The organism is Lactiplantibacillus sp. 7.2.4 (genome assembly GCF_018991185.1).
Lineage (GTDB): Bacteria > Bacillota > Bacilli > Lactobacillales > Lactobacillaceae > Lactiplantibacillus > Lactiplantibacillus pentosus.
This window is the reverse complement of record NZ_JAGYGS010000025.1, coordinates 1-43,077: the sequence shown is the minus strand read 5'-3', so window position 1 is coordinate 43,077 and position 43,077 is coordinate 1. Positions and strand designations below refer to the sequence as shown.

The 43,077-nt window shown below is 47.2% G+C and carries 28 protein-coding genes and 4 pseudogenes; 20 read left to right on the top strand and 12 right to left on the bottom strand.

What is annotated here, in order from left to right:
• The first annotated feature begins 167 nt into the window (after window positions 1–167).
• The 3 genes from KGF70_RS09300 to KGF70_RS09290 are packed head-to-tail and all read left to right on the top strand — an operon-like array spanning window position 168 to window position 4,317.
• Window positions 168–2,009, top strand: a complete 1,842-nt coding sequence (locus tag KGF70_RS09300; protein WP_216768522.1) for a PTS beta-glucoside transporter subunit IIBCA — start codon at window positions 168–170, stop codon at window positions 2,007–2,009.
• Window positions 2,010–2,012: 3 nt separating this feature from the next.
• On the top strand, window positions 2,013–3,464 hold the full coding sequence (locus tag KGF70_RS09295; RefSeq protein ID WP_216768521.1) for a glycoside hydrolase family 1 protein: 1,452 nt from the start codon (window positions 2,013–2,015) through the stop codon (window positions 3,462–3,464).
• Between the two features lie 19 nt (window positions 3,465–3,483).
• Window positions 3,484–4,317: a PRD domain-containing protein gene (locus KGF70_RS09290; protein ID WP_216768520.1), complete on the top strand. Its 834-nt coding sequence runs from the start codon at window positions 3,484–3,486 to the stop codon at window positions 4,315–4,317.
• A gap of 168 nt (window positions 4,318–4,485) precedes the next feature.
• Here KGF70_RS09290 and KGF70_RS09285 read toward each other — a convergent pair whose 3' ends face one another.
• Complete coding sequence (locus KGF70_RS09285) at window positions 4,486–5,769, bottom strand: DUF805 domain-containing protein (protein WP_216768519.1); 1,284 nt, start codon at window positions 5,767–5,769, stop codon at window positions 4,486–4,488.
• Between the two features lie 479 nt (window positions 5,770–6,248).
• Between KGF70_RS09285 and KGF70_RS09280 the strand changes: the two genes are divergently transcribed.
• Entirely contained in the window at window positions 6,249–6,470 is a 222-nt protein-coding gene (locus KGF70_RS09280) for a hypothetical protein (RefSeq protein WP_225083036.1), read from the top strand.
• Between the two features lie 181 nt (window positions 6,471–6,651).
• Here KGF70_RS09280 and KGF70_RS09275 read toward each other — a convergent pair whose 3' ends face one another.
• The 4 genes from KGF70_RS09275 to KGF70_RS09260 all read right to left on the bottom strand — a co-directional run bounded on the left by KGF70_RS09275 (window position 6,652) and on the right by KGF70_RS09260 (window position 13,646).
• Entirely contained in the window at window positions 6,652–7,119 is a 468-nt protein-coding gene (locus tag KGF70_RS09275) for a hypothetical protein (RefSeq protein ID WP_216768518.1), read from the bottom strand.
• A gap of 172 nt (window positions 7,120–7,291) precedes the next feature.
• On the bottom strand, window positions 7,292–7,759 hold the full coding sequence (locus KGF70_RS09270) for a DNA starvation/stationary phase protection protein (RefSeq protein WP_050339800.1): 468 nt from the start codon (window positions 7,757–7,759) through the stop codon (window positions 7,292–7,294).
• Between the two features lie 287 nt (window positions 7,760–8,046).
• Complete coding sequence (locus KGF70_RS09265) at window positions 8,047–11,769, bottom strand: MucBP domain-containing protein (RefSeq protein WP_216768517.1); 3,723 nt, start codon at window positions 11,767–11,769, stop codon at window positions 8,047–8,049.
• Between the two features lie 395 nt (window positions 11,770–12,164).
• Window positions 12,165–13,646 carry an FAD-dependent oxidoreductase gene (locus KGF70_RS09260; protein ID WP_216768516.1) on the bottom strand — a complete coding sequence of 494 codons (1,482 nt, stop codon included), beginning with the start codon at window positions 13,644–13,646 and terminating at the stop codon, window positions 12,165–12,167.
• 170 nt (window positions 13,647–13,816) lie between these two features.
• Between KGF70_RS09260 and KGF70_RS09255 the strand changes: the two genes are divergently transcribed.
• The 3 genes from KGF70_RS09255 (at window position 13,817) to KGF70_RS09245 (ending at window position 17,491) form a co-directional block, all read left to right on the top strand.
• Entirely contained in the window at window positions 13,817–14,716 is a 900-nt protein-coding gene (locus tag KGF70_RS09255) for a LysR family transcriptional regulator (RefSeq protein WP_216768515.1), read from the top strand.
• A gap of 101 nt (window positions 14,717–14,817) precedes the next feature.
• A complete protein-coding gene (gene nudC, locus KGF70_RS09250; RefSeq protein WP_021337227.1) occupies window positions 14,818–15,642 on the top strand; it encodes an NAD(+) diphosphatase in 825 nt (274 codons plus the stop codon).
• 250 nt (window positions 15,643–15,892) lie between these two features.
• Entirely contained in the window at window positions 15,893–17,491 is a 1,599-nt protein-coding gene (locus KGF70_RS09245; protein ID WP_216768514.1) for a sodium:proton antiporter, read from the top strand.
• A 143-nt stretch (window positions 17,492–17,634) separates the two neighbouring features.
• Here the strand turns inward: KGF70_RS09245 and KGF70_RS09240 are convergent, their stop codons facing one another.
• Window positions 17,635–18,483 (bottom strand): LysR family transcriptional regulator, encoded by an 849-nt coding sequence (locus KGF70_RS09240; protein ID WP_216768513.1) that lies wholly within the window; start codon window positions 18,481–18,483, stop codon window positions 17,635–17,637.
• A gap of 119 nt (window positions 18,484–18,602) precedes the next feature.
• On the opposite strand from KGF70_RS09240, the gene KGF70_RS09235 reads away from it, so the two are divergent.
• The 4 genes and pseudogenes from KGF70_RS09235 to KGF70_RS09220 all read left to right on the top strand — a co-directional run bounded on the left by KGF70_RS09235 (window position 18,603) and on the right by KGF70_RS09220 (window position 21,608).
• Complete coding sequence (locus KGF70_RS09235; RefSeq protein WP_216768512.1) at window positions 18,603–19,445, top strand: alpha/beta fold hydrolase; 843 nt, start codon at window positions 18,603–18,605, stop codon at window positions 19,443–19,445.
• A gap of 162 nt (window positions 19,446–19,607) precedes the next feature.
• Complete coding sequence (locus KGF70_RS09230; protein WP_216768511.1) at window positions 19,608–20,003, top strand: DNA-directed RNA polymerase subunit beta; 396 nt, start codon at window positions 19,608–19,610, stop codon at window positions 20,001–20,003.
• Window positions 19,984–21,276 (top strand): annotated as a pseudogene (locus tag KGF70_RS09225) (Y-family DNA polymerase). The gene KGF70_RS09230 and the pseudogene KGF70_RS09225 overlap by 20 nt, the downstream one beginning before the upstream one ends.
• Before the next feature lie 17 nt (window positions 21,277–21,293).
• Entirely contained in the window at window positions 21,294–21,608 is a 315-nt protein-coding gene (locus KGF70_RS09220; RefSeq protein ID WP_216768510.1) for a hypothetical protein, read from the top strand.
• Window positions 21,609–21,745: 137 nt separating this feature from the next.
• On the opposite strand, the gene KGF70_RS09215 is transcribed toward KGF70_RS09220, so the two are convergent.
• The 3 genes from KGF70_RS09215 to KGF70_RS09205 all read right to left on the bottom strand — a co-directional run bounded on the left by KGF70_RS09215 (window position 21,746) and on the right by KGF70_RS09205 (window position 25,137).
• Window positions 21,746–23,215: an FAD-dependent oxidoreductase gene (locus KGF70_RS09215; protein ID WP_216768509.1), complete on the bottom strand. Its 1,470-nt coding sequence runs from the start codon at window positions 23,213–23,215 to the stop codon at window positions 21,746–21,748.
• Window positions 23,216–23,230: 15 nt separating this feature from the next.
• Window positions 23,231–24,166: an NAD(P)H-binding protein gene (locus KGF70_RS09210; protein WP_216768508.1), complete on the bottom strand. Its 936-nt coding sequence runs from the start codon at window positions 24,164–24,166 to the stop codon at window positions 23,231–23,233.
• A 95-nt stretch (window positions 24,167–24,261) separates the two neighbouring features.
• Window positions 24,262–25,137, bottom strand: coding sequence for a LysR family transcriptional regulator (locus tag KGF70_RS09205; protein ID WP_101872828.1), 876 nt, complete (start codon window positions 25,135–25,137; stop codon window positions 24,262–24,264).
• A gap of 522 nt (window positions 25,138–25,659) precedes the next feature.
• Here KGF70_RS09205 and KGF70_RS09200 point away from each other — a divergent pair.
• The 7 genes and pseudogenes from KGF70_RS09200 to KGF70_RS09170 all read left to right on the top strand — a co-directional run bounded on the left by KGF70_RS09200 (window position 25,660) and on the right by KGF70_RS09170 (window position 38,622).
• The gene (locus tag KGF70_RS09200) at window positions 25,660–26,091 is read left to right on the top strand and encodes a hypothetical protein (RefSeq protein WP_216768507.1); all 432 of its coding nucleotides are present in this window, start codon (window positions 25,660–25,662) and stop codon (window positions 26,089–26,091) included.
• A gap of 40 nt (window positions 26,092–26,131) precedes the next feature.
• Window positions 26,132–28,687 carry a BspA family leucine-rich repeat surface protein gene (locus KGF70_RS09195; protein WP_216768506.1) on the top strand — a complete coding sequence of 852 codons (2,556 nt, stop codon included), beginning with the start codon at window positions 26,132–26,134 and terminating at the stop codon, window positions 28,685–28,687.
• A 53-nt stretch (window positions 28,688–28,740) separates the two neighbouring features.
• A complete protein-coding gene (locus tag KGF70_RS09190; RefSeq protein ID WP_216768505.1) occupies window positions 28,741–29,331 on the top strand; it encodes a WxL domain-containing protein in 591 nt (196 codons plus the stop codon).
• Between the two features lie 78 nt (window positions 29,332–29,409).
• Window positions 29,410–30,474, top strand: a pseudogene (locus KGF70_RS09185) (DUF916 and DUF3324 domain-containing protein).
• A 180-nt stretch (window positions 30,475–30,654) separates the two neighbouring features.
• A complete protein-coding gene (locus tag KGF70_RS09180; protein ID WP_216786437.1) occupies window positions 30,655–36,972 on the top strand; it encodes an MBG domain-containing protein in 6,318 nt (2,105 codons plus the stop codon).
• Window positions 36,973–37,401: 429 nt separating this feature from the next.
• Window positions 37,402–37,854, top strand: a pseudogene (locus KGF70_RS09175) (DapH/DapD/GlmU-related protein).
• A gap of 21 nt (window positions 37,855–37,875) precedes the next feature.
• Window positions 37,876–38,622, top strand: coding sequence for an SDR family oxidoreductase (locus KGF70_RS09170; protein ID WP_105919698.1), 747 nt, complete (start codon window positions 37,876–37,878; stop codon window positions 38,620–38,622).
• Window positions 38,623–38,877: 255 nt separating this feature from the next.
• On the opposite strand, the gene KGF70_RS09165 is transcribed toward KGF70_RS09170, so the two are convergent.
• The 3 genes and pseudogenes from KGF70_RS09165 to KGF70_RS17770 all read right to left on the bottom strand — a co-directional run bounded on the left by KGF70_RS09165 (window position 38,878) and on the right by KGF70_RS17770 (window position 41,658).
• A complete protein-coding gene (locus KGF70_RS09165) occupies window positions 38,878–39,873 on the bottom strand; it encodes an iron ABC transporter permease (RefSeq protein WP_216768494.1) in 996 nt (331 codons plus the stop codon).
• Window positions 39,870–40,868 (bottom strand): iron ABC transporter permease, encoded by a 999-nt coding sequence (locus KGF70_RS09160; protein WP_216786436.1) that lies wholly within the window; start codon window positions 40,866–40,868, stop codon window positions 39,870–39,872. Before KGF70_RS09160 ends, KGF70_RS09165 begins: the two co-directional genes overlap by 4 nt.
• A pseudogene (locus KGF70_RS17770) lies at window positions 40,865–41,658 on the bottom strand (ABC transporter ATP-binding protein). Before KGF70_RS17770 ends, KGF70_RS09160 begins: the two are co-directional and overlap by 4 nt.
• Window positions 41,659–41,916: 258 nt before the next feature.
• Here KGF70_RS17770 and KGF70_RS09150 point away from each other — a divergent pair.
• Complete coding sequence (locus tag KGF70_RS09150; protein WP_216768490.1) at window positions 41,917–42,855, top strand: ABC transporter substrate-binding protein; 939 nt, start codon at window positions 41,917–41,919, stop codon at window positions 42,853–42,855.
• Window positions 42,856–42,875: 20 nt separating this feature from the next.
• Window positions 42,876–43,077: hypothetical protein (locus tag KGF70_RS09145; protein ID WP_216786435.1), on the top strand; the 202-nt coding region annotated here is incomplete at its 3' end.

Genomic DNA, 43,077 nt, shown 5'->3' with positions numbered 1-43,077 from the left:
AAATGAAAATTAAAAAAGCTTGACAATCAAGGGTGAAAAGGCTTACATTAAGACTTGTACATAATATCAATAGACATGTAACTGGTAATGCAGGCAGGATCTAAAAAGTGACGGGCATAGTCCGACAACTTTTGGATCCTGTTTTTTTGTCATAAGGAGTGATTAATATGGATTTTCAAGCTAGTGCAAAAGCAATTGTTGAAGGTGTTGGTGGTGTTGAAAACATCAATTCACTAATTCATTGTTCAACAAGGTTGCGGTTTACTTTGAATGATTTTGATCGTGCGGACCTAGAACAGCTCAAAACAGTTGATGGTGTTTTAGGCGCAGTTATCGCAGGTGGACAATGCCAAGTGATTATTGGTAATGATGTTGTTGAAATGTTTGATGCCGTTCAAGTATTATTAGGAAATACTGACAATAGTACCGCGAAAGGCCCTAAGCAATCGCGGGGAAAAGTGATTCTTGATTTTATCATTGGCGTTTTTCAGCCACTAGTACCAGCGATTGCTGGGGGCGGTATTCTAAAGGCCGTGCTGATGCTGATTGCGATGTTTGGCTGGATTAGTGAAAAAAGCCCTACATATCAAATTTTAAGCTTGGTCGGCGGGGCACCATTATACTTATTGCCGATTTTAGTTGCCATAACAACAGCCCAGAAGCTAAAAGTGAATCCGTTGGTTGCAGTGTCCACAGTTGGCGTGTTGATTTTACCTGATTTGGTCACTATGCTAACGAAAGGGACCACACTATTTGGCTTACATGTTACGAATGTGACATATAGTTCACAGGTTTTTCCCGCTATTTTGTGCGTGTTATTTTACGCCTTGATGGAAAAACTATTTACTAAGTATTCACCTAAACCTATTCGAATTTTCTTTGTTCCAATGATGGCAATGCTGATTACAGCACCAATTACGCTACTATTCCTTGGACCATTGGGGTATGTTGTCGGTGAAGCGTTTGTGAGTGTTATCCTTTTCTTGAATTCTCATCTGGGATGGGCTGCGACAGCGCTACTTGCTGGTGCTTTGCCGTTTATGGTTGCAACCGGGATGCATAAACCGATGATTCCATACGTTGTTTCGACTTTCAGCACGGTTGGTAAGGAATCACTGTACTTACCTGCTTCACTGGCACATAATATTTCAGAAAGCGGGACCTGTTTTGCAATTGCGCTTCGTACCAAGGATGCAAAATTACGTGCAGTCGCTATTTCAGCAGGAATTTCAGCTTTATTTGGCATTACTGAACCCGCACTCTATGGGGTCACTTTACAGCACAAACGAGCCATGATTAGTGTTGTTACCGGCGGTGTGATTGGTGGCGCGTATGTCGGTATTGTTGGTTTGTCAGGATTTACGATTGTAGGTCCCGGATTAGCTAGTTTACCAATGTTCGTGGATAAGAATAATCCGGCTAATTTAATCCATGCCTTAATCGGATTTGGAATTTCGTTTGTCGTGTCGTTTGTGGTTAGCCTACTTATTTGGAAAAATGAGACGCAAGCTAGTTCTAACGAGACTGACATTGATACGACGACAGTAGCTGCCGAGGATTTGAGAGCACCAGTAGCTGGTAAGGTTATGCCATTATCGGCCGTACCCGATGACGTTTTCTCACAAGGTTTGCTTGGGCAAGGAATTGCTGTTGAGCCTCGTGAAGGTCGATTGATTGCACCAACTAATGGAACCATTGAGATGGTTTATGAAACCAAACATGCATTAGGGATGAAAACGGATAATGGCGCTGAAATTCTCTTTCACATTGGACTCGATACCGTTCAATTAAACGGACAATATTTTGAATCTCATGTAAAGGTCGGGCAACGAGTACACACGGGTGACCTGCTTGAAACGTTTGATGTTGAAAAGATTAAAGCTGCCGGGTATAACCCGATTACGATGATGGTTGTGACTAACCAGGAGAGTTATACCATTGCGGTCGATGAAAATAGTTCCACAGTGGCTGATCAGTCTGTCATGAATATTGCTAAGTTAGGAGTTTAAACAATGGGTTTACGAAAAGATTTTTTGTGGGGTGGCGCAATTGCTGCCAATCAAGTAGAGGGTGCATGGAACGTTGATGGGAAAGGGTTGTCGGTTGCAGATGTTGCCAGCTATAAACCCAATATTGATGTTAAAGATTATCGCAAACAAGTTGGTGTAACACAAGCTGACATTAATGAAGCAATTGAGAGTACCGATGTTGAGAAGTATCCCAAACGTCGTGGAATTGATTTTTATCATCGTTATTCAGAGGATTTGACATTGTTTCATGAAATGGGCTTCAAAACATTGCGGCTATCAATTGCGTGGACTCGAATCTTTCCGACTGGAGAAGAGATAGAACCGAACCAAGCAGGGTTGGCTTACTATAAGGCACTCTTCGCTAAAATGCATGAGTTAAATATTGAACCGATCGTGACACTATCCCATTATGAGATGCCGCTAGCGTTAGCGACCAAGTATAACGGATGGGCAGATCGGCGGGTAATTCACTTATTCGAGCGGTTCTGTAAGGCTTGCTTTAATGCTTTCAAAACGGATGTTAAATATTGGCTGACTTTTAACGAGATTGATAGTGTGACACGCCATCCGTTTACGTCGGCTGGAATTATCCCAGATCAGACTGAAAATTTGCTTCAGACGGAGTATCAGGCATTCCATCATCAATTTGTTGCTTCCGCATTAGTGACGAAGGCGTGTCATGAAATTATTCCTGGAAGCCAAGTGGGATGTATGTTAACTAAACTGACGGATTATCCTAATTCTTCAGATCCACGTGATGTACTGGCTTCTTTCAATAAAAACACGATGAACTATTTTCCAGCAGATGTTCAGGTGTTCGGTGAATATCCACCTTTAGTCCTGAAGTACTTTAAAGAACAACATATTAATATTGAAATGACGCCAGCTGATTTGACGATTCTGAAAGAGAATCCGGTTGATTTTGTTACCTTCAGTTATTATATGTCGATGGTCTCATCTTATGATGAAAACAATTTGACATTGACCACTGGAAACACCATAGTAGGTGGTAAAAATCCGCATTTGCCCGTTACTGAATGGGGGTGGACGGTTGACCCAGTGGGGTTGCGTATCTCACTATTGCAATTATATGATCGGTATCGTAAGCCACTGATGATTGTTGAAAATGGGATGGGAGCCAAAGATGTGTTAACACCCGAACATCAGGTACATGACGATTACCGAATTAAATATTTCCGCGCACACTTCGAAGAAATGATCAAAGCAGTTGACGCGGGAGTTGATCTACTAGGATATACCAGTTGGGCCCCAATTGACCTGGTTAGTGCCTCGACTTCTCAGATGTCAAAACGCTATGGCTTTATTTATGTTGATGAGGATGACTTGGGCCATGGAACATTAAATCGGTACCGTAAAGATTCTTTTAAATGGTATCAAAAAGTTATTCGAACGAATGGTGCAGACTTAAATTAACCAAGATGGGGGTGATTAGATGCTGCGAATTAAGAAAGTGCTTAACTCTAGTGTTGTGTTGGCTATTGATGAACATTCTCAAGAATTTATTCTACTGGGTAAGGGAATTGGCTATGGTAAGAAGGCAGGAACCGTGATAGGAGATTCTGATTTTAACCAAGTCTTTGTAACATCACCTAATCCCAGTGTTGAACAATTACTCACGACAGTAGCGTCAACGTCACCCCAATTAATTGAACTGACTCAGACGATTGTGAACCGTGCAACTGAGCAATTGCAAACCAAGTTAAGTGACTCGTTATATGTTGCATTGCTAGATCATTTGAAGTTTGCGTTGGAACGCGATGCCAAAGGAATCGAAATTACCAATCGCGTTTATTGGGAAATTAAAACGTATTACAGCCATGAATTTGAGATTGGCAATGTTGCAGTAAGGCTAGTCAATCAAACATTTAATACTGATTTTTCTGAACAGGAAGCCGCTAATATTGCGTCACACATTATTAATGCGGAAAATGGAAATGATGAACGCAAGGACGCTTTAAAGGCTGGTCAACTAATTAGCCGGATTATTAGTATTATTAAATACCAAGCAGGCGTGACAATTAATGAACATCAAATGAATTATCAGCGGTGTGTCGTTCACGTGAAGTTTCTAGTAGAGCGCGCAATCGCGGGTGAATTGTTTGATGATGCCGATCCTGCGATGGTTGCGTTGGTGGCAAACCAGAATCCGCGTGCATTTACAATTGCACAGAAAGTGGCCGCTTACTTGAATATGAAATTTAAAGTACCTTTGCCTAATGAAGAGATTATGTTGATGGCGATGCAAATTCAACGTGTGATAACGTAAGGCATTGCGACTAACGAAAAGGTAGTTTGACCGTGCTTTATCAATAGAGCAAAAAAATCCCCCGAGTCGAATTTCCAACTCAGGGGATTTTTAACGCTCTCAGCACCAACACAATGCCAGCAAATTACAACTCACATCGCAATCCGCAACGCATCTAGGTACTAAAAATTAATTCAAATTAAGTGTTGCATCGTAGGTCTTAAAGTCGTTGTCATCATCGTAATCATCCGTATCGTAGCTGGCGTCCCATTTGAGGCGGATGCTGGTAATGTCTTTGACACTGGATAATTTTGATAATTCAAAGTATAAATTACCGTCAGTATCCGTGCCGCTGTTTAAGTCGCCATCGAAGTCGTCACTATCCATGTCAGCGTCGACCTGTTGGCCATCGTTGGTGCTGAGCTTGGCCTGGGTTGGGTAGGCTGAAATGTCGCGACCAGCGTGGATACTCATGTGAACTTTAACAACACCGTTAAAGTCACGTTTGTCGCTGCCGCTACCGATGGTGTAAGCCCCGTCAGTTTTATAAACTGTAACTTTATCGATTTTGAAGGTAGAACCCGTCCAACTACTATCGCTGTATGAAGTGTTATAAGTTTTTTGATCAGAAATATCAATGTCGTCATCGCCAACGGTAATACTGTCAGTGTCAGAACTTGAATCTGATTCCGAATCAGTGTCTGAATCGGTGTCCGTACTATCACTATCACTGTCGTCGTAACTGTCACTATCCGTATAGCTGTCGTCAGAATCACTCGTCGAATCAGAATTGGACGTCGTTGTCAGCGCGGAATCCATGGCATTGTCACGTGCGACGATATTTACTGAACCGGCGTACAGGAGTGTGAATAAGACGAGCAGACACCAAGTCCACCATTTGTGCGTCCATGGCTTGGGCTGACTAGCAAAACGATCGAACCGTTCACCAGCTGGTTTTGACCGTTGGCACATGAAAACGATGATCAAGATTGGTCCGACGATTGGAATCAGTGAGAACCATAAGTAATGTGCCGAACGATTGGAGTCGTGCAGCCGCCGAGCACCTGCAGTGAACTGCATCACTGAAATCCAGCACATGAGCGCTGAATAGATGAGTAGCAGAACCGCTTGAAGCACATTCACGTGCGCCGCAAATGCCGGAAAACTATAGACTTTGAGGCCAAGCGTGAACGTCAAAATCAAGGCGATGATCACTAAATCCAAGTAGAGCCACCAATATTGTGGGCGGGTGATGCGCTGCGACCAAGTAAAGGTTTGTTTCATTCCCAGCTTGAGTGCTGTCCACATGTTGTCGTGTTCCGGTGGCGTCGGCTGCTTGCCGGTTGTCGTGTTCCCATCAGTTTGCGTTTCAGCGGTTGCGGCCGTCTTTTGATCCGCACCACAGAATGAGCAGAACGTTGCGTTTGCGGGAATTTCCTTCCCACAATTAATACAGAACTTTGTTTCGTTCATCGGTGTTCCTCCTAGAATTGACACATCGGGCGAAATAATATGAATAAAATTGATACTCGAAAATTATTAAAATTATGAAAGATTTACCGAGCAAAACCAATCATAGCATAACAGACTATAATTTTTAACAAAAAATTCATATTTTCTTCTTATTTTTGTCAAACAGTCATATACGAAACGATGACCGGGTTAAAACAATGTGGTGAGGCCGTGGATCTGGTAGCAATCAAGACCCAATTGCCGTCTTGACAACTTTATTTAAATGAACTTGCGAGTTGACCTCACGTTAGTTAGGCATCATAAGAAAGACGCTGGGCCTTGATGGCAGCAAATTATTATCGTCAAAAGTGAAGTTAAGGCCCTAGTTGTCGGCGCTGATGGTATAATTGAAGCAACAAATAAAAGTTGACACTCAAGTCATACGGTAAATTAAAATAATCATAAAAATGATGCGGACTGTCGACGAGGGGGAAACCATAATGAAGACCAGTATGCTGTTACAACTGCTGTTCAGTTTGCTTTTCATTGGTTTGGGCTGTTATCAATTAATTGCGTCTCGGCGCTATTTTCGGCAGGTGAAGTTACATGGTAATGCCGAAACATCACCGTTCGCAGCGATGGGCGTTTGGACAAGTTTCGTGATGGGAATTATTTTTATTATCGTGGGGATCGTGGCTGGCTTTGGACTAGCCATTAATTGAATTTAATATTAAGTACGACAAAAAAGGATCGGTAATTTGCAAATTATCGATCCTTTTTAAATTGTGGTGTCGTGCGACTGATCTGACAGACCGCGAGTCTGAATACACTTGAGCGCCGTTTTCAGATGAAAAGCGGAACAATCAAGCGAGTCGATACTGGAGAGCTACTGGCAATGACGGATTACCAGCCACCATTTTGGGGTTGCAGGTCATCCGTGAGCAGGCTGGAAAGCCTTAGCAGACTGGCATCATCAGGCTTTGTTTTCTTAGCATTCAACTCGTGGTCACGAATGGTCTTGCTTAGAATTTTGGCAACGGTGCGATTCATGTTTTGGATGACGACAAACGGCTTAGCTTTCGTCCGGTACTGCTCAAAAAGTTGTCTATCCAGTGACCATTGAAGCCATAACTGTTCCAACATAGCCCAAAAATCAGCTCCTACTTGCGCCTGATCAGTGGAACTCTTGATGACGACGTGTAACGAGCAGCCATCATTGTTAAAAACGATAAATTTATTTTTTTGAATTGTTGATATATGCCACGAAAATAGGGGATTAACGACCGCGGTCTGGGCCGCCGTTTCGGGATCGGATACTTTTGGAAAATTTTTAAATAGTGATTTGGCTTTGGTTGCGATATCTAAATACAATTCGAATTCCTCCTGATAGATGGAATGTTTAGTACCATCACAGCATTTTAAGGACGCTATTAGGAAAATTAGCTGAATCAACAATTAAGTCCGGGCTAAATAAACAACGTGCACCGCGAATCATATCGCAGTGCACGTTGTCAGTCTTAGCTAAAATTTTGAACGAGTAGGTCTATTCGTCGATTTTTGGTGCTGACCCAAGCTCAGCCTGAATCATCCAAATCTTCTTTTCAATCGCGGTTTTGAGACCAATGAAAATATCTTGGGTACTGAAGTCCTTTTCAACGTCCGACACTTCAATGCCGTGCTGGTAAAGGTCTTCCAAGTAACGATAGCCATCAACTAAGTGTGCCAGCCGTTCTGGCGTCGTCTTATCCCAAGTGCCAGGCCAATCTTTGATCTTAGTGTTATCGGCCATTTCTTTAAGGGTGGAGTAAGGGTTGCCGTCCAATGCAATCAGACGTTCAGAAATGACATCGAGCTGACTGTCGATTTCTTCCATAAATTCATCCATCAGTGGGTGCAACTTCAAAAAGTTAGGCCCGCGCATGTACCAGTGCGTTTGGTGAATAATCATCGACATCTGACTTAAATCGGCGACAAGTTGATTCAATACTTCTTTGGTTTTCGCATATTTCATTATTTTGATCTCCTTTCGTATAGGTTTATTATAGCTGAACTAATTGTTAATCGAAAACATTATACACTGGTAAAATGGTTTATTTGCGGTTTAGATCAGCGTGTGATTGAAGGGGGAAAATGAGTTTGAGTCAGTAATCTCGAATACATCACACAACGGGGCAAACGAATGAGCGTCAGTGCGGCTGTCATCTTAGTAAATTTGATTGGATGAGTCCGATATTCCAATCGCAACTAAAAACGGCCACTACATTGAGTGGTCGTTTTGATTTCTAATCAGTAATAAATTTATTCCCGTTTCTTAAACTTAGCAGCGAGACCTAACCAACCTAAACCGGTGAACAGTGCGGCAAGTAAGCCAGCAAGCGTTGCGGTATGTTCAGTCTGCTCGCTAGTTTGTGGCAACTGGCCAGCTTTCTGAGCAGCGGCTGTCGCAGGGGATTCGGCTGCTCCTGGCTGCGCGAGTGCGTTGGCTGGTACGATTGGCGCTGACGCTGAGTGGGTCGTGGTTGCTGATTGCGGCGCGCTAGTCCCTTGTGCAACAGGGGCGCTTGACGACGAACTGCCTGGCTGTGGTGTCAAATTAGGAAGTGGCATCGGTACTGGTAATGGCGCTGGCCCTGGTTGCGGTGTCGGTCCTGGTTGTGGCACCGGTCCTGGCAGCGGGGCCGGACTCGGTTGAGGTGCTGGCTCTGGCTGTGGCGTTGGATTTGGCTGCGGTTCCGGTTCTGGTTGCGGCGTCGGTTCCGGCTGTGGCCCTGGTTCTGGACTTGGCGCGGGTGTTTCTGGGACACTTGGCTCCGGCGTGTAAACGTAGATCACGTGCTGGGCGGTCGTTCCAAAGGTACCAGTCGTGGAACCCATAACTTTGCTGAAGATGTAGCCGGGAATCGTTAGTTGCTCTGTTTGATAGTTTTGACCAAATGCTCCGGACAAAACGACATCGGCGTGGAGCGACTTGCCATCAGCGTCTTGATAACTAACCGTGACAGGATGGACGGCCAATTCCTTGTAAACATAAACGACAGTCTGCGGTTCCTTAGTGAAGACGCCGGAAGCATTGCCGTTAGTTTTGACCAGCTCATAGCCCGGAATCTCGAGTGCTTCGGTCTGATAAGCCGCGCCAATTTCGCCAGTATGGGTGACGTCCGGTTTCAACGTCTGCCCATTTTCATCCTGATAACTAGCGGTAACTGGCTGTGGAATCTGCTTGGCATAAACATAAACGACAGTCTGCGGTTCCTTAGTGAAGACGCCGGAAGCATTGCCGTTAGTCTTAACTAAGTCATACCCTGGAATCTCGAGTGCTTCGGTCTGATAAGCCGCACCAATTTCGCCAGTGTGGGTGACGTCGGGTTTCAGCGTCTGCCCATTTTCATCCTGGTAACTAGCAGTAACGGGTCGTGGAATCTGCTTAGTATAAATGTAAACGACGGTCTGCGGTTCCTTAGTGAAGGCGCCAGACGCATTGCCGGTAGTTTTAACTAAGTCATACCCCGGAATCTCGAGTGCTTCGGTCTGATAAGCCGCACCAATTTCGCCAGTGTGGGTGACGTCCGGTTTCAACGTCTGCCCATTTTCATCCTGGTAACTAGCAGTAACGGGCTGTGGAATCTGCTTGGTATAAACGTAGACCACGTGTTGCGGTTCGCCGCTAAAGGTCCCGGTCGCATTGGTCGGTGTTTTGGTGAGGTCGTAGCCAGCAATTTCTAGTGGCTGCGTCGCGTATGGATCGCCCGCAAAACCGTTACAAGTTGTGTCGGGCTTCAACGTTTGGCCCTGTTCGTCTTGGTAACTGACGGTGACCGGGGCACCAGCCGTCTTTTCATAGACATAAGTGACGGCTTGTGGTTCAGCGCTGAATGTCCCTTGAGGTGCGCCCTGGGTATCCACGTGCGTGTAGTTGGTGATTTCAGCTGGCGTACTTTGATAATCTTCGCCGACCAGGCCCGTCAATTGCTCTGCGTCTCGTAAGCTGGCACCGCTACGATCCACATGCTGGATGGTGACGGGGGCCGCTTTGGCTGCGAGAACGTACGGCTGAAAGACGTGGAACACAGGCGTGCTGCCCTCCATACCTTGCGCGACGAGGTAGAAATTTTTCTCATTTGGGACCACGTTGAGCGTGACACCATTCGTCGCGAATTGACCGTTGGCGTCGCCGGTAAAACCAGGAATCTGTGGGACCAGCTGATTAAACGTTAGGCCGCCTTGTTCAGCGGGCACCACGTTGCTGAGGTCACCACTGACAGCCTTATCCGCACCGTTGAAGTAAAAACGGTAGTAGAAGCCGCCATCATTCGGCGCAAACCGTACGGGACTCAGAATTGCCGCTTGTGATTTCAGTGCCGCCTGTTGCCCATTCGGTAAGTAAAAATGGTTTTGCAAAGTTGCGCTGGCAGTGTTTTGGTCGACGTAGCGTAGTGGTTCCAAAATCGTTTGGCCGCCATAGGTCGTTCGCGTTAGATTTGGAAGATCTTTGAAAACGGACAGATCCGCAATGTTGTTATAGGCAACTTCCAATTCCTTAAGGTTAGTCAGATGAGCAATCGGCGATAAGTCGCTGACGCGGTTATGTTGAATGTTCAGCGATGTTAATTTGGTCAACCCGCTCAACGGCGAAAGGTCGGTGACGTCGCCGTTATAGTAACCACCAGGCGCATTAAGGCCGCTGTTTAGCCAAATTGACGTCAAATTGGTGGCGTATTGCAAGCCTTCCAATGAGTAGGCCGTGTGCCCATCAATATACGTATCTTTGCCATGAAACGTGGTTAATAATTGCATATCAGCCTGAGTAATATCATTAACGGAATTAAACTGATGGTCGGGGAGCTTGAGTGCTTGTAATTCACTTAAAACGGCCAATTGAAGGCGTTTGTTAGGCATCCATGTGTCGATACTTTCAGTTGGTGCGGCCGTAGAAGTCGGGTTCGTGCTGGCGGCACTGGTTGCGGCAGTTTCGGAGCTGGCCGCCGCTGAAGCAGCTTCAGCACTCGCTTCCGACGCATCTTCAGAATAGGTGCTAGCCGCGATGCTGTTAACGGCACTAGTGATTTGAAAGGCGCTGGTCACTGCCGGCGCTGCCGATGATCCGGGAACGCTAGTTGAGCCAGTCGCACTAGTCGCGCCCGTTGAACTAGGTGTGCTAGTTGAGTAGGCTCCTCCGGTCGAACCAGCAGCGCTAGTCATCCCAGTTGAACCAGCAACAGTCGAACCGGCAGCTGAGCTAGGTGCACCAGCACTTTCGGCACTTGCTGCACTAGCTACTTCGGAAACGGCGCTGGTCGCGATACTGTTGACGGCGCTAGTGATTAAGTTAGGCGCAGCGGTACTACCGGTACTTGGTGTTGCAGCCGCGGATGGTGCAAGGACTGAGCTAGCGGCGTTACTTTCAGCGGCAGACGTACCGTTACTTTTGAGTGTTGTACTTGTACTGCTAGCCGGACTACTGGTCGTACTAAGTGGTGCCAGGCTAGTTGGTGCTTCGGCGCTCGTGCCGGTCTTGCCACTGGCCCCAGAACTGGTGGCAGCGGATGCAATCGAACTGGCTGGCACACCGCTACTAGTCGGCGTGCCGACATTGTTAGACGTCGGTGCTGTGGAATTAGTCGCCATCGAAGTGACCGGACTTGCGGCTGGCTGAGGTGTTTCCGTACTATTTGCCGCGCCGGAAGAAGCACTTGTCGGCGTTTTTGAACTAGCACTTAGCTGGCTTGTACTTGCCGCAAGACTGGCAGGCACAGTCGATGCCGGTGATACCGTTGGCTGTGTTTCGGTCGTTGTTTTTGCGCCACTAGTTGCCGGGTTCGTCGGTGTTAGAACGGCTTGGTTACTCGCTAGTGGACTAGCACTACCGACTTGTTGGGTTGCCGGGGCCGTCGATGTTGGGGTATCAGTGGCGGCGAATGCTTGTTGGTTCGTTAAAATAAGGCTTGCCAGCAACGTGGCGGCAATGCCCGTGACGAGATGCCATTTTGGCGGGTTCGCCATGATAATCTTCTGCTTATTCAAAATAATGACACTCCTTTTTGATGATAAGAATTCAATTCGGCTAAATTGTAGCACCGCTCAGAACAATGGTCTATCTGTTGATAAACATGGAAAAAATGGGTTTGAGCTTGAGTGATCATGCAAAATTGACGGGCAATATATGGATAAAACAGGGATTTTGTAGGCGGTTTCATCAGCCGGCACATTGCGTTAGTTGTCATGCACCTTAAGAAGTGTTAGTCAGTGCGATGAAAGTAATTGGTTTTTAAAGGCCATAATGATTGTAATGACTTGGTTTGCAAACCTGACTAAGTGGGAAATAAATACGGTTAGCAACCAGTTTGCCAGTTACATGAGAAGACAAATAAAGACGTGCTTTTGAACAGCACGTCTTGTGATGGCACGTTTTAAATTTATTAGTCAGTTACAGCTACATCGTTGTTCAGATAAGTGACGGCATTACGACCCGAGTTTCGACCGGAGTAAAAGGCATAGCCGACACAGGTTCCTGGCATGTTCGGGCCATAAGTATCACCCGTGAGACCCGCAGCATCGTTTCCGGCGGCGTATAGCCCTGGAATCGGCGTTCCTTCAGTGTCGAGCACTTCGTTGGCCGTTGTTACTTTTAGGCCACCCATCGTGCAAAATGCACCGACGTTCAATTCGAAACCGTAAAATGGCCCTTGGTCAACCTTGACTAGGTAGGCGGGATCCTTCCCGAATTCTTTATCTTGGCCGTTATCGCAATATTGATTGTAAGTTTGAATGGATTGAGTGACTTGGTCAACCGGTAAGTGCATTTTGGCCGCTAATTCTTCGATGGTCTTCGCTTTGAAAATGAAGGGCTTATTTGCCGCAACGGCAGCATCGATTTCAGCTTGTAACTTGGTCATCTTTTCGCCCCGACGAACGTAGACGCCCAGCCCCATGAAGTTTCCGTCACGAGCCATCCGGTCAATAACACCTTGGTCAAGAATGCTAAAGACCTGGTTTTGTGTATACAGGGCATTTCCAGCGTATGAAAAATTATAAACGACGGCTTCATCGACGAAACGTTCACCATGTTCGTTTAGCCATAGTAGGGGTTGCTGACCAGCGGCAGTTTCCATTTGCGAAGCCATGTACTTAAACGAAGGTTCGCTCGGGTCTTTTAAATAGCCGCCGAATAACATGGCCATGCCCGTACCGTATTGTTGTGCACCAGCCTGCCAAGCAAGTCGTAAGCCATCACCAGTCCCTTTGCCAGAACTAACTGGAATTAAGCGGCTCGTGTCATAGTGAGTCAAGTTTTGCATCATCTCGGGGTTGTTCAAATAACCACCGGTCGCCAGAATGACGGCATGCGACTCGACAAGTTGAGTCTCCTTGGTGGCCGCGTTTTGAATCGTGACACCGGTGATCGTCCCGTTATCAGCTTGGTGCAAGTCGATGGCGGTGGTTGAGTTCAGTAATTCGACGCCCAGTGCCAAGGCTTTGGGTTGCAAGGCATCATGTAAAACAGCCTGGCCCATGCCTTTATAGATATGCCAAGTTGCTTCACCAGCGCCCATCGTCTGAACGCCTTCGTATTCGACACCCTGGTCCTTCAGCCATTGCACCGTGTCAGCACTATCGTCTAGATATTGGCGCCAAATGCGTGAATCAGCGCGATATTTGGAATAGTCGACTTCTTCCTTCAAGACCTCAGTAGCCGAAACGTGAATGTGTTGCGCTTGCTGTAAATATGAGTCAACCGCAAATAATCCCTCAGTGTAGTTACTACTACCGCCAGTATGCCGACCTTTTTCAAGTAGTAGGACGGTCGCGCCATGTTGTGCCGCTTCCAGAGCAGCAGCGGTTCCAGCAGCACCAGTACCCACAACGACAATGTCATATGAAGTCCGTTTTGTTAACGTCATATCAATTCCTCCAGACAGATTTTGTATTGATTAGCCATTTGACGGTCGAATTCACCATTACTATAATGAAGTAACCGCTAACACACCCTCATCATAACGGGTGCTTAGCTGTAAACAAACGGACAATTTAGTTCGTCAGGCGAACAAAGTGTTCGGATGGAGTTGACAATATGGATTTTGACCGCTTACAGACTTTTTTACGCGTCGTACAATATGGTAGCTTTCAGCAAGTCGCCGCCCGTGAATATCGGTCTCAACGTGCGGTGTCTAAGCAGATGACGCAACTTGAACATGAATTACAGGTCACCTTATTTCAAAGAGGTCATAATCGCATTAGCTTGACCCCTCAAGGGCGGTTGTTTTGGGCTTCAGCACAGGATATTGTGAATAACTATACGGCGGCGTTGACGGAGCTACGCGAGTTTGATGCGCCTACCAAACGACTCCTGCGAGTTGGCTACTTTTCAGCTTTTGAACAACCACTGTTACTGCGGGCGTTATACGCACTAAAAAAGCGGTGGCCCGACAGCCAATTTGTTGTGCGACAGGGGAGTAATGAACACCTAACGCAGCAAGTATTGGATGGCTCGCTCGATTTGACGTTGTCGATTAGCTATGGTCGACCAGCTGTCGCAGCGGCAACCAAACTACAGGCAGTATCGATTTATCATAATCAAATGGTGATGGGGGTCAGCCGCTTGAATCCCTTGAGCAAGTTAGAAGAGCTACCACAACAGGCATTAACGACGCTGCCCATTTTGTATTACAGTCCAGAAAGTTCGACGTTTTTGTTAGAAAGCTTCTTGGCCAGCGCACCTTTTATCCAAGATTACGAGCAAATTCGCCGGGTTACGAGCGCTGAACAAATGCATCTGTTGGTGGCACTCAATCAGGCGGTGGCATTTTATCCCGCGGGACTCATCTCGGCTAAACATGATGAACAAGTCGCCTATCTGCCGATTGAAGGGGACAACCTGCAGGATTACGATATTGTTGCCTTGACTCAACCGGGACAGCAGCCACCACTGCTGAAGGCATTGATGCAGCAGTTCTCTCAGACGAAGCTTTAAGAACGTTTACAAAGACGAATTCCTGTAAAACCCCACCGATTTCGTTATAATAAAACCATTGTTTTAAAATTAATGATTTTATATAGGAAAGTGGGCCCAACATGTTTCAAGATATTCAACCGCACGTTTTAAAAAATCAAAATGAGCAGCAACGTTCACCGCGTCCTGGCGATTACATCTTAATTGGCCGCCAGCAGCAAGTCTTACTACAAGATGGCACGCTACCTAAGTATGAAGCAGTAGCGCAGGATTGGCAGTTTGATGCGGACCAGTATCAGTACTTGCTGGCAGTCGACGAAGCCGCTTTTTTCTGGGTGGATGTGACCGCAACGGCAACCGATCAGTATACCGTGGGTTCGACGAAACAGTTCCGCGATTTAAAACCAGCTTGGTTGGCATTTAGTAGCGCGACTGCCGCTCACTTGGCCTGGTGGTATGATACGAATCGTTTCTGTGGGCACTGTGGGCAACCGCTGCATCCTGGGAGCGCGGAACGGTCACTAGTTTGCGCCGCGTGTGGTCAGACGATCTATCCCACGATTATGCCAGCGATTATCGTCGGTGTCACGAACGGGGACAAATTACTGATGACGAAGTTCCTGTCCGGCTACAATTATTATTCGCTGATCTCTGGCTATAACGAGATTGGTGAGACCTTTGAAGACACGGTTCGGCGCGAGGTCTTTGAAGAAGTTGGGTTGGAAGTTCACAACTTGCGTTACTTTGGGAGTCAACCGTGGGCGCCATCGCATTCCTTATTAGCGGGGTACTTTGCGGATTTGAACGAAAACGTGGCGATTGACTTGGAAACTGACGAATTGGCTAAGGCCCAGTGGTTCCAACGTGATCAGATTCCGCACAACGACCAAAATACGAGTTTGACGTGGACGATGATTGAAGCGTTCCGGCATCATCAGGAAAAGTAAGCCTGTGATTGGATAAAAGCATAACATAATTAGAAATTTGATATTAGCGCGTTAAGTCATGGGCGGCTTGACGCGCTAATTTTTTGGATTTAGTTTGGCGGGTATTTGTTCCAACAATAATAATCGGCTGGTGGCTGTCGAATCAATGTAAGCCGTGTGAGTTGTAGGGGTTGCTTTTACTTTACATGCCAAATTAAAGCGGCAATAATCAATGTTAGTTATTTTAATAAAAAAAGGGGTGAGGACAAAAATGACACTACTTATTTCAACTAGCATATTGGTGGTTGCGGCGATGGTCAGTATTGTGATCAACCGTCGCTGGTTACCACGACTTTCAGTGAATTATGTCAGTATGCTAGTTGGTGCCGTGATTGCCGTAATTCCGCTATTAAACGGCCTGGTAGAACGGTTCAATTCGGAGATTTTTATTGGACTGATTGTCGCACCACTACTGTATTTTGAAGGCCAAAATACGCGGCTCAACTTAGTGGGACGGCATGCTCGGGAAATTCTAAGCTTGACCGTCGGGATGGTTGTGCTCTGTGCAGTTGTGGCCGGAATTGGGACTCAACTTTTCGCTGGCGTCGGATTGCCATTAGCTTTTATTCTGGCTGCAATCAGTACACCAACCGATGCAACGGCGACCGAATCGGTAACGATGGGCCGAGAATTGCCGCGTCCACAACAAACGAGCCTGAAGTTGGAATCATTATTCAACGATGCGTCAGGCATTATTTTGCTCAACATGGCAACGTTGTGGTATATCAATGGTTATATTAATTATTATCAGACGTTATGGGATTTTATTTATTCTGCGGGGGGCGGGTTGCTTTTCGGCGGAATAGTTAGCAGTTTGATTGTCTATATTCGGCAGTCAATGCTACGTTCCAAGTTGAACTTTATTAATAACACGTATAATAACGGAACGCCACTTAAAATCATCTTTTTAATGACACCGTTTGTTTTATATTTTGGGGCGGAGGCTTTGGGCGTTTCTGGCATTATCGCGGTTGTGTCCGCCGGGCTGGTTCACAATGCTGAGGGCGAGCGAAGTTCACTGGCTAATCCGCAGCTTGCTAGTGATCTGCACCAATTAATTGGATTGCTAAGTGATATTTTAAATAGCGTTGTCTTTATTGTGCTGGGAATTATGTTGCTCAGAACGTTGTTAGACCGCTCAGTTACTTATAATGGTTCACTGATTTGGGTAGGTATTGGGGTTGTCTTATACGTCGCCAATTTATTGGCCCGCTACGCTTATGTTCGATTGGTTCAACGGATTGGTAATCGTGAAGCTTGGATATTTGCGCTAGGTGGCATTCACGGTGCGGTGACGTTTGCATTAGCCTTTACTGTTGCCGAAACTCAGGTCAGGACGGCTGATTTTAACTTGGTATTAATGTCTGAAAGCTTATTGATCATTCTTAGTTTAATCGTTCCGACAGTCATCTTTCGCTGGTTGTTGCCTAAAGTACGGATTGATATGGATGATGCGGCTCGAATGGCGGTAATTCGAGAACAAATGATTGAGGCAGGTATTCATGAATTATGGCAAATGCCGATTTCGCAAGAATTTAAAGAGGCCATCACATTTGATTTACGTTCGCAAAACGGTCATACGACGCTCCGACAGTTTCTTTCAGAATGGCGGCGGATGGTTCAGCATCCTGATTATACAGCTGATCAGATGCGTGAACTAATGGCTATTTATCGCCATGTCTTTCAGGCGGAACGGAATTATGTGGAACAACAATATAACGCGACGGCCGGGCTCAGTGAGGATTCATTCAACCAACTGTACCGTGAAATCACGATGGCCGAGATGGTTGTCTTAGAATACGGGGCATAGGCAACCTGGTTTATGATAAATTTTGTGCAAGACGCTCAAGTCATTCATGGGACGCACTGAATAATAAGATAAGACGTTACAGTAATATTCATTTTTCGAATATTACTGTAACGTCTACTTTTTTGAATGGTTATTATCCGCGCTTAAAACGATTTGATTTGTTTGATAAAACACTCTAGTGGTGGCGCCATTACCGCATCAGTTCGATAAATAAAGCTGATTGGCAACGTCGAAAAAGCGTCTGGCAACGTTTCCGCCCGAATCGCACCAGCGTCGAGATAAGGCTGAACGACGCGTTGCGGCAGAATACTGATGCCTAGGCCCGCGCTAACGCTGGCAATGATGGCGTTTAAATAATCAAACTCAATGGGCTGAGGGATGGGGAGTTGTTGGGCATCGCGCCAGCGCGTTAATGTTTGGCGATACGCGCAGCCAACGGGGAACACGAGCATTGGCTGTTGCGTAATATCGGTGTTGGTTGAATTAGCGGTAATCAAGCAGAGGGATTCTTGCATGAGTGGCAGACAGGTCAGCGCATGATCACTGACTTGGCCACCGATAATGGCGCCGTCAAGTTGATAGTTGGCGACCCGCTGTGCATTGGCAAGGGTCGTGCCAGTTTGAATCGTCAAATTAACGTCGGCATAGTGCTGATGATAGGCTGACAAAATCGGCGGTAGAAAAGTTGAAGCTGCCGTTTGAAGCGTCCCGATTCGAAGTTGTCCACGGACTTCGTGGGGGTGCTGAATATCAGCGATGGCTTTCTCGGTCAATTGAACGATTTGAATGGCTTGGTCGAATAACTGTTGTCCCGTTGCGGTCAAATGGATCCCGCGATTGGTACGATGAAATAATTGTGTGTTCAAAGCCGCTTCAAGTTGTTGGACTTTAGTCGAAATATTGGATTGTGCGTAGCCGAGCTGTTGCGCTGCGCTTGAAATACTCCCGGCTTGGGCAACGGTAATAAACATTTTGAGTGTGTCGGTATTCATAAACGCAAACTCCTTGATATCTTGATTTGAGATGACAATATTCTTATTTTCGTGGTTTATTATATATCAAAATCGCATTACAATAAAATTGTTAAATAAATAAAGCGAGGTCAGCGAGAATGAAATATGCAACGGTCAAAGTTAACGGATTAAAGATGTTCTATCGTGAGGCGGGATCACCAGATAAACCAGTCTTCTTGTTACTCCATGGTTTTCCAACTGCGAGCCACTTGTTTAGAAATTTGATGCCCATGTTAGCCCATGATTTTCACGTGATTGCGCCTGATTTCATTGGATTTGGACAATCAGCTGCTCCGGCCCATGATAAGTTTGATTATACTTTTGAAAACTTGACGAAGTATGTTGATGATTTTCTCTCGGTGATGAAGATTGATCAGTTCTACATGTATGTTTTTGATTACGGTGCGCCAATTGGCTTTAGTTTGGCAGTGAAATACCCACAACGGATATTAGGCATCGTCAGTCAAAATGGCAATATTTATCAAGAAGGCCTGGGTGCCAAATGGGCTGATCGACAGACTTATTGGCAACACCCAACCGCAGCGTTACGGCAAAGCTATCAGTCAGCCTTTAAGCCGGAAACGATTATTGGACAGTATTTAGGTGGTGAACAGCCCGACCAGGTCTCACCAGATGGTTATACGTTGGATATTTTCTATACCACGCTGCCGGACTATGTGGAGCGCCAATCAGATTTAATTTTTGATTATCAAAATAATGTTAAAAATTATCCGCTTTTCCAAAAGTACGTTCGAACCTATCAACCGGAAATTATTGCGGCGTGGGGTAAGAATGACCCTAGCTTTGTTTATCAGGGTGCGCAGGCTTTTGCGAAGGATGATCCGAATACCGACGTTCATTTGTTAGATGGTGGCCATTTTGTCTTAGAAACCCACTGGCAAACGATTGGGCAACTGATTCTCGACAAGTGGGCCAAGTAATGCCTTGAAGAATGCTAAAAAATAAATTAGTGGTCGCTATCCATTGTGATGGCGGCCTTTTTTACGGGTTGCGTGTCAAAAATCGAGGATGAAGTCTGAAATAAAACTTGCCAAAAAGAACATACGTTCGTATAATGATTTATAAAAGGACTGGTGATAGTTATGGAACGAGTCGTCCCCCGAGAAAAGTGGCTCTATGATGACCGTGGCATGATGAAGTGGATGGGCTGGATCTTAGCCGGCCACAGCGCGTATCTGGAAACTGAACAGCAGCAACAACGCCCGACGCCGGCCCGGCCAGAAATGACGTTGCCTCAAATTGATTCTGTTCTACAGACTAGTTGGCAAGAAGGCGCGGCCGTGACGTTACAGTTGAACGTACTTGAGAATAATCAGCACATCGCAGAATTTAGTGGCCAGGTGATTGGGTTTAATGCGGACCAAGTCTATATCCAGCTCAACACGCAGCATTTGAAGACGGTGTACCTCGAAGACATTCGATGGGCGGCGTTGGCCACGAGTGAAAAGTGGTGGGACCATGCCGACACCCTTAGATGATCCGAGCCGGTTACCCGTGCGCGATATCATGTGTATTGATTGTAAGAGCTTTTTCGCGAGTACCGAAGCGATTCGGCGCGGTGAATATCCATTAGCGGCCAAGATTGCCGTGTTGTCGCGTGAAGAATCGCAGGGTGGCCTGGTGTTAGCAGCATCGCCGGATACCAAACGCGATTATGGTGTAAAGCTCGGCACGCGTAAGTATGATTTAAAACCGCAGATGGATATTGAACTGGCCGCACCGCACATGGCAGACTATGTGCGGTTGAATTATCGTATCAGTCAGATTATTCAGCAGTTTACGGATGAGCAGCATACGTTTATTTATAGTATCGATGAGTTGTTTGCGGACGTGGCCCATAGTCACAAGTTGTTTGGGGCGAATCGTGAAATCGCCCGTCAGATTCAGGCAAAAATCTTTCAGGAGACTGGGATCGTTACAACGGTCGGGATGGGGCCGAATCCGTTAATGGCGAAGCTAGCCTTGGATAATGCGGCTAAGCAGGAAGCGCCGTGGTTTGCTTACTGGGGTTATGCGGATGTCCCGAATACGGTGTGGTAGATTCCTAAGTTGACGGACTTTTGGTCGATTGGACATAAGACGGCGGCCAAGTTAGAACGACTGGGTATTTATTCCGTGGCTGATTTAGCCCACGCAGACCGGCAACAACTCAAACGTAAATTTGGCGTGCTGGGCGATGCGCTGTATTTTCATAGTTGGGGCATCGACTATTCCGACCTAACGAAGCGGTACGTGCCGCGTTCCGATAACCGGGGTTATGGGAATAGTCAGGTGCTGATGCGCGATTATACGACACGGGAGGATATCGAAACGGTCCTGTTCGAAATTGCCGACCAAGTGGCCACTAGGTTGCGCAAACACGATGTTTTAGGCGAAGTTATTGGTATCTCGGTTGGTTTTGCGACGCCTGATGAACACAATCGGCATGGCTGGAGTGCCCAGACTAAGGTCGACCCAACTAATGCGACCAATGATTTGATTCGTGCGGTCCAGTATTTATTTGAGTCGCGGTGGCAAGGCAACGCCCTGCGCAATTTAGGGGTACGGGTCAATCGCATCAGCAAGCCAAGCACGTTTCAATTGTCGTTGTTTGAGGATAACGACCGGCATACGGCTAACCTGCGTTTGGAACATGCCATCGACCAGATTCGGGCCCGATACGGTTATCGCGCAATCATTCGGGGGTATAGCAAGAAGTCGGCTGGAACGGCCGTTGAGCGCTCAGGTTTATTGGGCGGGCACCAAGCTTGATTGGAAGGTGAACCACGATGATAGCAGAATCTAAACAATTGATTGCGAATTTTGATCGTTATTTTTTGCGACGCTATCAGTGGCGTTACCACCTGTTGATTGTCGATAATCACTTGTTTGACTGTTATACGTTTTTCTTGCAGGCGCAGCGGGCCCGAGAACGGCTGATCCATAGCTATGATCTACTCGAGATTCCACACCGACCGTCGTTATATCAACAAGTCTTAGCAGATTTAAAGCAGCATACTGAGCTGCGAATCGAGTATCGCGATACCCACCATTTGGTTCACCCGGGTACGGATATTGTGCATGATTTCGAGCATGGGCATTAGTGGACGTGAATTTGGGATATTTGAACATCATGGAGAGTAAGTTATTTGTGTGATTAGTTCTGGATATGACTAGTGGCAAATACCGTTTTTCTAAGTAAAATAAAAAAGTCGAAATTAACTTTCGACTTTTAACAAAGTTACAATGATTTCGCAGCGTCTTCACCGGCAATTCGACCAGAATTCCAAGCGAAAGCACAACTTATCCCTTCCAAAGTAGGATAAGAAGTATCATACATACCACTAGCGTTATTGCCTGTAGCGTAAAGATTTGGAATGATTTGTCCACTCTTATCCAGAACATGTAGTGCCTCGTCAACGGTGATACCACCAATTGTTCCTAGTGTTGTTGACTGGGCTTGCACTGCATAGAATGGCCCTTGAGAGACTGGAAACTGCAAAAATTCTTCGGATTTGTTGAAATCAGAATCAAATCCAGAATTGATGATTTGATTATATTCGAGCACTGTTTGTTGCATTGTATTGTAATCAAAGTTTAACGTGTTGGCGATTTGTGCCAGTGTTTGTTCTTTGACGGCGGCACCTTCATTAATTGCATCTTGAAGGTCTTTTTCAATAGTGGGGAAAGGACCTACTGTGTGTGTCATGTCTTGGTGCGACAATGTTTTGAAAGTGCGCTCAAAAGAATCAGTCCAATCTAACCGATGCGTCTTTAGGTAGTCAATAGTCGGCTGATCGAGAATGAAATAGTAATAGCCGCCATTAGTGTAGGTGATGTTTCCCCAGAGTGCAAAATCATATACGATATCTTCATTAACCAACCTTTGACCACGACGATTAAGCCAGAGAAACGGAAGATTGGTTAGGGTGAAAATCGTGTCATTGTGCCATTTTGGATCCGTCTTAGAGACAACAGATGCAGCATGGTTTTCAAAAACGCCCAATCCACTGGTATCCGCATTTAACTGTGCCAGAATTTGGATTCCATCTCCGGTTGCTTTTCTTTCTCCCATACTATAGAGATAATCGCGGTCTATAGTTAGATACGAATCGACCATTTTATGATTGCCGACAAATCCGCCATCAGCGAAAATAACTTTAGAACAATCAATTTGTTGTTTAGCATCATTATGGGTGATTGTGACGTGCATGATATTCCCATCGACATAGTCAATAGAATTAATCGAAGCGTCGGTTAGTAATTGTCCACCTAAGCTAGCAAAATGATTCATCAGGCGCTGAAAGCCATTGAATTTGTCAATATATTGATGATAGACGCGTGGATGGTTTTGATGTACTTCTTGCGTATTGTTGACTAATTCTGTTTGTAGACCGTTTTTAGCTAGCCAATCAATGGTATCTGCAGATTTGTCAATAATGGCCTTTGTGAGGCGTGTGTTAGAACGATAATGCGTATAATTGACCATTTCGACATATGCGTCTTTAGGTGAATAGTTGATATGACTTGCTTTTTGCAATCGACTACCAGCGGCGAACAATCCTTGCGCGCCGAACATTCCAGCCCCACCAAATTTATTACCTTTTTCCAATAAAATAACACGAGCATTGTTTTCGGCAGCGCTCAATGCCGCACCGATTCCAGATGCACCGGCACCAACAACGACAATATCAGTTTTTAACTGTTTCATAGTTTGTACCTCGCTTTATGCATCGACAGAATGACGGGCACCAATTTGATATTTTGCTGAATCTTCAAACATGGTTCTGACGGTACGTGCTTTTTGACCAGTTAGTTTGTAGTAATCATCAGAAAATGTTTCCATTTTACCTTCACGAATAGCTTTCCCAAAAGTTACCATGCCGTCTGATGAGAATGGTGCGGAACTGTCTTTTTTGAAGTCTCCATCGGTAGTACGAGGAACTCCCATTTTGTCAAAAATAGCGTAGTCTTGCTCATCACTGACTACTTGGTACTTAACATCGTGACCGGAGACTTCATTGCCGATTTGTACAAAATCACTAATAGTCAGTAATTCGGGACCGTTAATATTCAAAATCGAGTGTTTTAACTTTGAAGCCATTGCATAGGCGGCAGCAATAGCACAGTCCTGGCGAGAAATGTAGGCCATCTTACCGTCCGCTTGATTATTAGCAAGAATACCATTTTCAACCATTGCGAAATAGTTGGAGATCATCGCTTCAGCGTACTGAGAATTACGCAGAAAAATATAATCGAGATCGGTGTTTTCAATGTACGATTCGGTCCAAGCATGGTCTAATTTTTCGATACTTGGATTAGTAGGGTCAGATGCATTAACTAGAGATGTATAAACAATTTGTTCTACTCCGCTAGCTAAGCAAGCATCAATGACATTCTTATGAGCCTGACGACGCTTTTCTCCGACGAATGGCATTGAAATTAATAAGACCTTTTTAGCGCCGCTGAAGGCTTTAACTAAGCTATCTGGATTGTTAAAGTCAGTCACTTTAGTTGTGATTCCTTGTTGTTGATACTCAACCAGACCCTTCTCAGTTGGGACAGTAAAAACCAATTGTGCTTTATCGAGCAATTGAAGTGCGATTTCAGCTGATTTACGTCCGAAGTTGCCATCTACACCAGTGAATACATATTTTTCCATAAAACAAAGCCACCTTTTTATTTGATAGTTCCATTTTATGTGAATGTATTAATAAAATCCAACATTGAAATACAGTATGCTATAAGCAAATGCTTCTATCTTTGAAATGCTTGAATAACACTTTTTAATTTCAGATTTGAATCGTTTTTGCGCCAGGCCAAGCAGATTTTATATTGATGTTGGCTATTGAGAATCTTAACGCGATGTAAGGTATGAAAGTCGCTATTTATTTTTTTGTAGTCTGGAATGAATGTGATCCCTTTATTGAGTTGGACTAGCAGTAGTGCCGTATCAATATCCGAGACTGTGGCAGTTATTTTTAATGGGACATGATCTGCTTTAGAGTGGTCTTTCATTTTTAGATAAGAATTTGTGTTTGGCCGACTTGCAACATAAATAATTGATTGATTCAGTAGCTGCTGGGGATTGATTGATCTTAGCTGATACCAAGGGTGGTCGGGACCCACAACGACTTCATAATTACCTTGAGCTAGTGTTAGTGTGCTTAATTGCTCGTTGGCCGTAATCTCTGAATCAAAACAAACCGCCATATCAACCGTTTTATTGAGTAATTTTTCTTGAATATCGTTTAAATCACTCTTTACTAGAAATAATTCTAAATCGTCCATCGTTTTGATTGTAGGTAAAACTAGTTTCTCGACAGATTCAGTAGCGCCATTAGGATAAGCAATCGTTAATAAGTTGGATGTTTGACGCAGCTGAGCAATTTCTCCCTTGAGAATATGATATTGTTCGAGCATGATTGATGCGCGCTTGTAAACAGCTTTACCAATGCGTGTCAGCTCGATTGGAAGCTTTGTCCGGTCAATTAAAGTCGCATCCAATTCTCTTTCTAATTTTGCGACTTGCTGACTGATAGCAGTTTGAGAAATGAAATTTTGTTCTGCGGCTTGCGAGAAACTATGTAGCTTTGCAACATCACAGAAGTATTGAAGCCTTGTGAAATTCATATTTATCCTCCTTGTGTTTGAAATTCATTACAACCATAAAGTAAGAAATGGCAACATCATCGGCCATTCAGGCTCATATTAATGTTATCAGGGATAATTAATTTTTGAATTAATATTTGATTTAGCAACATATCGTTAATTGTATTATTTTCAAGCGTTGGCATATCGGATTTCAACGCATACTAAGTTTATAGCATATATGAATAGGATTGGTAACTATCAGGTTTTGATAGGTGGCATGATTCGCTTGATTACAGCGATAAGAATTGCACTTAGGAGGGCAGCTAAGTGAATTCAGAATTTATAATTGCGTAGACAAATATTTTTATAAAATAGGACGAAAAATGTAACCGTTGCAAAATAATAATGTTATAATTACATCGTGAATGGGGGAAACGATAACACGTGTTACCTATCTCTCAATAACGGACGCTGAAGCCCAGATTTAGCTCGAATTGCTTTTGTTAAACTGCGAACAAAAGGTTAATTGTTTGGCGGTTCAACCTTGAGGGGGCGATGAAGATGGCACGACGGCTGGGATTACTGCTGGGCGTTGCGCTTACCGCAATTTTTATTAGTCTACCGATCATGGTCGTTCGTGCTGAAGATACGAGTACGGCCGAGGTGACGTTTCGACAAGCGTCATCCGTGTCTAAGCCGGCAAAGGGTTCATCAAGTACAACGATTGGAAGCGACCAGGTTAAGGCCGGTCAGTCTCACAGTCGTCAGGCAGTACAACGCGCTTCAACCAGTAGTGGCCGGTATTATAGTGAACCGGCGACGGCACAAGCTGTCAATCAGCCGTGGTGGGGGCGTTTACCACAGACCGATGAGCAGACGTGCCAGTGGTTACTCACGATTATGGGCGGCTGGCTATTAATTTTAGTCGTGATAGCGGGTTACTATCATGCGAAATATAAGCGCTACCAACAGCGAAGCATGCATCAGAATTAAGGAAAGTTAATGTGCGTCAGGTATTTAAGGGGGTGGTTGTATGCAGCACCGCATCATGCAGTTACTAACATTAATTGTCGTTGCAATTTTGGCATTAGTACCACTAAATAGCGGCGTCATGCTGGGGCAAGCTGCAACGACCCAAACGAGTACGGCAACAAGTAGCAGTAGTGCCGATATTAGTCAGGTCACGAATACCAATTTGATGGCAGTTAGTGCGGATGTCTCAAGCAGTTCCTCGGATAGTAGTTCTTCCAGCTCATCGTCGACGACTAGCTCGAGTGCCACAACTAGTTCAAGTACGACTTCGACGGCTAGCTCAAGTACCGCTTCGTCCGGTACGGATTCATCAACGACCGATACTTCCAGTAGTGATGGGACGATTCCCGCTTCTGGAACGATTGGTACGGTCAAATGGACCATTGACAGTGATGGTGTGTTAACGCTGAGTGGCGGGACTTTCGATTATTTGAAGACGAACGAATCACCATGGGCAGCGTATAGTACATCGATTACCAGCATCAAAATCACGAATACGATTACGGTAACGACTGCACCGAATTATGCTTATTTGTTTGCTAATCTTACCAACTTAACGTCGATTACAGGCTTAAGCAATCTATCAATGAGCGATGTAACGAGTATGCGTCGGATGTTTTACAATGATACCAGCCTAACCAGCGTTGACTTTGGCCAAACGGATTTTTCAAAGGTCACGAGTACTGAGCAGATGTTCAACAATGATGCTAGTCTAACTAGTGTTAGCTTCGGACAAGCGAATCTTTCAAAGGTCACGACCATGGCTAGCATGTTTGATGGCTGTACTGTGCTGACTTCGATCGGTGATTCTGACAGTTGGCAAGTTGGCAGTGTGACTGATATGTCAAGAATGTTTGCGGAATGTACTGCCCTCACCACAGTTGGGACGAAAAGTTGGAATGTCAGTGCAGTAACAACGATGGATCAGATGTTTATAAACTGTTCGAATTTGACTACTGTGGCAGTTGGCGCTTGGGAAACGACTGCGTTAACGAACTCCAGGTATCAATTTAGTGGTTGTAAAGCCCTAACGACGCTAGATGTTTCTGGCTGGGATACGTCAAAAGTGACGAACTTAGCCAATATGTTTGCGCAGTGTGCCAAGTTAGCAACGATTGATGTCAGTTCATGGGACACGAGTAATGTAACCAATATGCAGTATTTATTTGCTGGTTGTACGGCAGTAACTGCACTTGATGTGAGCGGCTGGAAGACTGGGAACGTGACGAGCATGGTTAGCCTGTTCCAAAATTGTACAAAGGTCACGACCTTAGCCGTCGACGGTGATGGCTGGAATACCACCAACGTCACGAGTTTAGCGAATACGTTCCAAGGCTGTAGCAGTCTTACCAAGCTACCGGTATCCAGTTGGGATATTAGTAACGTCACTAGCTTGGCTTATACATTTTCGGGATGTTCTAAAGCGGTGACAATTGCTGTTGACAGCTGGGATACCAGTAACGTCACGACGTTGGACCACACCTTTTTCAACTGTGTGGCGTTGACAGCGGTTCCCGTCACGGATTGGAATACTGGGAACGTGACGAGTTTGGCTTATGCTTTTTCGGGATGCACTAAGGCAACGACGCTGGACCTATCGAATTGGGATACCAGCAAGGTGAAAACGATGAGCAATGTATTCTATAACATGAGCGCGTTGACCACCTTGAATCTATCCAGTTGGAATACTGCAGCGGCGATCAGTTATGCGGACGTCTTTAAGGGTGATTCTAATTTGCAACATCTGACCTTGGGAACTGATTTTACCTTCCATGATAGTACGTCTATGAATTTGAACACGCCTAGTACCACGGCACCGTATAACGGCACGTGGCAAAAAGGCAGCAGTGGTGATACTTACTCTGCGGCGACGCTGATGACGACCTATGACGGCAGTACCATGGCTGGCACTTATAACTGGGCTAAAAGGATTTACACCGTGACCGTTGACTATGTCAATGGTGACGGCGAAACAATTGCACCGTCAGAGACGATTAGTGGTACGGCCGATGAGACTTACGAAACAACCGCTAAATCAATTGATGGCTATACGCTTAGCTCAACACCGGACAACGCGACTGGAACGTACACTGAAGATGCAATTACGGTCACTTATGTTTATTTGGGTAACTTGTTCTTCAACTCAACGCCGGCAACGTTGGACTTCGGTAGCCATCCACTATCGGCGACAACTGAGATATACAGTGCAGCAGTTCCTAGCGACGAGCCGCTACAAGTCCAGAACAATGGTAACTTGAACTCCACATGGACCTTGACCGCAGAGCTGGGTACGGTTGGTTTTGTCGGTGAGAACACTGGCAAAAAGCTGAACGCAACGCTGTACTATCAAAATGGATCGACGCAAACGACACTCGCACCGGGTGTCGCGGCCACGGTTCATTCGCAAACGACGACTAGTCATGCGGGAGTCAATATTTCAGGAACCTGGTCGAGCGATTCCGGCTTGTTGTTAAAGGTTCCAAGTGGTGCGGCAGAATTAGATACGTACAAGGGGACCATCTCCTGGCAACTAAATAATACGGTCGCCAATAATTAACTTAGGGATTTACAATTTTAAAAACTAGCTTACTTGAAAGGAAGCGGATTGTAATGAAAAAAATGGTTTTGGGATTAATGGTTGTTGCTGGACTTTTAGGGACAAGTACGGTGGTTGCAAACGCTGCGGATACGGATTCGACAGGTGATGTGACCTTCTCAAGTGGGACACTATCATTGTCAGTGACGAATGATACGAACCTTTCATTTGGGAGCAATACGATTTCGACAACTGATGCGACTTTGAACGCTTCGACCACGCCAACGGTAGAAGTTAGTGATTTGCGGGGGACGAATGCCGGCTGGTCATTGACCGTGGCACAAGGCCAACAATTCAATACGGCGACGGATGCGAGTGGCTCAGCGTTGACGAATGCTGCCTTGACGGTGGCTAGCACCAAAGTTTCAAGTGATTCAACGGTGACGACGGGGAATGCCACTTTAACTCCTGGAACGACGACGAGCGGTACGACCACGAATGGCGCTGCAGGCACGGTTGCTTCAGCTTCAGATGGTGATGGTAACGGGATCTCGACGTTTACGTTCGGCAGTTCTACGCTGGCTGTTCCGGGTGCAACGACTAAACTCGCTAAAGCTTACACGACAACGTTGACTTGGAACTTAGGCGATACGCCATCTAACTAAAGTGAGCGTGAAGCCTACTAGTGGTATGATGATGTTGGTCGAACCAATATCCTGACTTAATTTGAGAGAAAAGGCGTGATGAGTGTGGGGAAACGATTGCGAGCATTACTAGCAACGGCATTAGTCAGTGTGATGAGTCTGTTCATGGGTGGCATGGCCCAGCCAGCGAAGGCTGATTCAGCCGTGGGATTTGAAATCAGTCCAGTGCGTTCGAGTAGCCAAGTCGATTCGAATGTTTCGTACTTTGATTTGAAGTTAAAACCAAAACAGACCCAGACCATTGCGGTGAAGGTGCACAATACCTCGAATGCGCCAATTACGATCAATGTTGGGATTTCAAAGGCGACGACCAACATCAATGGTGTGGTGGCTTATCAGCGGGCGACTGAAAATAAAAGTGTGGATTTGCCGTATGATTTAGCCAAACTGGTGACGACTGACCAATCTGAAGTTAAGCTGGATAAGGGACAAGTTAAGACCGTCAAGTTTCAAATCAAGATGCCGGCAAAATCGTACGACGGGATTTTGGCTGGCGGGCTGACTTTCTTGAAAAAGGCAACGGCCGCTGAAACGAAAAAGGCGGTCGCGGTCAATAATCAGTATGCCTATACTGAAGCCGTCATTTTGCATGGTGATCGCGATTTGACGACGAACCACCTCACGATGAACAAAATCACGGTCAAGCAACTCAACGGCCGCAACGTCATCAACTTTCCGTTAGTGAACCACACGGCGGCCTACTTGAATAAGGTCCAAACGAAGATCAAGATTTACCATCGTGGCGGTCAGAAAGTAGTCTATCATCAAAATTTGACTAACGGTCAGATGGCACCCAGTTCAATCTACAAATTACCGGTGTGAACCGGACAAAATGCCCTGAAGGCTGGCAAGTACACCGCAGTCGTCAAGGTCAAATCTAAGAAGCAGCACTGGCAATTTAAGCAGAACTTCGTGATTACGCAGGGCGAAGCCACTAATCTGAATCAGACGGCGGTCTTGAAGCAGGGCCCTAACTGGTGGCTGTATATCGGCATCGGCCTCTTGATTTTACTCTTGATCATCCTGCTGATTTGGTACATTCGCCGCAAGCAGAAAAAGATTAAAGAATTAGAAAAACAATTGAATGACAAACGTCAATCATAACGGACTAAATGAGTAGCCGCATCCTGACCAGCATGGTCTTGAGCGGGTACTTATTTTTTTGTTGTAATCACAATAATCATTAGGTGGTTTATTAGTAAAAGCGGTATACTTATCATTAATATGAAATATATAAATAAATGATTAAAACGAAAAGCGAGTAAGGCTTCGGGGTGATGGAAAATGCAAAAACGACGGTTACAACGTGCACGTTTGACGGAAAAAAGAACTTATAAAATGTACAAAAAAGGGCGTTTCTGGCTGGTGGCTGGTCTGAGCACCTTTACGTTAAGTACTGGAATTGTTCAGATGCGGGCACATGCCGACGATACGGCGGGTAGTGCGACGACGCAGCAGGGGGCAACGGCGGCCAGTATCACGGCACAGTCAGTCACGCTCACTAGTCATAGCCAAGCGACTAGCGTTGGCGAATCAAATACCGCAACTGATTCGGATACGACCGAAGCGACGACGACACAGTCGACGAGTAACACTGATTCGTCCACGGCCACAACTGCTACCACGTCGAAAGCGAAGACAGCTGATACTGCAACGACTAGTGCCGCGTCAACTGATGCCACCAAGACTGATACGACGGCCACAGCCGAGACGGCAGCCATTCATACGACCGCAACACAAGCAACCGCTAAGACTGCGACTGACCAAGCCAGCGTGTCCAAGCAGACCAGCACAACCAATCAAGGCGATACCACCACTCAAACGGACGCAGCCAGTCAATCGACGGCAAGTAACCAAGCGACAAGTAGCCAGACCACTGAGGATACGACGTCAACCACAACTACTAAGTCAACCGCAACCGATTCCGCCAGTTTAGCGGAAACTACGATTGAAGCCTTGGCTACCAGCGACGTCAAAACGGCTGCTGGTCAAACGACGCAAACCGCTGCCAAAAATACTATCGCGGCAGTTTTGTCACAGCAATCTCTTTTAATGCGTGCTCGCAGCGCGGTCGTCACCGTGGCGACACTCAATGATGCAACCAAAACCTATGATGGCAAAACCACGACGCCTAATCGGTACACCGTCACGTTAGCGGATGGCACTAAGGCGCCCGCTGATTGGGCAGCGACGAGTACGGCGAACGTTTATACGGTCACTGACCTAACAGACATCGACACTACCTCGTTTAGTGCTGGCGTCGGAACTTACGCGATTGCGTTCTCAACGACCGGGTTGGATAAACTCGCCCAGGCGAACAGTAGCGCCGACATTACGGCCGCTAACGTGGTCACTGGGACGTTGACGATCACGCAGGCGCCAGTTCCGAGTTCGACGATTACGATTGGCTCGACCAGCATTGACTATGGGGATGCCAAGCCAAGCACTTATACGATTACGGTTCCGAGTCAGTACAACGTTCCAAGCGATTGGACGTTAACGAGTACGGCGACGGATGGGACCACTAACACTTACAGCATTGCGAGCGCCAGTGGTGATATCACGGTTCCGACCGCAACGGCTTCTGGAACTTATCAATTAGTCCTCTCAGACCAAGGCATGACGGCGTTGCAACAGGCTAATCCGAATGAGGCCATTACTGCAGATACCGTCGTGACGGGGACTTTAACGATTGCGAGTCACGATATTATCACCATGGGCGCTTCGACGGTGACGGTCAATAAGACGACCAGCACCGTACAAGTCACGGTTAATAGTCGTTCAGTGGTTGTTCCGAGTGATTGGAAGGTGTATTACGACGATTCGGAAACTGATTCAATCGTGTATAGTGTTCCAGTTGCGGATACCACCTATTCGACTGCGGTTAATACGGCCGTTATAGGTCAATATACGATTACACTGACGGATGCGGCGTTGGCTGATTTAACCAGTTTGAATACTGGTATGACGTTTGACCGTGATAACGTTGGTGACGGTGTTGTATTGGTTAAGGCCAGCTCGACAGTTAACCTGTCTCCGAATAACTTTGGCGCTCAGGCTAGTTACGAAAGCCCAGTAACGGTCCTTACCATCTCACATGCGCGAACTAAAGGCATCGATTTGTCATATGGTCAAGGGTTGTACTTGGTATTGCCATTACTCAATATGGCTCAAGTGGCCGCCAGCGGTCAATTAACTGTGGATAATTTGACGGAATATGTGATCGTACCCGCGGGATTTAAAGTGGCAAGTACGGCTAGTGATGGCAAACTGCAAGTGGCAACTGACCCAGTCGCTACTTTGACTGCCGCTATTGAAACGATGTTAACGACGCATGATGTGACTTATCAGGGTTTAACGGTTACGCAATTGACTGATTACAAGGGACGGCAAACTTTTCAGGTACATTTTGATCAAACGGTGGTATACAACGGTAATGCGTTTGAGTCATTGATTTATACATTATTGCCAACGATTGCGGTACAAAGTAGTGGTGTCACGAGTGGCCTGATTGGTAACCAAGTCTCAAGCCCTGATTCGGCAGTTGTGTATGTGACTGATGATCCTGATAAAAATGAGGGGAGCTACTCGCTCAACTTGCAGAGTTATACCAATATCGACAGTGTTGCCGATGCGTTGGGAATCGCGGATGCCGTAACGATCAGTAGTGGCTTTACTAACTATTTATACAGCTACAAACTGTCAGCAAAGTCAATTACAGATACTTACCAATTAGTCAGCACGGACGGGACGGATTTGGGGCAGGTCACCTATACCGGTAATAGTGGTGCGACGTACGTCCCACTAGCCAAATTGCCCACCACGATTGATAAAGACGGCGTGACCTATTATTTGAATGTGAGTGCGGTGGCAGCAACGCAAACGTACGCTGGTGATGATCCGAGCACTTACACCGTCACTTACCAACGCTACGTCACGACCACCAGCACGGATACGACGGCCGCAATTACGATGGCACCGGCGACTAAAGTGTATGACAACGATGCGACGACTGACCCAAGCAGTTACACGGTTTACTTGCCGACGGAATACACGGCCCCAAGTACTTGGTCCGTTGATAGTACGGCAACGGCTGTGACTGGTACGACGGCCTACACGGTGCCAGTGACTGATGTGGATGTGACGGCGCTTGAGCAAAATGTTGGTGCTTACGCCGTGACCTTGAATGCGACGGGGATGGCGGCATTGGCTGCGGCTAATCCGGGCTTGTTGATTGCAAACAAGGTCAATGCTGGCGGCACGTATACGATTACCAAACGGCCAGCGACCATCACGCTACCAGACACGGTTCTGTGGGCCAATGGACAAGAACAAAATATCACGCCAGCCGTCAGCAACGTCGTCACGGGTCAAACCTTGGGCTACACATTAACGGCTGGTTTGACGGAACCCGGAACTGAAACGGTGACGGCCACGTTAACGAGTGCGGCGGTCAATGATAACTACGACATTACGATCGTTCCTGGTAAACTAACGGTCGGCGACATCACGGTTGTGTATCAGTATCAAGATTATGATGCGACAAGTGGGACCTATCACTTAGCGACCATGGCAACCGGGACGGTCACGCATGGCACGGACCGCACGGTGACTGACTATTTGACCTATTCGACAACTGGCGCCGCCAAGACCGGCTATACGCTCGTTTCTGACGATACTGGCTACGACCCGAATGGCACGTTGGGCGATGTCGGCGGCCAAGTCGTTTACATTTATCAGCAGAACAAGGAAACGGCGACGGTCACCTTCATGGATACGACGACCAACCAACCACTCGGGACGACCGTGCAATTGACCGGTGGCTACGGGTCGACGGCGACCTATTCACCCGCAGACCAAATTGCGGCCTACGTCAAAGCCGGCTACGTGCTCGTTTCAAACGGCGTACCGACGACTGGGATCGCGTTTGGCGCCACTGGAAATGATTATGTCGTTGAACTGGCCCATGGCACTCAGACGGTCACGGTCGATCAGCCGGGCAGTGTCGACCCTGATACGTTGCGGCAGACGAGTCAGCGGACGATTCATTACGTGTACGCTGACCAGACCAAGGCGGCGGATGACCAGGTCCAAACGGTCGCTTATACACGCACGGCGACGGTCGATACCGTTGACCAGACCGTGTTATCGTATGGCAATTGGACGACGGCGGATGCGACCTATGCTGCCGTAACGTCACCGACGCTCGTCGGGTATACGCCCGATATCGCAACGGTGGCCGCAGCAACGGCCACCAAAGTCGGCGAAGCGTTGGCGACAACGGTGACATATGCGGCTAATCCCGAAAGTATCACCGTGCAGTTTGTTGACGAAACGGCCGGCAACACAGTCTTAAAGAGCGTCCCACTGAATGGTTATTACGGCGATGTGGCTGACTATACCGCCACTGCCGATATTACTAAGTACACGCAACTCGGCTACGTTTTGACGGCCTCCGATTTGCCAGACCAGCTCGTTTATACTGAAGGTCAACCAGTTTATACCATTAAACTTGCGCATCAGCGGGTGACGGTGAGTGTCGACCATCCCGGAACCCCTGGTAATGCGATTGACCCGACCAATCCGGATGGACCTAAATATCCCGCTGGCACGGCGCAAACTGACTTGCAAAAGACGGTCACGCGGACGATCGATTATCAATATGCTGATGGAACGCAGGCGGCCGCGCCTGTCCAACAGTCGGTTGCCTTTGACCGTACGGCGACCTTTGACATGGTGACTGGCGATCAGTTGACCTATAGCGATTGGGCCGTGGCAACTGGTCAGAGTGCCGGCGTTGCGGCGGTGACGTCACCAACGATTACTGGTTATCAGGCTAGTTCTGACGAAGTGGCGGCAACGACGCTAACTAGCCAGAGCCAACCGCAAACCATCGTGATTACGTATGCTCCACAAGCGATGACCGCAACGGTGACGTTTATCGATGCCACTAGTGGGCAGACGCTGACGGCGATTCCGGTGACTGGTGACTATGGCACGATTAGCGCCTACTCGCCAGCTGAGCAGATTACGGCTTACGAGCAACAGGGCTATCAATTAGCGGACAATGACGTCCCAACGACCGGTATCCAATTCGACCAAGTGGGCACACCACGTAACTATACGGTCAAACTAACGCACCGTTTAACGACGATAACGCCGAGTGAACCAGGAAATCCGGGACAACCCATCGATGGCGATAACCCCGATGGACCAAAATATCCAGCTGGCACTGGTAGTACGGACTTGACGATGAGCAAACAGCGCATGATCACATACGTTTACACGGATGGAAGCACGGCTGCACCCACGGTCACGCAAACCGTCGCCTTTTATCGCAATGCGACGGTTGACCAAGTCAGCCAACAAGTGACTTATAGCGATTGGCTGACAGCTGATGCCGCCACGACTGGGTCGTACGCCGCGATGACGTCGCCAACGATTGTCGGGTACACCCCGGATACCACGCGCGTCACTAGTGTCGATGTCGGCGCGAAAGCTGCAGATACGCAAGTGGTCGTGACGTATCAGGCAAAGACGGAAACCGCGACATTTACCTATATCGACGCGACGACCAATCAGCAGTTAGGCGCGACAATCACGCTTACGGGGGCGTTTGGGACGCCACTCGGCTATCAAACGACCGCCCAGATTGCGGCGTACGTTCAAGCTGGGTATGTCTTGATGGGGAGCGATTATCCAGCGGACGCGACCTTCGACCAAGACGACGCGGTTCAAGCGTACACCGTTTACTTGGCACATAATAAGACGGTGATTACGGCGCCCACTCAGCTGACGAAGGCCGTGACCCAAACGATTCATTATCAAGACCAAGCTGGCAAAGCGTTATTAGCCGATACGGTACGAACGCTGACGTTCACCCGTTCTGGAGTCAGTGATGCGGTCACTGGTATCAACACGTATAGTGAATGGACGCCGACGACCATGACCTTCACGGCATTAGCAGCGCCAACGATTGCGGGCTACCACGCGGTAACGGCCGGGGCCCAAGCTGTCACGATTACGGCAGCCAGTGGTGATAACGTTCAAACGGTGACCTATGCAGCGGATGAACCAGCCAAGCCGACTGAGCCGACAAAGCCAGTCAAACCGACTGAGCCAACGAAGCCAGGTCAACCGACTAAGCCGGAGAAGCCAGCCGAACCAGTAAAGCCAACTGAACCAGCGAAACCAGTCAAACCGACTAAGCCAACCAAACCAGGTCAACCAACGACCACGGTTAAGACGGATGACCACGTTCAGCCCGGTAAGACTGGTCAAACGACCCCAGCACCGCAACCGGCAACGGGAACGTCAACTGGTCAAGTTGCTCAAGTAACGACGACTAAACAAGCACGCTCGTCGCAGTCAGCGCAGACCAAGCAATCTAATGCACGACTTAAGCCCGCGACGGCCGCTATCAAGCCGAGCGTAAAAGCGATATCGGCACCGACTCGTCAGCGCCAATCCAACGCAGCCGGTCAGTTACCACAGACTAGTGATAACCGGCAGTCTGGGTTAATGGCGACGACGCTTGGGCTGACGTTAGCGACCTTCCTGTTGGGTTTTGGTGGCGTGAAGCGGAAACGGCATCATGAATAAGCCATGCATTTCAACAGTTTTTAAATAAGTTTAGAACGCCTCACAAGCTCAGGATGGGTACTAGTTACCATTCCTGATGATTGTGAGGCGTTTTTGTGTATTTTCATGATAGAGGGCGAATTGAGTCGCGACGTTGGACCGGAATAGGATGGGACGCCGTTTTCTAGGTGCTCAAGTTTAACGCCGGTTTCTCGCAGTGGTAAGTCTGCGGTAGCCTGCCAGATAGGTAAAGTCGATTAAACGTTCAAACTATGCTTAGAGGCTATCAATTATCATTTAATATAAGCATTTTACATGATAGCTACTCGCCCGTATACTAGACGTATCTTATGAAGGAGGGGACGACTTATCGAACCTAAATATTTAGATAAGGCGCGGCTCGCGGCAATTCAACCAGTAATTGATGCGAATCAGCGGCGCATTCACCAATTGAATCACACGGCTAAGACATTACCGGAGATTCGTCAAATCTTGTCCGAAATCACTGGTCAAGATATTGACGACTCCGTGGAAGTGCGGTTGCCATTGTGGACGGATTACGGGCGTAACTTGCGACTCGGTAAACGCGTCTACATCAACGATAATGTTCAGATTACCGATTTGGGCGGCATTAGCTTGGCAGACGACGTGTTGATTGGCCCCGGTGCAATGTTGTTATCCGTGAACCATCCGTTGGCCCCGGCTAAACGGCGGGCCGTCGTGGTTGAGCCGATTAAGGTAGAACGTAATGCGTGAATCGGTGCGGGTGCTAAAATCCTGGCGGGTGTCACGATCGGTGAAAATGCGGTCGTCGGCGCTGGTGCAGTTGTTACTAAGTCAGTGCCGGCCAATACCGTGGTTGCGGGCGTTCCAGCCAAAGTCATTAAAACAATCGAAGGGTAATTTTAGGAGCACGATTAAATTATGAGTATTGAAAATAAAGTTGTCGTGATTACCGGTGCATCGAGTGGGATTGGCGCTGCCACTGCAAAATTACTCGCGTCGAAGGGTGCTAAAGTCGTATTAGGTGCCCGCCGTGAAGACCGGTTACAAGAATTAAGTCAAACGATTGGCGACAATGCGGTCTATCAAGTGACGGACGTGACTGACCGGGCGCAAGTCAAAGCACTAATCGACCTAGCCGTCAGCAAATTTGGTCGCGTGGATGTCTTATACAATAACGCCGGCACGATGCCCCAGGGTAATTTGAGTGACCGTGAATATGACAAGTGGCAGATGATGCTGAACGTAAATATCATGGGCGTTTTGAATGGTATTGGCGAAGTCTTACCCATCATGCAAAAGCAACAAGATGGTCTGATTATTGCGACCGATTCAGTGGCCGGCCACGTCGTTTACCCAGCATCTGCCGTTTATAATGGAACGAAGTATGCGGTCCGGGCAATCATGGAAGGCCTGCGTCAGGAAGAAAAGAACCACGGGATTCGGTCAACAATCGTTTCACCGGGTGCGGTTCGGACTGAACTGGTCAACACGATTGGCAACACCCAGATTCAGGCTGGAATTAGCGAATTAATGAATGCGGATGACAGTAAAGGATTGGCATTGAATCCAGAAGACATTGCAAACGCCGTGTTATTTGCGATTGACCAACCTAAGCACGTTGCGATTAGTGAAGTGTTGGTACGGCCGGCACAACAGGAAGTTTAATTTTAAATCAAAAAATGATGCGCTAGTAAAAAGCGTGTCCTAACTATTGATTGATGATAGTCAGGACACGTTTTTTTGAGCAAGCAAGTGAAGTCCATACAATTAGTTGTGATGCTGGTCGCCAGATGTTATTCGAGTGACGGAACAATCAAAAACGGCCCCTAATTCCACAATCCAAGCAGAATCAGGGGTCGTACGTAACTCAATAATTGCTAAAACTTCCATCGACCTTAAGCGTCCCACACGCGTCCATATTTATCCCCGTACCAACAAATAAATAAAGTACGGTGCGCCAATCAGCGCGACTAGCACGCCAGCGGGGAGTTTCGTCGTCGTGGTGATCAGTTTACCGAGCGTGTCAGCCGCCAATAATAGTGCGCTCCCTAATAAGCCGGCCAGTGGTAACTGGTAACACTGCCGGGGACCGACGATGCGGCGCGCTAGGTTAGGCGTGATGAGGCCGATGAAGCTGATACCGCCACTGATGGCGACACTCACACCTGCTAGCATCGCAGCGACGCTGATTAAGCCGAGCTGACGATGTTTTAAGTTGATACCTAGCGTTTGCGCGGTGGTGGGGCCCAACGTGAAGGCGTCCAGGACGGGCAATTGTGCGAATAGAATCAGGCTACCGCCAATCAGCCACGGTAATGCCCAACCAATGTAGGACCAAGCCGTTCCCCAGAGGCTACCGGCCAGCCAGTTCATCACAAATTGATAGTTATCAGGTGATAATTTGAGCGTCATTAGAACCATCAAGGCTGAAAAACATCCTGATAAGGCGACGCCGACCAGTAACAGGCGTTTGGATGATAGGCCGCGTTGGGGCTGGTTTGCAAGTAGAAAAATCAGGCCGGTGCTGCCCCATGCGCCGAGTAATGCCACGATGGGCAGGCTAAAAGTCAGTGCTGGGTTAGTGCCCGCACTAATAATCAACAGCATGACCGCCAGTCCCGCACCATTATTGATGCCTAATAAACTCGGATCGGCCATTGGATTATTCGTCAGTGTCTGGAGCACGTTGCCGGCTAATGCCAAGGCCCAGCCGACGATGATGGCGAGGACGATTCGTGGAAGCCGAAAGTTCAGTAACACAAGTGTATCAGTCGCGGAACCTTGCCCACTCAGTAATTTGACGAGCGCGGACCAACCAATCGCCATACTTCCGGTACTCAGGTTGAGAACCGCTAAGCAGCCGATGATGACGACTAATGCCAGCGTCCAAGTGATTAAACGTTGTCTTTGGCTCATGCGGTCGTCGACTCCTTTCGTGCCAAGTAGATAAAGCACGGCACCCCAATCAGTGAAATGATGATTCCGAATGGCGTTTCGTGGGGTGGGTTGACGAGGCGTGCAATCAAATCAGCGCCAACCGTCAAAGTTGCACCCAAGATCAGGGTCAGTGGCATACTGTAACGATAACTGGCCCCGACTAACCAGCACGACATGTGCGGAATCATTAGGCCGACGAAACTGATCGTGCCGACTAACGCGACGGAAATACCTGAAAGAATCACGGCACAGACGAGTGCGAGTCCACGTAATAAGGGCAAGCTTTTGCCCAAACTTTGCGCGTTATCGTCAGTCAGGTAGGCGAGGTTTAACTGGGGTGCTAATAGTAAGGTCAGTAGGAGTCCGACTACTAGTCCGGGTCCTAATAAGTTCAGCTGAGACCAGCTAACGGCGCCGAGACCGCCAAAATACCAGAAGGCCAAGTCTTGTTTGAGCTGCAACACGAGGGCCAGGCCTTCACTAATGGCCGTCAGCAGGCTACTGATGGCGATACCGGCCAAGACGAGAATTGTTGGGTCGAGTTGCACGTGGCGGGCGGTACCGATCATAAAAATCAGACCGGCGCTCACTGCGACACCGACCACGGCCCATCCAGTTGTTTGTAAAGTCGAGAGGTGCGGCCAAAATGCGAGACAGAGCGTCAGCATCAAGCCGGCGCCGGCGTTAATGCCCAGCAGACCGGAGTCCGCTAACGGATTACGCGTCACTGCCTGCATCAGCGCACCACTGCCAGCGAGGGCCGCACCAATCAACGCCGCCCCCAGTACGCGCGGCACCCGAATATGGCGGATGATTTGCTGATTGAGGGTCGTAGTCTTAGAAGCCGTCAACGCTTGCCAAACGGTCGCGGTTCGTACTTGGTCCGCGCCAAATCTGAGACTTAATAGCATGACAATTAACAGGACGCCAACGCTGAGCCCAAGAACGAGCCAAGTTTTAGTCGTCGTTTTCATGAATGGACCGCCCCTTGACAACCGTTGTAGGTCAGGATTAATGGCGTCCCTTGGTAATCGACTAGGGTCGCGTCGATATTAAAAATCGTTTTTAGATTAGCAGCCGTCATAACGCTCGCAACCGGCCGTGCGCTATGACGTGACCGTCCTTGAGCGCAATCAGTTGGTCTGAGAAGCGGGCGGCGTGATTTAAGTCGTGCAAGGCCATAATAATCGTTCGGTGGGCCTGCTGATTGAGCTGTTGAACGAGCTGCATGACTTCCAATTGATGGGTCAGGTCTAGGTAGGTCGTCGGTTCATCCAAGATAATCGTCTCGGTATTTTGAGCGACTGCCATGGCAATCCAAGCACGCTGACGCTGCCCACCAGATAAAGTGCTGAGTGGCCGATCGCGGAGGTCCTACAGACTAGCTTGTGTCAACGCCCACTCAATCTTCTCGTGGTCCGTGGCACTGAGACTGCTCAATGGGTGCCGATAAGGTAAGCGGCCAAAGGTAACGAGTTCGTCGACGGTTAAGTCGTTGGCCGCTTGGTTCGTTTGCGGCAGGACCGCAATCTTTTTGGCAAAGGCCTTACTCTTGATATGTTGGATGTTCTGATGGTCGAGTAAGATAACGCCAGTGGTTGGTTTCAACAGGTGGGCAATTGACCGGATCAGTGTCGACTTGCCACTACCATTGGGGCCAATCAAGGTGGTGATTTGGCCCTGTGGAATGGTCAGAGAGAGTTGGTCGACGATGACTTTGGTGCCATAGCCAAGGCAGACATTTTGTGCTTCAATCGTATTCACAGATAGACTTCCTTTCGAAAAATTGCGTACTAGTGCAGGGATACTATGTAAAAAAAGTGTAAGCGTTCACTTAGTTGGACTTTGTTTAGTTGTACACAATCTAGTTTTATTAAATCTTAATTGAACTATTAATAGACAATGCCGGTTTAACGTGGTTTTATTCATCTTTTATATCGATGAATAGTTACATTTTAAATGTTTTTGTTGACAATTGATAGTGTTTTCACTAATAATTTGAGTAATGACGGAAAGGTGGCAATGAGATTGGTAAAACGGTGGCAGGGAATCAAGTTAGGGTTAGTCGTGGGGCTCGCGTGCAGCCTATTATTAGGCGCTTGTGGGACTACGAAGCAGACCAGTTCGACGACGGTGACGCGCACAGATTACTTAAAACATAAGGTCAAAGTACCGAAGCATCCCAAACGCGTGATTGGGAGTTACTTAGAAGATGATTTAGTTGCCCTTGGCATCAAGCCGGTCGTGCAGTGGTCGGTCAAAAATGGGAGTGGCACGCAGGAATATTTGAAGAAGTCGTTAAAGGGCGTTCCGTTGATTGATTATTCCTTACCCTATGAAGCGGTGACGAAAGCCAAGCCGGACTTAATTTTGATGGGTACGAGTAGCGCGGTCGCGAATGGCAAGTATGCCCAGTACAGCAAAATCGCGCCGACCTACGTCGTGAAGAATGGGACTAATGTAACTTGGCGCCAGACTTTCTTAGACGTGGCCAAGGCGGTCAATCGGCAGGCTAAGGCCAAAAAGGTGCTCGCCAAGTACGATCAGAAGGTTGCGACCACTCGTAAGGCGTTGAAGAAATCAGGCCAACATAAAGTCGCTGTCCTGTGGGTGACCAATAATACGGCTTACATGGTCAATGACAGTTCTGCCAGCGGCGCACTATTGTACGGTGATTTGAAGCTCGGTGAGCCTAGCTTGGTCAAACAAGTTTCTAAATCCGCGACTGCGGACTGGTCGGCAGTTTCATTGGAGAAGCTCGCTAAGTTGGATGCGGACGACATTTTCTTAGTCAACAGCCAGAAGGGGGCCGCCCTGTTTAAGGACCCACTGTGGAAAAATATCAAAGCCGTTAAGAACAAGCATCTGTACCAGTACGGCGATAGCAGCAGTTGGCAGTATTCTGGGTCAATTGCCTATTCACAGATGATTGATATGGTGAAGAAGGACTTGTTGAAGTAGTGGTTAGGTCGTTATTCTAGATGGATTTGGGTTCGGAAAATGAAATTTGGATGGGCGAACGTACCCATGCCAAGCACGTTATGTCCTGTTTGAGAACGCGAATTCAACCGGCTTTGTCCACTCAAAATCGACTGATAAGCATCGTTAATGATGCTTATCAGTCGATTTTTTTGGGAGTTTCATGCTTCAGCTTGTCCCCACCTGATAAAAATAGTTTGTCAT

Bases quoted from the DNA above. Each gene is read 5' to 3' on its own strand.
- KGF70_RS09190 (WP_216768505.1), top strand. From the start codon at position 28,741: ATGAAAAAAATGGTTTTGGGATTAATGGTTGTTGCTGGACTTTTAGGG.
- KGF70_RS09215 (WP_216768509.1), bottom strand. From the start codon at position 23,215: ATGAAACAGTTAAAAACTGATATTGTCGTTGTTGGTGCCGGTGCATCT.
- KGF70_RS09150 (WP_216768490.1), top strand. From the start codon at position 41,917: ATGAGATTGGTAAAACGGTGGCAGGGAATCAAGTTAGGGTTAGTCGTG.
- KGF70_RS09260 (WP_216768516.1), bottom strand. From the start codon at position 13,646: ATGACGTTAACAAAACGGACTTCATATGACATTGTCGTTGTGGGTACT.
- KGF70_RS09230 (WP_216768511.1), top strand. From the start codon at position 19,608: ATGGAACGAGTCGTCCCCCGAGAAAAGTGGCTCTATGATGACCGTGGC.
- KGF70_RS09195 (WP_216768506.1), top strand. From the start codon at position 26,132: ATGCAGCACCGCATCATGCAGTTACTAACATTAATTGTCGTTGCAATT.
- KGF70_RS09240 (WP_216768513.1), bottom strand. From the start codon at position 18,483: ATGAATACCGACACACTCAAAATGTTTATTACCGTTGCCCAAGCCGGG.
- KGF70_RS09255 (WP_216768515.1), top strand. From the start codon at position 13,817: ATGGATTTTGACCGCTTACAGACTTTTTTACGCGTCGTACAATATGGT.
- nudC (WP_021337227.1), top strand. From the start codon at position 14,818: ATGTTTCAAGATATTCAACCGCACGTTTTAAAAAATCAAAATGAGCAG.
- KGF70_RS09165 (WP_216768494.1), bottom strand. From the start codon at position 39,873: ATGAGCCAAAGACAACGTTTAATCACTTGGACGCTGGCATTAGTCGTC.
- KGF70_RS09300 (WP_216768522.1), top strand. From the start codon at position 168: ATGGATTTTCAAGCTAGTGCAAAAGCAATTGTTGAAGGTGTTGGTGGT.
- KGF70_RS09180 (WP_216786437.1), top strand. From the start codon at position 30,655: ATGCAAAAACGACGGTTACAACGTGCACGTTTGACGGAAAAAAGAACT.
- KGF70_RS09160 (WP_216786436.1), bottom strand. From the start codon at position 40,868: ATGAAAACGACGACTAAAACTTGGCTCGTTCTTGGGCTCAGCGTTGGC.
- KGF70_RS09205 (WP_101872828.1), bottom strand. From the start codon at position 25,137: ATGAATTTCACAAGGCTTCAATACTTCTGTGATGTTGCAAAGCTACAT.
- KGF70_RS09270 (WP_050339800.1), bottom strand. From the start codon at position 7,759: ATGAAATATGCGAAAACCAAAGAAGTATTGAATCAACTTGTCGCCGAT.
- KGF70_RS09235 (WP_216768512.1), top strand. From the start codon at position 18,603: ATGAAATATGCAACGGTCAAAGTTAACGGATTAAAGATGTTCTATCGT.
- KGF70_RS09220 (WP_216768510.1), top strand. From the start codon at position 21,294: ATGATAGCAGAATCTAAACAATTGATTGCGAATTTTGATCGTTATTTT.
- KGF70_RS09285 (WP_216768519.1), bottom strand. From the start codon at position 5,769: ATGAACGAAACAAAGTTCTGTATTAATTGTGGGAAGGAAATTCCCGCA.
- KGF70_RS09290 (WP_216768520.1), top strand. From the start codon at position 3,484: ATGCTGCGAATTAAGAAAGTGCTTAACTCTAGTGTTGTGTTGGCTATT.
- KGF70_RS09210 (WP_216768508.1), bottom strand. From the start codon at position 24,166: ATGGAAAAATATGTATTCACTGGTGTAGATGGCAACTTCGGACGTAAA.
- KGF70_RS09295 (WP_216768521.1), top strand. From the start codon at position 2,013: ATGGGTTTACGAAAAGATTTTTTGTGGGGTGGCGCAATTGCTGCCAAT.
- KGF70_RS09170 (WP_105919698.1), top strand. From the start codon at position 37,876: ATGAGTATTGAAAATAAAGTTGTCGTGATTACCGGTGCATCGAGTGGG.
- KGF70_RS09280 (WP_225083036.1), top strand. From the start codon at position 6,249: ATGAAGACCAGTATGCTGTTACAACTGCTGTTCAGTTTGCTTTTCATT.
- KGF70_RS09245 (WP_216768514.1), top strand. From the start codon at position 15,893: ATGACACTACTTATTTCAACTAGCATATTGGTGGTTGCGGCGATGGTC.
- KGF70_RS09200 (WP_216768507.1), top strand. From the start codon at position 25,660: ATGGCACGACGGCTGGGATTACTGCTGGGCGTTGCGCTTACCGCAATT.